The sequence below is a fragment of the Flagellimonas aequoris genome (assembly GCF_003584165.1).
Classification (GTDB): Bacteria; Bacteroidota; Bacteroidia; order Flavobacteriales; family Flavobacteriaceae; genus Flagellimonas; species Flagellimonas aequoris.
Window position 1 is genome coordinate 288358 of the sequence record NZ_QXFJ01000030.1, and the last position, 56826, is coordinate 345183.

The 56826-nt window shown below is 43.5% G+C and carries 61 protein-coding genes (2 of these 61 cut by a window edge); 27 read left to right on the plus strand and 34 right to left on the minus strand.

The window, feature by feature from the left end:
* Positions 1–914: the 5' portion of a M42 family metallopeptidase gene (locus tag D2U88_RS14690; RefSeq protein ID WP_119641301.1), read on the minus strand. It extends 175 nt beyond the left edge of the window; the window shows 914 of its 1089 coding nt (coding positions 1–914); its start codon is at positions 912–914; the stop codon falls past the left edge of the window.
* Between the two features lie 102 nt (positions 915–1016).
* Here D2U88_RS14690 and D2U88_RS14695 point away from each other — a divergent pair, with 102 nt between their 5' ends.
* On the plus strand, positions 1017–1721 hold the full coding sequence (locus D2U88_RS14695; protein ID WP_119641831.1) for a DUF4294 domain-containing protein: 705 nt from the start codon (positions 1017–1019) through the stop codon (positions 1719–1721).
* On the opposite strand, the gene D2U88_RS14700 is transcribed toward D2U88_RS14695, so the two are convergent.
* The gene (locus tag D2U88_RS14700; protein ID WP_119641302.1) at positions 1718–1954 is read right to left on the minus strand and encodes a DUF6095 family protein; all 237 of its coding nucleotides are present in this window, start codon (positions 1952–1954) and stop codon (positions 1718–1720) included. The two genes, D2U88_RS14695 and D2U88_RS14700, sit on opposite strands and share 4 nt — an antisense overlap.
* A gap of 56 nt (positions 1955–2010) precedes the next feature.
* Between D2U88_RS14700 and D2U88_RS14705 the strand changes: the two genes are divergently transcribed.
* On the plus strand, positions 2011–3333 hold the full coding sequence (locus D2U88_RS14705) for a GntP family permease (RefSeq protein ID WP_119641303.1): 1323 nt from the start codon (positions 2011–2013) through the stop codon (positions 3331–3333).
* A 1-nt stretch (position 3334) separates the two neighbouring features.
* On the opposite strand, the gene D2U88_RS14710 is transcribed toward D2U88_RS14705, so the two are convergent.
* The 8 genes from D2U88_RS14710 to D2U88_RS14750 all read right to left on the minus strand — a co-directional run bounded on the left by D2U88_RS14710 (position 3335) and on the right by D2U88_RS14750 (position 14593).
* A complete protein-coding gene (locus D2U88_RS14710; protein WP_119641304.1) occupies positions 3335–4228 on the minus strand; it encodes a DUF4249 family protein in 894 nt (297 codons plus the stop codon).
* Positions 4229–4232: 4 nt separating this feature from the next.
* Positions 4233–6632, minus strand: coding sequence for a TonB-dependent receptor (locus tag D2U88_RS14715; RefSeq protein ID WP_119641305.1), 2400 nt, complete (start codon positions 6630–6632; stop codon positions 4233–4235).
* 158 nt (positions 6633–6790) lie between these two features.
* Positions 6791–9016, minus strand: coding sequence for an NADP-dependent isocitrate dehydrogenase (locus D2U88_RS14720; protein ID WP_119641306.1), 2226 nt, complete (start codon positions 9014–9016; stop codon positions 6791–6793).
* A gap of 631 nt (positions 9017–9647) precedes the next feature.
* A complete protein-coding gene (rplS, locus tag D2U88_RS14730; protein WP_119641308.1) occupies positions 9648–9998 on the minus strand; it encodes a 50S ribosomal protein L19 in 351 nt (116 codons plus the stop codon).
* A gap of 126 nt (positions 9999–10124) precedes the next feature.
* Entirely contained in the window at positions 10125–10799 is a 675-nt protein-coding gene (trmD, locus tag D2U88_RS14735; RefSeq protein WP_119641832.1) for a tRNA (guanosine(37)-N1)-methyltransferase TrmD, read from the minus strand.
* 93 nt (positions 10800–10892) lie between these two features.
* On the minus strand, positions 10893–11504 hold the full coding sequence (locus D2U88_RS14740) for a tRNA (guanine-N1)-methyltransferase (protein WP_119641309.1): 612 nt from the start codon (positions 11502–11504) through the stop codon (positions 10893–10895).
* A gap of 114 nt (positions 11505–11618) precedes the next feature.
* Positions 11619–13067, minus strand: coding sequence for a glyceraldehyde-3-phosphate dehydrogenase (locus D2U88_RS14745; protein ID WP_119641310.1), 1449 nt, complete (start codon positions 13065–13067; stop codon positions 11619–11621).
* Between the two features lie 128 nt (positions 13068–13195).
* The gene (locus tag D2U88_RS14750) at positions 13196–14593 is read right to left on the minus strand and encodes a trypsin-like peptidase domain-containing protein (RefSeq protein ID WP_119641311.1); all 1398 of its coding nucleotides are present in this window, start codon (positions 14591–14593) and stop codon (positions 13196–13198) included.
* 134 nt (positions 14594–14727) lie between these two features.
* Between D2U88_RS14750 and dapF the strand changes: the two genes are divergently transcribed.
* The 4 genes from dapF to D2U88_RS14770 all read left to right on the plus strand — a co-directional run bounded on the left by dapF (position 14728) and on the right by D2U88_RS14770 (position 17867).
* Positions 14728–15504, plus strand: coding sequence for a diaminopimelate epimerase (dapF, locus tag D2U88_RS14755; RefSeq protein ID WP_119641312.1), 777 nt, complete (start codon positions 14728–14730; stop codon positions 15502–15504).
* Positions 15498–16031, plus strand: coding sequence for a GNAT family N-acetyltransferase (locus tag D2U88_RS14760; protein ID WP_119641313.1), 534 nt, complete (start codon positions 15498–15500; stop codon positions 16029–16031). The genes dapF and D2U88_RS14760 overlap by 7 nt, the downstream gene beginning before the upstream one ends.
* The gene (gene mltG / locus D2U88_RS14765; RefSeq protein WP_119641314.1) at positions 16021–17064 is read left to right on the plus strand and encodes an endolytic transglycosylase MltG; all 1044 of its coding nucleotides are present in this window, start codon (positions 16021–16023) and stop codon (positions 17062–17064) included. The genes D2U88_RS14760 and mltG overlap by 11 nt, the downstream gene beginning before the upstream one ends.
* Before the next feature lie 158 nt (positions 17065–17222).
* Positions 17223–17867 (plus strand): lysozyme family protein, encoded by a 645-nt coding sequence (locus D2U88_RS14770; RefSeq protein ID WP_119641833.1) that lies wholly within the window; start codon positions 17223–17225, stop codon positions 17865–17867.
* 51 nt (positions 17868–17918) lie between these two features.
* On the opposite strand, the gene D2U88_RS14775 is transcribed toward D2U88_RS14770, so the two are convergent.
* The 3 genes from D2U88_RS14775 to dnaA are packed head-to-tail and all read right to left on the minus strand — an operon-like array spanning position 17919 to position 20548.
* A complete protein-coding gene (locus D2U88_RS14775; protein WP_119641315.1) occupies positions 17919–18647 on the minus strand; it encodes an SAM-dependent methyltransferase in 729 nt (242 codons plus the stop codon).
* Positions 18648–18651: 4 nt separating this feature from the next.
* Positions 18652–19104 carry a low molecular weight protein-tyrosine-phosphatase gene (locus D2U88_RS14780; protein WP_119641316.1) on the minus strand — a complete coding sequence of 151 codons (453 nt, stop codon included), beginning with the start codon at positions 19102–19104 and terminating at the stop codon, positions 18652–18654.
* Between the two features lie 19 nt (positions 19105–19123).
* On the minus strand, positions 19124–20548 hold the full coding sequence (dnaA, locus tag D2U88_RS14785; RefSeq protein WP_119641317.1) for a chromosomal replication initiator protein DnaA: 1425 nt from the start codon (positions 20546–20548) through the stop codon (positions 19124–19126).
* 201 nt (positions 20549–20749) lie between these two features.
* Here dnaA and D2U88_RS14790 point away from each other — a divergent pair, with 201 nt between their 5' ends.
* The gene (locus D2U88_RS14790; protein ID WP_119641318.1) at positions 20750–21148 is read left to right on the plus strand and encodes an acyl-CoA thioesterase; all 399 of its coding nucleotides are present in this window, start codon (positions 20750–20752) and stop codon (positions 21146–21148) included.
* Here D2U88_RS14790 and D2U88_RS14795 read toward each other — a convergent pair.
* Genes D2U88_RS14795 through ribD form a run of 4 tightly spaced genes read right to left on the minus strand, consistent with a single transcriptional unit; the run spans position 21145 to position 24267 of the window.
* Positions 21145–21756 (minus strand): IMPACT family protein, encoded by a 612-nt coding sequence (locus D2U88_RS14795; protein WP_119641319.1) that lies wholly within the window; start codon positions 21754–21756, stop codon positions 21145–21147. The genes D2U88_RS14790 and D2U88_RS14795 overlap by 4 nt on opposite strands.
* Positions 21756–22619: an EamA family transporter gene (locus D2U88_RS14800; protein ID WP_119641320.1), complete on the minus strand. Its 864-nt coding sequence runs from the start codon at positions 22617–22619 to the stop codon at positions 21756–21758. Before D2U88_RS14800 ends, D2U88_RS14795 begins: the two co-directional genes overlap by 1 nt.
* Positions 22620–23222 carry an HAD family hydrolase gene (locus tag D2U88_RS14805; RefSeq protein WP_119641321.1) on the minus strand — a complete coding sequence of 201 codons (603 nt, stop codon included), beginning with the start codon at positions 23220–23222 and terminating at the stop codon, positions 22620–22622. It lies immediately after the preceding gene.
* Positions 23215–24267 (minus strand): bifunctional diaminohydroxyphosphoribosylaminopyrimidine deaminase/5-amino-6-(5-phosphoribosylamino)uracil reductase RibD, encoded by a 1053-nt coding sequence (ribD, locus tag D2U88_RS14810; RefSeq protein ID WP_119641322.1) that lies wholly within the window; start codon positions 24265–24267, stop codon positions 23215–23217. The genes D2U88_RS14805 and ribD overlap by 8 nt, the downstream gene beginning before the upstream one ends.
* A gap of 29 nt (positions 24268–24296) precedes the next feature.
* Here ribD and D2U88_RS14815 point away from each other — a divergent pair, with 29 nt between their 5' ends.
* Genes D2U88_RS14815 through D2U88_RS14835 form a run of 5 tightly spaced genes read left to right on the plus strand, consistent with a single transcriptional unit; the run spans position 24297 to position 28596 of the window.
* Positions 24297–24782, plus strand: coding sequence for a GNAT family N-acetyltransferase (locus D2U88_RS14815; RefSeq protein WP_119641323.1), 486 nt, complete (start codon positions 24297–24299; stop codon positions 24780–24782).
* A complete protein-coding gene (gene prmC / locus D2U88_RS14820; RefSeq protein ID WP_119641324.1) occupies positions 24782–25717 on the plus strand; it encodes a peptide chain release factor N(5)-glutamine methyltransferase in 936 nt (311 codons plus the stop codon). The genes D2U88_RS14815 and prmC overlap by 1 nt, the downstream gene beginning before the upstream one ends.
* Positions 25718–26299: an LOG family protein gene (locus D2U88_RS14825; RefSeq protein ID WP_119641325.1), complete on the plus strand. Its 582-nt coding sequence runs from the start codon at positions 25718–25720 to the stop codon at positions 26297–26299.
* A gap of 3 nt (positions 26300–26302) precedes the next feature.
* Entirely contained in the window at positions 26303–28306 is a 2004-nt protein-coding gene (gene ligA / locus D2U88_RS14830; RefSeq protein ID WP_119641326.1) for an NAD-dependent DNA ligase LigA, read from the plus strand.
* A complete protein-coding gene (locus tag D2U88_RS14835; protein WP_119641327.1) occupies positions 28303–28596 on the plus strand; it encodes a hypothetical protein in 294 nt (97 codons plus the stop codon). Before ligA ends, D2U88_RS14835 begins: the two co-directional genes overlap by 4 nt.
* 137 nt (positions 28597–28733) lie before the next feature.
* Here the strand turns inward: D2U88_RS14835 and D2U88_RS14840 are convergent, their stop codons facing one another.
* The 3 genes from D2U88_RS14840 to D2U88_RS14850 all read right to left on the minus strand — a co-directional run bounded on the left by D2U88_RS14840 (position 28734) and on the right by D2U88_RS14850 (position 31350).
* Positions 28734–29654, minus strand: a complete 921-nt coding sequence (locus tag D2U88_RS14840; RefSeq protein ID WP_119641328.1) for a hypothetical protein — start codon at positions 29652–29654, stop codon at positions 28734–28736.
* 68 nt (positions 29655–29722) lie between these two features.
* The gene (locus D2U88_RS14845) at positions 29723–30634 is read right to left on the minus strand and encodes a metallophosphatase (RefSeq protein ID WP_119641329.1); all 912 of its coding nucleotides are present in this window, start codon (positions 30632–30634) and stop codon (positions 29723–29725) included.
* Positions 30631–31350: a 5'-nucleotidase C-terminal domain-containing protein gene (locus D2U88_RS14850; protein ID WP_235855798.1), complete on the minus strand. Its 720-nt coding sequence runs from the start codon at positions 31348–31350 to the stop codon at positions 30631–30633. The genes D2U88_RS14845 and D2U88_RS14850 overlap by 4 nt, the downstream gene beginning before the upstream one ends.
* Before the next feature lie 112 nt (positions 31351–31462).
* Between D2U88_RS14850 and D2U88_RS14855 the strand changes: the two genes are divergently transcribed.
* The 13 genes from D2U88_RS14855 to D2U88_RS14915 all read left to right on the plus strand — a co-directional run bounded on the left by D2U88_RS14855 (position 31463) and on the right by D2U88_RS14915 (position 44088).
* Positions 31463–31996: a DUF6913 domain-containing protein gene (locus tag D2U88_RS14855; protein ID WP_119641835.1), complete on the plus strand. Its 534-nt coding sequence runs from the start codon at positions 31463–31465 to the stop codon at positions 31994–31996.
* Positions 31996–32886: a 4-hydroxy-tetrahydrodipicolinate synthase gene (gene dapA, locus D2U88_RS14860; RefSeq protein WP_119641836.1), complete on the plus strand. Its 891-nt coding sequence runs from the start codon at positions 31996–31998 to the stop codon at positions 32884–32886. Before D2U88_RS14855 ends, dapA begins: the two co-directional genes overlap by 1 nt.
* A 108-nt stretch (positions 32887–32994) precedes the next feature.
* A complete protein-coding gene (locus D2U88_RS14865) occupies positions 32995–33822 on the plus strand; it encodes an outer membrane protein assembly factor BamD (protein ID WP_119641330.1) in 828 nt (275 codons plus the stop codon).
* Positions 33823–33842: 20 nt separating this feature from the next.
* Positions 33843–34169 carry a DNA-directed RNA polymerase subunit omega gene (locus tag D2U88_RS14870; RefSeq protein ID WP_119641331.1) on the plus strand — a complete coding sequence of 109 codons (327 nt, stop codon included), beginning with the start codon at positions 33843–33845 and terminating at the stop codon, positions 34167–34169.
* 3 nt (positions 34170–34172) lie between these two features.
* Positions 34173–35378, plus strand: coding sequence for a bifunctional phosphopantothenoylcysteine decarboxylase/phosphopantothenate--cysteine ligase CoaBC (coaBC, locus tag D2U88_RS14875; RefSeq protein WP_119641332.1), 1206 nt, complete (start codon positions 34173–34175; stop codon positions 35376–35378).
* Positions 35371–36261 carry a type IX secretion system protein PorD gene (gene porD / locus D2U88_RS14880; protein ID WP_119641333.1) on the plus strand — a complete coding sequence of 297 codons (891 nt, stop codon included), beginning with the start codon at positions 35371–35373 and terminating at the stop codon, positions 36259–36261. Before coaBC ends, porD begins: the two co-directional genes overlap by 8 nt.
* Positions 36262–36307: 46 nt before the next feature.
* Complete coding sequence (gene recN, locus D2U88_RS14885) at positions 36308–37960, plus strand: DNA repair protein RecN (RefSeq protein WP_119641334.1); 1653 nt, start codon at positions 36308–36310, stop codon at positions 37958–37960.
* Positions 37961–38295: 335 nt separating this feature from the next.
* Complete coding sequence (locus tag D2U88_RS14890) at positions 38296–39108, plus strand: enoyl-ACP reductase FabI (RefSeq protein ID WP_119641335.1); 813 nt, start codon at positions 38296–38298, stop codon at positions 39106–39108.
* 55 nt (positions 39109–39163) lie between these two features.
* Positions 39164–40171: a glycosyltransferase family 2 protein gene (locus D2U88_RS14895; RefSeq protein ID WP_119641336.1), complete on the plus strand. Its 1008-nt coding sequence runs from the start codon at positions 39164–39166 to the stop codon at positions 40169–40171.
* Between the two features lie 41 nt (positions 40172–40212).
* Entirely contained in the window at positions 40213–41127 is a 915-nt protein-coding gene (locus D2U88_RS14900; protein WP_187265374.1) for a CdaR family protein, read from the plus strand.
* Positions 41127–41720, plus strand: coding sequence for a dephospho-CoA kinase (gene coaE, locus D2U88_RS14905; protein ID WP_313786733.1), 594 nt, complete (start codon positions 41127–41129; stop codon positions 41718–41720). Before D2U88_RS14900 ends, coaE begins: the two co-directional genes overlap by 1 nt.
* Before the next feature lie 64 nt (positions 41721–41784).
* Positions 41785–43365: a sensor histidine kinase gene (locus D2U88_RS14910; RefSeq protein WP_119641339.1), complete on the plus strand. Its 1581-nt coding sequence runs from the start codon at positions 41785–41787 to the stop codon at positions 43363–43365.
* Between the two features lie 9 nt (positions 43366–43374).
* Positions 43375–44088 carry a response regulator transcription factor gene (locus D2U88_RS14915; RefSeq protein ID WP_119641340.1) on the plus strand — a complete coding sequence of 238 codons (714 nt, stop codon included), beginning with the start codon at positions 43375–43377 and terminating at the stop codon, positions 44086–44088.
* Between the two features lie 74 nt (positions 44089–44162).
* Here D2U88_RS14915 and D2U88_RS14920 read toward each other — a convergent pair whose 3' ends face one another.
* The 8 genes from D2U88_RS14920 to D2U88_RS14955 form a co-directional block, all read right to left on the minus strand.
* Positions 44163–44669, minus strand: coding sequence for a gluconokinase (locus D2U88_RS14920; RefSeq protein ID WP_119641341.1), 507 nt, complete (start codon positions 44667–44669; stop codon positions 44163–44165).
* A complete protein-coding gene (gene miaA / locus D2U88_RS14925) occupies positions 44656–45585 on the minus strand; it encodes a tRNA (adenosine(37)-N6)-dimethylallyltransferase MiaA (RefSeq protein ID WP_119641342.1) in 930 nt (309 codons plus the stop codon). Before miaA ends, D2U88_RS14920 begins: the two co-directional genes overlap by 14 nt.
* Positions 45582–46430, minus strand: a complete 849-nt coding sequence (locus D2U88_RS14930) for an ion transporter (protein WP_119641343.1) — start codon at positions 46428–46430, stop codon at positions 45582–45584. Before D2U88_RS14930 ends, miaA begins: the two co-directional genes overlap by 4 nt.
* Positions 46427–47767 (minus strand): exonuclease domain-containing protein, encoded by a 1341-nt coding sequence (locus D2U88_RS14935; RefSeq protein WP_119641344.1) that lies wholly within the window; start codon positions 47765–47767, stop codon positions 46427–46429. Before D2U88_RS14935 ends, D2U88_RS14930 begins: the two co-directional genes overlap by 4 nt.
* Positions 47768–47784: 17 nt before the next feature.
* Positions 47785–48444: a YggS family pyridoxal phosphate-dependent enzyme gene (locus D2U88_RS14940; protein WP_119641837.1), complete on the minus strand. Its 660-nt coding sequence runs from the start codon at positions 48442–48444 to the stop codon at positions 47785–47787.
* A gap of 33 nt (positions 48445–48477) precedes the next feature.
* A complete protein-coding gene (locus D2U88_RS14945) occupies positions 48478–49713 on the minus strand; it encodes a DUF1015 domain-containing protein (protein ID WP_119641345.1) in 1236 nt (411 codons plus the stop codon).
* 206 nt (positions 49714–49919) lie between these two features.
* A complete protein-coding gene (locus tag D2U88_RS14950) occupies positions 49920–50807 on the minus strand; it encodes a 3-hydroxyacyl-CoA dehydrogenase family protein (RefSeq protein WP_119641346.1) in 888 nt (295 codons plus the stop codon).
* 53 nt (positions 50808–50860) lie between these two features.
* Entirely contained in the window at positions 50861–51826 is a 966-nt protein-coding gene (locus D2U88_RS14955; RefSeq protein WP_119641838.1) for a Gfo/Idh/MocA family protein, read from the minus strand.
* 114 nt (positions 51827–51940) lie between these two features.
* On the opposite strand from D2U88_RS14955, the gene D2U88_RS14960 reads away from it, so the two are divergent.
* Complete coding sequence (locus D2U88_RS14960; protein ID WP_119641347.1) at positions 51941–52582, plus strand: protein-L-isoaspartate(D-aspartate) O-methyltransferase; 642 nt, start codon at positions 51941–51943, stop codon at positions 52580–52582.
* On the opposite strand, the gene smpB is transcribed toward D2U88_RS14960, so the two are convergent.
* Positions 52579–53040, minus strand: coding sequence for an SsrA-binding protein SmpB (gene smpB / locus D2U88_RS14965; protein ID WP_119641348.1), 462 nt, complete (start codon positions 53038–53040; stop codon positions 52579–52581). The two genes, D2U88_RS14960 and smpB, sit on opposite strands and share 4 nt — an antisense overlap.
* Before the next feature lie 80 nt (positions 53041–53120).
* Here smpB and D2U88_RS14970 point away from each other — a divergent pair, with 80 nt between their 5' ends.
* Positions 53121–53858: a DUF6503 family protein gene (locus tag D2U88_RS14970; RefSeq protein WP_182859211.1), complete on the plus strand. Its 738-nt coding sequence runs from the start codon at positions 53121–53123 to the stop codon at positions 53856–53858.
* Position 53859: 1 nt separating this feature from the next.
* Here D2U88_RS14970 and D2U88_RS14975 read toward each other — a convergent pair whose 3' ends face one another.
* The 5 genes from D2U88_RS14975 to D2U88_RS14995 all read right to left on the minus strand — a co-directional run.
* On the minus strand, positions 53860–54381 hold the full coding sequence (locus D2U88_RS14975) for a SixA phosphatase family protein (protein WP_119641350.1): 522 nt from the start codon (positions 54379–54381) through the stop codon (positions 53860–53862).
* A 128-nt stretch (positions 54382–54509) separates the two neighbouring features.
* A complete protein-coding gene (locus D2U88_RS14980) occupies positions 54510–55106 on the minus strand; it encodes a TetR/AcrR family transcriptional regulator (protein WP_119641351.1) in 597 nt (198 codons plus the stop codon).
* 147 nt (positions 55107–55253) lie between these two features.
* Entirely contained in the window at positions 55254–56318 is a 1065-nt protein-coding gene (locus D2U88_RS14985; protein WP_119641352.1) for a dipeptidase, read from the minus strand.
* Positions 56319–56328: 10 nt separating this feature from the next.
* Complete coding sequence (locus tag D2U88_RS14990; protein WP_119641353.1) at positions 56329–56796, minus strand: RidA family protein; 468 nt, start codon at positions 56794–56796, stop codon at positions 56329–56331.
* Between the two features lie 8 nt (positions 56797–56804).
* Positions 56805–56826 carry the end of a gluconate:H+ symporter gene (locus D2U88_RS14995; protein WP_119641354.1) on the minus strand. It continues 1292 nt past the right edge of the window, so 22 of the gene's 1314 nt are visible here — the last part of the coding sequence; its start codon lies off the right edge, out of view; it ends in the stop codon at positions 56805–56807.

The window sequence follows — 56826 nt, forward strand, 5'->3', positions numbered from 1 at the left end:
TCGGTGTCCGTTCCGGTAAATCGGGATGCGGCCAATCGTTGGAATGGTATTTTTTTTGTTTCGGCCGTTTCAATGATGCGTTCCCTTAACTTGTTCTGTACCGCAGGAGCATAGGAAACCACGGGTCCTGAACCAATCATGGTCTCGCCTTCTTTCTTTTTGTCGATCATAGGGGTGGTAGTGTCGTGGCAAACATCCGTCACGATGGCAACGTTTGGTTTGATGGTCTGCGTAATCATCTCGGCACCGCGAAGTCCAATTTCTTCTTGTACAGAATTGGTCACATAGAGTCCAAAAGGCAGTTTTTGCTTGTTCTCGTGCAGTAATCGGGCCACTTCGGCAATCATGAATCCGCCAACACGGTTGTCCAAGGCACGACAAACAAACTTGTCCTTGTTCAAAATCTGGAATTGATCAGGGTAGGTGATCACACAGCCTACATGTACACCCATTTTTTCCACTTCAGCCTTGTCTTTAGCACCGATGTCGATAAAGATGTTCTCCAATTTTGGCGGCTCCTCCTTGGCACGGTCACGGGTATGGATGGCCGGCCATCCAAAAACTCCTTTCACTACCCCATTTTTAGTATGGATGTCCACCCATTTGGATGGTGCTATCTGGTGGTCACTTCCTCCATTACGAATAACGTAAAGCAGTCCATTATCGGTGATATAATTGACGTACCAGGAAATTTCATCGGAATGTCCCTCAATGACAACCTTGTATTTCGCCTTTGGATTGATGACGGCTACCGCAGTACCGTAGGTATCCGTGATAAATTCGTCCACATAGGGTTTTAGGTAGTCCATCCAAATTTTTTGGCCCTCCCATTCATAACCGGTAGGTGATGGGTTGTTCAAGTATTTTTCTAGAAATTCTAGGGACTTTTTATTGATGATCTTTGCTGATGCCATACGTCTGATTTAGTACACAAACATAAGAATATTCACTTTTATTTAATAGCCAAATCATACCTTTATATGTAATTTTGGCAGGACTTTTGACAAATGAACCGCATGTTTCGTAGTGCTATTTTAGGTGTCTTCCTTATGATTTGGTCCCTTGGATTTTCGCAAGAGACCGAAAGGGATTCTATTTTGTTTCCGAAGGATACCGCGGAGGATTACTACGTTCGGTTCGAAGGGGATTCCATTTTATTGAGTTCCATTGAACTGGATGAAGTCTACATTTTTGGCAAGTTGGAATTTGCCGACAAGAATGAACGTCTTCGGTATTTGATCCTTCGCAGAAAGACCCTGAAAGTATACCCGTATGCAAAAATGGCCGCTGAGCGTTTGGTGGAACTGAACGATAGTTTGCAACATATCACTAAGAAACGCCATCAAAAAAAATACACCAAAAAGGTCCAAAAGTACATCGAGGAGGAATTTTCGGGAGAGCTTAAAAAATTGACACGAACCGAAGGACAGATTTTGGTGAAATTGATACACAGACAAACTGGGGAGACCGCTTTTGATTTGGTGAAGGAATTGCGGAGCGGGTGGCGCGCCTTTTGGTACAATACCACTGCCAGTATGTTCAAAATCAGTTTAAAAGAGGAATTTCGGCCCGAACAAGTCCATGAGGATTATTTGATAGAGGACATCCTGCAGCGTGCCTTTTCAGCGAATCAATTGGTACGGCAAAAATCGGTTTTGGACTACGATTACGCCCAGTTGACCAATAAGTGGAAAAGTAAGCCCACTGCCTCTAAAAACTAGTTTTTGGTCTTTTTGCCAAAAATGGCATCCATCACAATACTTACGGAACGAAAGCCCAGATAAATGGCCAACCCGGCACATAAAATACCCAGTATCAGCACAGGGATATAAAGGAAATGATCTTCGTTTTTAAAGGCCTCGTAAATTAAAAAAGGCCCCATGAACATGGCCAATACTGTAAAACCAAATGATTTTATCCCTTTGACCAAAAGTTCCTTGTCCGTGCGCCTCATGGGACCAAAGTAGGAATATTAACTTATATTTAGAGGGTAATGCACAAAAATTAACGATGGAAATACTAGTTCTGGCAGCGGTTGTCCTCTTTATCATTTTGGCCACTGTAAAGTTTAAGATGCACCCGATATTCTCGCTCACCATTGCGGCTGTGGTATCGGGTTTTTTGTTAGGACTTCCCCCCCAAGATATCATGACTACCATTGGGGACGGTTTTGGCAAGACACTTTCAGGAATCGGTTTGGTGATTGCCTTTGGAACCGTTATTGGGATTTATCTCGAGAAAACGGGTAGCACACAGGTATTGGCCAATAGTATTTTAAAATGGATAGGGTTAAAACGATCACCACTGGCCATTAACCTTGCCGGATATGTCATTTCCATCCCCGTTTTCTGCGACTCGGGGTTCATCATCCTTTCTTCATTGAACAAGGCCATCAGTAAAAAAACGGGGATACCTACCTTGGTTTTTGCCATTGCTTTGGCCACAGGGCTGTATTCTGCACATGTTTTTGTGCCCCCAACCCCAGGCCCTTTGGCTGCTGCAGCCATATTGGAGGCGGATTTGGGATTGGTCTTGCTCCTGGGATTGTTGGTATCGATTCCAGTTTCTTTGGCGGGTTATTTTTGGGCGAGGTATATCGGTAAATCCTTAAAAGAAGATGATGAGGTCTTGGCAGTTAAAGAAAAAACCGAAGAAACCAACTATGGCATCAAACCTATACAAGCTTTCATGCCATTATTGGCACCCATCATATTGATTGCCTTAAAATCCGTTGTCAATTATCCTACTTACCCTTTGGGTAACGGTTGGGTGTTCAAGATTTTGGACTTTTTCGGAAGTCCTGTAATTGCCTTGTTGATCGGGGTGTTTTTTGCTTTTTCTCTGGGTAGGAAAGTACCGTCCAAGGAGAAGGAAGGTTGGGTAGCCGAGGCATTCAAACAAGCGGGGTCGATTGTATTGATCACGGGGGCCGGTGGCGCGTTTGGTGGTATTTTAAGGACAATAGATATTGCTTCCCTCATCAACTTGGAATCCAGCACAGGAATGGGCGGATTGTTGATCGCTTTTGTCATTGCCGCTATCCTGAAAACTGCCCAAGGATCCTCAACCGTGGCCATCATCACCACATCGGCGATTATTGCCCCTCTCTTGGAAACATTTGGATTATTGGGCATTACGGATAAGGCATTGACGGTTCTAGCCGTTGGGGCGGGTGCCATGACGGTGTCCCACATCAACGATAGTTATTTTTGGGTAGTATCCCAATTTTCAAATATGAATGTAAAGACGGCACTTCGCGGACATACCATGGGAACCCTGATGCAGGGACTTGTTGGTATTCTAATGGTCTTACTTCTATATGTGATTCTATAACCTATTGAATGGTGATGGTCTGGGAATATTCCTGTACCACGGCAAAATAGCCCAGGGCATAGTCATTGGGCCGTTCCACATTGTCATAAATGTTGATATTGTCCAAACCGGTCACGTCAAACACATTGCCCCGTACCGTGGCAATGGGAGTCTGAAAAACACCTCCGGTATCTGTAGTCTGTTCCAAAATAAGGTCCATATAGTTGTAAAACTCCTCAGTGGCTCCCAGTATGCTTACGGTAACTTCCTGACCTGGATTCAGGCTATCATTATAGAAATACGAAAACGAGAACTGCTGTCCTTGAAAAAATTGGTCTTCTACCGTCAAAAATTCCCCAAAATCAAAATCGAATACATAAAAGTTGTTTTCTTCTGGGTCATCGGTAAAAGTGACGATCATTTCGGTGTCATCATCCTCAAAAAGGGTACCATCGCCTTGTTCCAAATTGTCCAAGGGTACGGTGGGGGCATATTCGGTCTGCGCATAGTAGTATTTTCCTTGGTAGGTGACTTCCAAAACAAAGACAACACCTGGTTGAGCCGCTGATGTCCTTATGCGCTGATCGGAGGAGTAATCAGGGTCTGGAATATAGATGCCTGTTCCCGGTTCCTTTTCGGCCAAAGAGGAGAAGGCCAAGGTCTCAAAAAGCCCATCGTTCAGGGGTCTACCGTAAGTAATCACAGCGCTTTCCACCTGTACCGGTTGGTTTTCATCAAAATAGCTGCTGGTCTCCTTCATTTTGATTTCCACATTGATGAACTCTTCGTTTTTATCGACCCGTAAAAGTCCTTCAACGATCAGTTTAGGTTCTGTATCCGGCAGGTCAACATTGATGACATCCTCACAGGAAACACATAGGATCAAGGCCAATAGGTAGATGATTTCTTTTTTCATAACGCTAAAATTTAAAGTTGTAGGTTATGGATGGGATAATGCCAAAAATGGAGGTGCGTAGCGCCTCGTTCCTGCCCGTATCCTCATTTTCCCTAAAATTGATGGAAGCTGTATTCTTTCTGTTGTACACATTATAGATGCTGAAAACCCATTGAGACTGTACTTTTTTCCTTGTATTACGCTTTGGGGTCAATATGGCCGAGATATCCAATCTATGGTAGTTGGGCAATCGTTCCTTGTTTCTTTCGCCATAGTAGGGAACGGTAACCCCTTCAAACTCAAACTGACCTATGGGATAATTGGTGGGTTGCCCCGTTTGAAAGATAAAATTGGCATTGAAATTCCATTTCTCATTCAAATCATAACTGCCATAAAGGGCAAGATCATGGGTCTTATCGTAGGGTGTACTGTACCATTCTCCTAAATTGATACCTGTTTCGAGGTTGGAGCGTCCAGTATCGAAGTCTAGGTCCCTTCCCGGGGTTCTTTGCTCCGATCGGGAGAGGGTATAGGCCAACCAGCCTTTCAACTTCCCGGTGTTCTTTCTGATCAGGAATTCAAGCCCATAGGCCCGTGCCTCACCATTCAGGATGACCTGTTCTATGGCGTTGTTGGCAATCAGGTTGGCACCGTCTATATAATCGATCCTGTTTTGGATCTCTTTGTAAAAGGCTTCGGTTTCAAAAGTAAAGTCCCCATTTTTTATGTTCCTAAAATATCCCATTGCATATTGGTCCAGCAGTTGGGGTTTCACGAAGGGGCCGCTGGGTGTCCAAACATCCAAAGGAGTAGGGGAGCTCGTGTTGGAAAGTAGATGGAGGTATTGCGCCAACCGCGTGTAGCTTGCCTTTACCGAATTTTTGTCGTTGAAACTGTAGGAGACGGCCACCCGGGGCTCCAGGTTCAAAAACTTTTTAAGGGTACCGCCTTTGCCAGGATTAATGGTATCAATGGGTTCCGCTTCGCGATACACCAAGGTAAAGGGATCAAATTCCACAGGATTATCGTTTTGATATACGTAGAACTCGTCCTGTCCTAATCGATTGAACTGGCTTACCCTGAGACCGTATTCGATGCTCAAGTTCTCGGAGATGGTATGCTCCATATCGATATAGACGGCGTTTTCGTTGGCATATTTTTTTGTGAGCTGCTCCTCAACAATGCCTGAATCGGGACTGTTGGGCTTGATTTTCCCTGGATTGAAAACGTAATAGGTATTGTTGATGCCATAATTCAGTTGCAACTTATCATTGAGGTAATGCTTCAAATCGTACTTGAGATTAAAGTTTTGGATGCCCGAATCCCATTCAAATCCCACAAAATCAAGCTCTAGGCCATAATAGTAATCCGAATAGATCAAGGAAAGATTGGAAAACAGTCTATCGGAAAACAAATGATTCCACCTGAAGTTTCCCACCGCGTTCCCATAGGTATTGATGAATTTTTCGTTGATGCTAAAAAGATCTCGGCCAAAATATCCGGAAAGAAAAATGCTATTGTTTTCGTTGATCTTATGGTTGATCTTGGTGTTCAGGTCGTAAAAATAGGCTTTGTTGTTCACATCGAATAAGGGGAGGAAGAGGTGGGCATACGAAGCTCGGCCGCCAACCAAAAAGGCGGTTCTATCCTTTTGAATGGGTCCCTCCAAAAGCAATCTACTGGCCACGGCGCCGATACCACCACTTACTTTGAAATCCTTGCTATTCCCTTCCTTTTGAAATATTTCCAATACGGAGGATACCCGTCCGCCATACCGCGCCGGAATACCTCCTTTGAACAGTTTTACATCTTTGATGGCATCAGGGTTGAAAACCGAAAAGAATCCAAATAAATGGGAAGAGTTGAACACGGTGGCCTCATCCAATAAAATAAGGTTCTGATCCGCGGCACCGCCCCTTACGTTAAACCCTGAAGAAGCTTCGCCTGCACTGGTGACCCCGGGGAGCAGTAACAGTGATTTGATTACATCTGCTTCTCCAAGCACCACAGGGATTTGTTTAATGGTCTGAGCGGCAAGAGTGTTCACGCTCATTTGGGGTTTTCGAATATCGAGCCGCTCCACATCATCGGTTACTACCACTTCCTCCAATTCCTCAGCTTTTTCAACAAGGTTGAAATCTTTTTTAAGGTCACGGGTTAAACTGATCGTTTCGGAAATCTCTTGAAATCCTAAATAAGATACGGTGATACGATATTCTCCTTTGGGCAGGGTGATGGAGTAGAACCCATATTCGTTCGTTGTTGTACCTGTTTTCAGTTCCTGTACGGCAATGGTCACCCCGATTAAACTCTCATTGCTTACGGCCTCTGAAACGGTGCCGCTCAAGGTGAATTTTTGTTGGGCCTGAAGCACAAAAAAATGCCCAAACAGGGCCAGCAAAAATGCAAGATGGTGTCTGGGCATTTGATTGGTTTTTCTAAAAGTACAAATTCAGGTGCTTAAGAGAAAATCAATTTGGATACTTCCTACTTTTTTAACAGAACATGGGAACAAAAAATGGGTGCAATCCTATTGAAAGAAGTTGCACCCATTCATCAGTAGTAAATCTATATTTCTGGAGCCTATTTGGCTATCGAATCCAAGATTTTGTTCAATGTTGCGCTGGGACGCATCGCTTTTGAGGCCATATCAGCGTCGGGAAGATAATACCCTCCAATATTAACAGGCGACCCTTGGGCATCAATCAATTCTTGGGCAATTTTGGCTTCGTTGGTGGACAACTCCTTATGCACCTTAGTGAATATGGCTTTTAGTTCCGCATCGTCGTTCTGGGTTGCCAATTGCTCGGCCCAATAGAGTGTCAAATAAAAATGGCTTCCCCTAGTATCTATTTCATTGACTTTTCTGGAAGGGGATTTGTCGTTGTTCAAGAACTCTTCCGTAGCCTTATCCAAGGCATCGGCTAAAACCTGCGCTTTTTTGTTGTTGTTCTTTTCACTGAAGAACTCCAAAGAAACGGCCAAAGCCAAGAACTCCCCAAGGGAATCCCAACGCAAGTGACCTTCTTCCAAGAATTGCTCCACGTGTTTCGGTGCAGAACCGCCCGCACCTGTTTCAAACAATCCACCGCCATTCATCAAGGGAACAATGGAAAGCATTTTGGCACTGGTACCCACTTCTAAAATAGGGAAAAGGTCGGTCAAGTAGTCCCTTAACACGTTTCCGGAAACCGAAATGGTATCCTTGCCTTCTTTCATGCGTTTTAGGGTGAATTTCGTAGCCTCTGTGGGTGAAAGGATTCGGATATCCAATCCTTTGGTATCGTAATCCTTCAAGTAAACATTCACTTTTTTGATCAGTTCCACATCATGGGCCCTTTCATCATCCAACCAAAATACGGCTGGGGTATCGGTGGCCCTTGCACGGGAAACCGCCAATTTCACCCAGTCTTGCACAGGAGCATCCTTTACTTGACACATTCTCCAAATATCACCTTCTTCCACATGGTGTTGGATCAAGGTTTCGCCGGTTGCCATGTTCACCACTTTTACGGTGCCTGCCGTTGAAATCTCAAAAGTCTTGTCGTGGGAACCGTACTCTTCTGCTTTTTGTGCCATTAGGCCCACATTGGGAACGGTACCCATAGTCGTGGGGTCAAACGCACCATTTTCTTTACAGAAATCGATGGTGGCCTGATAAACTCCAGCATAGCTGCTATCAGGGATGATGGCTTTGGTATCTTGAAGTTCTCCGTTTTTGTCCCACATTTTTCCCGAATTACGGATCATGGCCGGCATGGAGGCATCAATGATCACATCACTGGGGACATGTAGGTTGGTAATGCCTTTATCGGAATTCACCATGGCCAAGTCAGGGCCGTTCTCGATGCTCTTGGCAATGGCGGCCTTTATTTCGTTATGTTGGTCTTCGGGTAGTTGTCCTATCTTGTCCAAAAGGGTTTCAAGACCATTGTTTGGATTGATCCCTAATTTTTCGAAAGTATCCCCGTAATTTTTAAAAAGCTCTGCGAAATATACTTTCAAAGCATGTCCGAAGATGATAGGGTCGGAAACCTTCATCATGGTCGCTTTGAAGTGTAGCGAAAGCAACAAATGGTTTTTACGGGCGTCTTCGATTTCCTTGGTGAAGAATTCCACCAACGCCTTTTTGCTCATCACCGTGGCGTCAATGATCTCTCCTTTTTGCAGGGAAATCTTGTCTTTCAAAACCGTAACACCACCCTTGTTGTCCACCAAATCGATACGGATATCGCAGGCTTCGGTCGTGGTAAGCGATTTTTCGTTGGATTTGAAGTCGCCATGGCTCATGGTGGCGACATGGGTCTTTGAATCGGATGACCAGGCTCCCATGGAATGGGGATGTGCCTTGGCATAATTTTTTACGGCCTTTGGAGCCCTACGATCCGAATTGCCCTCCCTTAACACCGGGTTTACGGCACTACCTTTTACTTTGTCGTATTTGGCTTTTATGGTTTTTTCCTCATCAGATTTGGCCTCATCCGGGTAATCAGGAAGATTATACCCTTTTTTCTGTAACTCTTCAATGGCTTCCTTCAACTGAGGGATGGAAGCACTGATATTGGGCAATTTTATGATGTTGGCTTCAGGGGCTTTGGCAAGTTCTCCCAAAATGGCCAGATCATCGGAAACCTTTTGGTCGTCCTTTAGGTATTCCGGAAACACAGCGGCAATCCTTGCGGCCAATGAGATGTCTTTGGTCTCTATGGCGATATTGGCGGTTTCGGTAAAGGATTTAACAATGGGTAGGAAAGATAGAGTGGCCAAGGCAGGGGCCTCGTCTGTTTTGGTGTAAAAAATTTTAGCCATTTATATGTGTTATGTTTGAGCGGTGCAAATATACAATTTATGTACGGTGCGGTACCTATGGAATGGCTAAATATAGGCGATAGGCGAGGATTATAACAAAAAAACAAAAGCCATATCTTTGTTTTCACACAGATATGGCTTTCAGGATGGGAGCAAAAGATTTGTCCTGTGTTGCTACAAAACCGCAATCCTGAGATTGCATCTTATGTCCCTTCAACGTTTTCTTTGCCCGGTTAACCCATCTTGCGATCGGGCTCCGTGTTACAAAGTTTACTGATGTTTTCCTAAACTTTATCAAAACAGGAAATTGCCTTCCCATTCGCACATAAAATTTACTATTTCTCCTTGAACCTGACCGAAATCCTGTTCCAATTTGAAATTCCTTTTGTGATCAGTAGTGTTACCAATTAAAAGGGAAATACCAGCTTTTAAAGAACGTCAACTTTAAAATTTGAAACATGTCCGTGATGGTATCACTTTCATATTTCTTTGACTAAAGTAGGACAAAGAATGGGAAAAACAAATTTTGTAATGGATTTAAAATCAACAAAGTATGAACCGAGGTTATTAACAATTGTTCATAAAAAAAGCACCCATTTTTGGGTGCTTTTTACATTTCGGAACTGGTGGATTAGCCCCTAACTTCTTTAATACGGGCCTTTTTACCGGTAAGACCTCTAAAGTAGAAGATTCTGGATCTACGTACTTTACCTCTTTTGTTTACTTCGATTCGTTGCAAGGCTGGCATGTTGATAGGGAAAATCCTTTCTACCCCAACGGTACCGGACATTTTACGAATGGTGAAGGTTTCGGTGGCACCGCTTCCCCTTCGTTGGATCACAACTCCTTTGAAGAACTGGGTACGTGTTTTTTCACCTTCCTTGATTTCATAATACACGGTGATGGTATCACCTGATGAAAATTTTGGAAATTCTTTTTTTGGAACAAATTCGTCTTCAACAAATTTTATTAAGGATTCCATTGTTTGTTTTTTTAGCGTTTACCAGAACCAACTTTCACGTATTTCGTCAGAGGTTGATTTTGAGATTGCAAAAGTAATGCAATATTTAGAAATAGCAAGGTGTTTTGTATTTTTTGAAAGGAATTTCTATTCCAAGAGGTCGGGCCTTCTTTTTTGGGTACGTTCCAAGGCCTGTTGTTCCCGCCACTTTTCAATTTCGGGCAGGTTTCCGCTCAATAGGATTTTGGGAACCTCCCTTCCCTTATATTCCGCAGGTCTGGTATACACTGGGGGAGCCAGAAGATTGTCCTGGAATGAATCCGTGAGGGCAGAGGTCTCATCGTTCAAAACACCGGGAATGAGGCGGATTACCGCATCACACAAAATGGCAGCGGCCAGTTCGCCTCCCGAAAGCACATAGTCCCCAACTGAAATTTCTCGCGTCACGAACATATCCCTGACCCTTTGGTCCACACCTTTGTAATGTCCACATAGGATGATTATGTTGCCTTTTAGGGAAAGTTCGTTTGCTATCCTTTGGTTCAGGGTAGTGCCATCTGGGGTCATGTAGATGATTTCATCGTATTCCCGTTCAGCTTGCAATTGGGAGATGCATTTATCAATGGGTTCCACCATCATTACCATGCCGGCTCCACCACCAAACTGGTAATCATCGATCTGGCGATAGTTCCCGGTGGCGTAATCTCTTAAATTGTGCATATGGATTTCGACCAAATCCTTTTCAATGGCCCGCTTCAATATCGAAGCTTCAAAAGGACTTTTCAAAAGTTCGGGGAGCACTGTGATGATGTCAATCCGCATGGACATGGTTCCTGAATTTTATTTCGCCCCAAAAGTAAGGAAAGCTGCAACAACATCGAACCATAAAAAAGGCTTCCCGAAGGAAGCCATAATTTATGATTTTTTCTGCTTGTTCAATTCGTCCTGTAATTGGCGGCTTATCTTTTGCTCGCGTTCCAAGGCACGTCTGCGGTGGGTTTCATATTCCTCTTCCAGTTCCGCCAAGGCAGATTTGGCCTGCTGCGTCAAAAAATTACTGTTCCTGAATCGGTAAATGAAGAACAGTAGCAACAGCAAAAGCCCAAAGATGATGGACCATAGGATGAGGTTATAGGCTCCCTTGCTGATCAAAGCCCCGAAAAAGGAAATGCTGTCCTTTTCCTCGGTAACGTTGTTGAGCTTGTTGGTAGTATCCTGTAGTTTATTGTTCAGGTCCTCGATCTCCGCATTGTTGGCCGTAATGGTACCTGAAAGGTCCTTGATGGTTTTGTTGGCCGTACCGATGGTATCAAAAATATTCCTTTTGATTTCGTTGAGACTCGATAATTTGATGACCTCGTAGGCCACCCCATTGGTAGATTTGTAATTGGTGGATACTCGTTCCAAGTCCTCAAACTGCCCTTTTAGGGTGGTGTCCGTGGACTCTGAGGAATTGTCTTCCTGTGCTTGTAAACTTAAAACAGGGATAAGTAGTGCTAGTACTAAAAGTGTTCGTAAATGCTTCATGGTCAAATAGATTCTCGTAAAATTTAGATTAAGGGTAAGGCGAAAGTACACCAATAAACCAAAAATCAAAAGAAAAACCTGATTAGTGGAAGGTTCCTTCCGGGCTACCCGATCTTAATAATACGTATAACGCCTAACCTTGGCGATATATTTCGCAAGCCGTACAACTTGGTGTGAATACCCATATTCATTATCGTACCATATATATAGGACAACGCTTTTTCCATCTGCGGAAACGATGGTTGCCTTGCTGTCATAAATGGATGGGGCAGAGGTTCCTACAATGTCCGAAGAAACCAATTCATTGCTCAACGAATACTTTATCTGTTCCACAAGGTCACCTTCCAGGGCATATTTTTTTAAAATGGTATTGATGCCTTCATTGGATGTTTTGTTCTTGACCTCCAAATGAAGGATGGCCAAGGAACCGTTGGGCACGGGAACCCTGATGGCATTCGAGGTTAGTTTTCCCTTTAGGGAAGGCAAGGCCTTGGCAACCGCTTCTCCCGCACCTGTTTCGGTGATGACCATGTTCAGGGCAGCGGCACGGCCCCTTCGGTATTTGCTGTGCATGTTGTCCACCAAGTTTTGGTCGTTGGTGTAGGCATGAATGGTTTCCAAATGTCCTTTTTTAATGCCCAAGGAATCCTCGATGACCTTTAAAATAGGAGTGATGGCATTTGTGGTGCATGATGCCGCAGAATAGATTTTGACTTTGTCGGGGTCAAAGTTTTTATGGTTTACACCGTGTACGATGTTTGGTACTTCCTTGCCCGGGGCGGTGAGCAAAACTTTTCCTGCTCCATTGGCTTCCAGATGGCGCTCAAGGGATTTTTGGTCTCGGAAAGCTCCTGTATTGTCTATAATCAAGGCATTATATATACCGTGTTTGGTATAATCAATGTCCTCTGGTTTGTTTGCACTGATGAATTTGACCGTGGTCCCGTTTATGATCAAGGCCTGATTTTTGGCATCCACATCCACCGTACCCGTAAATTGTCCGTGTACGGAGTCGGTCTTGAGCAACGCTGCTCTTTTTTCCAACATTTCAGGGGTCAATTGGTCCCGCACCACAACGGCCCTTAACCGTAGTTGACTACCCCTACCGGTTTTGGCCATTAGTTCCCTGGCCACAAGTCTGCCAATCCTTCCAAACCCATACAGGACCACATCTTTGGGCTTAATGGCCTTGGTGGTCTGTGCATCCTTTAATTTATCAATGACAAATGCCTTTACGTTCAGGTCGTTGTTTTCATCGGAGTGGTATTCGTAGGTCAATTTGCCAATGTCTAATTTGGCAGGGGGCAGATTGATGTCGTTGATGGCCCTTAATATTTCCACCGAATCAAAAATGGAAATGGGTTTCTGCACGAACTCCCCCGCATATTCATGAAGGTTGATGATGTCGCTGACGTTTTTATCAATGATCTGGTTCTTGAAAAGCACTACCTCTATGGCCTTGTCATACCATAGATCGCTGATGATTTTGATGAATTCTGTGGTGGCTTTTCTTCTATCTGCCTGAAAGGCAAGTTCTTTCTCGTAATTTTTAATGTCGCTCATGGATTGTTACTACGCTGATCAGGTTGAAATTTCGGCTAAATTAGATATTTCAATCGTTTTCGTAAAAGAAATTGAATATAAAAAAAACACCTTTTTACAGGTGCTCTTGAGTGTTTTTTCCACACGTTTTATTGTAGGATCATGTGCTCTTTTTCGCCATTCTCATTGATCATGGTAAAGCTGGTCCTTCCATATCTGGAGATTTCACCAAAATACTTTTTGGCATCCTCAATGTTGTTCACTTCGTTGCCATCCACTTCAACGATGATCTTGTTTTCAAGACCATATCTACCGTAGGCTTCGGGTACGTCGGTTATCTTCACACCCTTGGATACCCCGAACTTCTTTTTGTCCTCTTTGGAAAGATTTTTTACGGTGAATCCAGTAGTGGGTAACAAGATGCTGGACTGTTTGGTAAGGGTAACATTTTTAGTGATATTTTTTCCATCCCGTTCCACCATGACCTGAACTACATCACCTGGTCTTTTAGAGGAAAGATATCCTGATAGCTCGGAGAACTTGTGAATGGAAATGTTGTCCACCTGCTTGATGATATCGCCTTTTAATAGCCCGGCATTTGCGGCACCGGATTCATCGGTCACTTCTGAAATGTACACGCCTTCAAGATCGTCAATGCCCATTTCGGTAGCGGCCTCCGGGTTAAGGTCTCCACCCTTAATGCCCAAAAGCCCTTTTTGTACGTTACCAAATTCCATAATGTCTTCCACCACTTTCTTGGCAATATTGCTGGGAACGGCAAAGGCATAGCCCACATAAGACCCGGTTTGTGACGTAATGGCCGTATTGATTCCGATAAGGTCTCCATTAGTGTTCACAAGGGCACCCCCACTGTTGCCAGGGTTCACCGCAGCATCGGTTTGAATAAAGGATTGGGAACGCTGAGGGGAAAGTGAACGCGCTTTAGCACTAACAATACCTGCAGTTACGGTCGATGTCAAATTAAAAGGATTGCCCACGGCCAATACCCATTCGCCGATCTTCGCGTTGTCAGAATCGCCAAAGGCCAAATAGGGCAGCGATTCCTCGGTATCTATTTTGAGCAGTGCAATATCGTAATCCGCATCGGCGCCGATTACTTTTGCCTCATACTCCTTATTATTGTTCAAGGTAACCTGTAATTGACTGGCGTTTGCTATGACATGGTTATTGGTCACGATATAGCCATCAGGGGAGATGATTACTCCCGATCCGGTTCCCACTTGGGGCACCTGTTGGCGTTCAAAACCATAAAAGAAATCCGAAAGGCTGGTTGGCCCCTTGCTTATGGTCAGGTTTTTCACGTGTACTACGGAATTCACGGTTTTTTCAGCTGCCAGGGTAAAATCCACTTCATTGATTCCGGCCCCTTTCGGCGAGGTCGGTATGTTGCTTGTATTGATTATCGGGTTTTCCTGGGTCGTTGCTACCCATTTGTAGTTTTCTTTTTCGAAAAACATTTTGTACGCCCCTAAGGTAATGGCCCCTGCAAAAAGGGACACTAGGAACAAACTGGCTATTCTCTTCATAATTCGATAATTATTTAACATTTAGCTCTAACAAAATTAAAGGAAATACATTTTTTGATTTGTTTGTTTAACGCTGTTTTAACTCCAAAAAAATCCTTAAAAAATGCCCTAAATTTGTTCCTTTGTAGCAAATGATGAAACTACAGTTTTTTAAATACCAAGGAACCGGCAACGATTTTGTGATTTTGGACAATCGTGAGGGCAAGTTTCCCAAAGACGATACCAAGTTGGTGGCACAGCTTTGTGACCGCCGTTTTGGCATTGGTGCAGATGGGCTCATCCTTTTGGAAAAAGACGATGTGACCGATTTTAGAATGGTGTATTACAATGCCGATGGAGAAGAGGGTAGTATGTGCGGAAACGGTGGAAGGTGTTTGGTGGCCTTTGCCCATTATTTGGGTATTGTGGAAAAGGAAACCACCTTCAATGCCGTGGATGGATTGCATTATGCAGAGGTTGAAGGCGATATCGTGAACCTGAAAATGGTAGATGTGAATGAAGTCCATGAAAAATCGGCCTATAGTTTTTTGGATACCGGCTCGCCCCACCATGTACAATTGGTGAACGACTTGGGTCATTTTGATGTGCAGAAAGAAGGAAAGAAACTGCGCTACGGACTTTACGGGCAAGCGGGGAGCAATATCAACTTTGTGGAGCAGCAGGATGCCGATACCTTTCAAGTGCGAACATATGAAAGAGGGGTGGAAGGGGAAACGTTCTCTTGCGGAACCGGAGTTACCGCTGTGGCCCTTGCCATGTATACGGGTGGAAAGACCAAGGCAAATCAAGTTCATATCCATACCTTGGGCGGTGATTTGACCATCAGTTTTGAACAACACAATGGGGGATATACCAATATTTTTTTGAAAGGCCCTGCCATACAAGTGTATAAAGGAGAAATTGAATGTTGAAGCTAAAAGGGGACAATTTGGTATTACGGGCTTTGGAACCGTCCGATTTGGATTTTCTATACCAACTGGAAAACGATACCTCCATTTGGGAAATCAGCGGAACCCTGAAACCGTATTCCAAAAAGGTGTTGCAACTCTATTTGGAAAATGCCCACAGGGATATCTATGAAGTAAAACAACTGCGTTTGTGCATCTGTGATGCGGACGGGGAATGTATTGGGTTGATAGATCTGTTCGATTTCGACCCAAAAAACCGAAGGGCAGGTATCGGTATCGTGATTGCCAATCCAGAAGATCGAAACAAGGGAGTGGGGGCAGAGGCACTTTCGTTGCTTTGCAACTATGCCTTTTCCGTATTGGACCTGCACCAACTTTATGCCAATATTTTAGAGGACAACCAATCCAGTATCCACCTATTCGAAAAAATAGGGTTTGAAAGAATCGGCGTCAAAAAAGAATGGATCAGGACCAGTTCTGGGTTCAAAAATGAAATCATGTTTCAAAAGATAAATTCGGATGTATCTTAAAAAAGTACTTTGGGCAACCGCCATTTTAGGGTTATTGATCTGCGGGTTCATCGCATATCAAATTTACAGTGCCATTTTTAGCCCTAATACCCAGTTCAATAATGAGGAAGCTTTTGTCTATATCCCTACAGATGCTACGTTTACCGATGTAAAGGCATCCTTGCAACCCTTGCTCAAAGACCTATCGACTTTTGAGGCCGTAGCACAACGTAAAGGGTATATTACCAACATCAAACCAGGAAAATATGCCTTAAAAAAGGGAATGAACAACAACGAGATCATCAATAACCTGCGTAGTAACAATATTCCCGTTCAAGTGACTTTCAACAATCAAGAATCACTTGCAGCCATGGCGGGAAGGATTTCTGGCCAAATTGAGGCTGATAGTGTATCGTTGTTGCAGGCTTTCAACGATCCGGGTTTTTTGAATGCTTCCCATTTTGATGAGGATTCCAAATTGGGCATGTACCTGCCCAATACCTATGAATTTTTTTGGAACACCAATGCCGAAAGTTTTAGGGACCGTATGTTGAAGGAGTATGAGCGCTTCTGGAACGAGGAGCGATTGGCCAAGGCCAAAAAACTGGGTCTCACCCCAAATCAGGTAATCGCCTTGGCGGCCATTGTTCAGAAGGAAACCGTTAAATCGGATGAGCGTCCCCGTGTGGCGGGCGTTTACCTCAATCGTATTAAAAAAGGAATGTTCCTTCAAGCCGACCCTACCGTTATTTATGCCATTAAAAAGGAAACGGGCAATTACGATACCATTATCAAACGGGTGTTGTACCGTGATCTTGAAATGGACTCCCCTTATAATACCTATAAGTATGTAGGTATTCCACCCGGTCCGATTACCATGCCGGATATCTCTTCCATTGATGCAGTTTTGAATCCCGAAAAACACGATTATCTCTATTTTGTAGCCGATGTTTCCAACTTCGGGTACCATATGTTCGCCAAGAGCTTGGAGCAACACAACCGAAATAAAGTACAGTACACCCGATGGCTGAATGAGCAAAAAGTGCTCAGATAATACTCCTTGACGTTAATTTTCAGCGCTTTAACGGATTTTAAGGCTCATTTAAGAAAATCTTATGAGCTTTATAACTGTTAAAAAAAAGTCTCCCCCTATATTTGCCGGCCGAAATTTTATTTCTGGACCATGGTCTGGAAATCTTAAATAGGAACTATATGAAAAGATGGATAGGTTTTGCTCTACATCTTGCCATGATCGTAGTTTTGACCAGTTTTGGTTCGTACACCATAATGAAAAAAGGGGATTTTACGGTTCCCGATTCGTTGAAGGTAGAGAACGGGTCTGAAATCTTTGCACCACTGGATTCCATCGCGGGTCTAGATGTTGATGAAGTAACCCCTCCTTTTTTGGGTAAAGCCTACAATGGCTTTAAAGAGGCACTGGCCTTTAAGGAATCTCAAGGAAGATATCACGTTGTAAATACATTGGGATATTTAGGAAAGTATCAATTTGGAAGTAGTACCCTTAACCTTATGGGCATCTACAACATGGATACCTTTTTGGATAGCCCTGAGCTTCAAGAAAAAGCTTTTGCGACCAATATTGCCCGTAACAAGTGGATATTGCGTAGGGATATCAAACGATTTACGGGAAAAAGGATAGGAGGGATAGAAGTTACCGAATCAGGTATTTTGGCAGCGGCGCATTTGGCCGGGGCCGGAAACGTAAAGAAATACTTGCGCTCTTATGGCAAAGAGGATGTAACGGACGCTTACGGAAGTAGTATCTCGTATTACATGAAAAAGTTTTCGGGTTACGATATTTCGAACATTGAGCAGAAGAAAAATGCCAAAGTTTAACAGATGTCCCAAAAAAGTAAAAGGCCCAGAACAAAAGTTCCGGGCCTTTTTTTATGCTTGTAGGATATAAATAGTAGGCCTTTTATCAAGGTCCAGTTCGATCTCTCCCCACTCATGCACGCTTTTGGTCTGTATAAATTCCGTAGGGAGTGTAATGTCGCACGCTATGCACAGTCGGGTGGTCTTATGTAATATTTTGAGGAGGTCTTTCAATAATTTATTGTTGCGGTACGGGGTTTCCATGAATATTTGTGTCTGCCCTTTTTCTTTGGAGAGTTTTTCAAGCTGCTTGACCATATTTTTACGCTCCGCAAGATCGATAGGGAGGTAGCCATTGAAAGCAAAGTTCTGCCCGTTCATTCCACTGGACATCATGGCCATCAATATGGAGGAAGGTCCGACCAAAGGAACCACCTGAATTCTTTTCCCATGGGCCACCCTTACCACTTCAGAGCCGGGATCGGCAATCCCGGGACACCCTGCTTCGGAAAGCACCCCAATATCGAAACCATGGATGCACGGATCCAGATATGAAGGTATTTCCGCAGGATTGGTGTATTTGTTCAGGGGCTGTAGTTTAAGATTGGGCTGAGGTTTACTGGGGCTTACCCTTTTGATAAAACGTCTTGCAGTCTTCTCATTTTCAACAATATAATGGTCAATCCGCTCTATGGTTCCCTTAACGGAGATAGGTAAAACCTCCAAAGGAGCATTGTCCCCTAATGTGGTGGGAATCAAATACACTTTGCCTACTACCAGACCTGGCTTTACCTCTTCCATAGGTTCAATTTAGTTTTTTTGCGATGGCCTCACAAGCCTTATCGATCATTTGATAGACTTTTTCAAACCCATCTTCACCACCATAATAGGGGTCCGGGACTTCCCGTATGCCCAAATCCACTTCATCTAACAAAAGCTTTATTTTACTTGCTTCCTGTACTGTGGTCGCCAAACTGGCCACATTGGAAAAGTTGTTTCGGTCCATCACATAGATGAGGTCGAATTCCAAAAAGTCTATTGCTGAAAAGCGTCGACATTTTTGACGACTGATATTCAACCCATATTTTTTGGCTACGGCAATGGACCGGGAATCTGGGGGATTGCCCACATGGTAACCTGCAGTTCCGGCGGAATCGACAAAAACCGTATCCGGATCCACCTTGGATTGTAAAATGCCTTCGGCCAAGGGTGATCTGCATATGTTTCCCAAGCAGACCATCAAGACTTTGGTTTTCATAAAAAAGGGGGATTGGTTCCTAACTGAACTTTTTGCTCAGGTCGTCAATGTATTTGCGGAACTGTTTATCGGTTTCGGCCAGGTTGTCCACTGTTTTGCAGGCATGCAATACCGTGGCATGATCACGTTTTCCAATTTGGGAACCGATACTGGCCAAGGAGGCTTTCGTGAATTTTTTGGCAAAGAACATGGCCAATTGCCTTGCCTGAACAATATGACGTTTACGGGTCTTGGATTGAAGGGTGGCCACATCCATTTCAAAGTAATCCGAAACCACTTTTTGGATGTAATCAATGGAAACCTCACGCTTGGTATTCTTGACGAACTTCTCTACCACTTGTTGGGCGAGTTCCAAGGTTACTTCCCTCTTGTTGAAAGAGGATTGTGCGATCAAGGAAATGATGGCACCTTCCAACTCACGGATATTCGTTTTGATGTTCCTGGCCACGTGATCGATGATATCGTCGGGCATCTCAACACCGTCCCTGTACAGTTTGTTTTTAAGGATGGAGACGCGTGTCTCGTAATCAGGACTTTGTAATTCGGCTGAAAGTCCCCATTTAAATCGGGACAAGAGACGCTGTTCAATATCCTGCATGTCCACAGGGGCCTTGTCCGAAGTCAAGATCACCTGCTTGCCGTTTTGGTGCAAATGGTTAAAGATGTGGAAAAACACATCCTGGGTACCTGATTTACCGGATAGGAACTGTACATCGTCAATGATCAGTATGTCTATCAACTGGTAAAAGTGGATAAAATCGTTACGGGTGTTCTTCTTTACCGACTCAATATACTGTTGGGTGAATTTCTCCGCAGAGATATAAAGTACCGTTTTTTCCGGGTATTTGTCCTTGATCTCCACGCCAATGGCATGGGCCAAGTGGGTCTTCCCTAATCCAACACCACCAAAGACCAATAGGGGGTTGAAAGAGGTACCTCCCGGCTTGTTGGCCACGGCCATTCCGGCCGATCTTGCCAAACGGTTGGAATCTCCTTCCAAGAAATTGTCAAAATTGTAATTCGGATTGAGCTGGGACTCTATTTTGATATTCCTGATCCCAGGAATTACAAAAGGGTTTTTCAGTTCGGGACTTTTGGAGGTGATGGGGACATCCAATTCCTGTGGTCCAACGGAGGTTCGGTTGGAACTTGGAATCTGTTCCGTAAAGGGTTCCTTGTTGCCATATTTGTTCTCCATCTTAATGATGTAGATCAACTTTGCATTGGCTCCCAGTTCACGGGTCAAGGCTACCTTCAAAAGCTTCACATAATGCTCCTCCAACCACTCGTAAAAAAACTTGCTGGGCACTTGAATGCTGAGTGCTTTATCGGTCAACTTGATGGGTTTGATAGGTTCAAACCATGTTTTGAATGCCTGCGGTTGGATATTATCCTGGATAAAAGCCAAACAGTTGTTCCATACGGAATTAGCAGTAACACTCATGAAGTTTTTCCTTGTTTTAATGGTTAGCTTTAATACTTAAGATTAAACATCTAAGGGGTAGCAAGATGCTTATTGGATGCGACAAATATGTGAACAATTCTTTTAAAAAAAAAATCAATTTGTCATTGAATGTCTTGTTTTTTTTTCGCATGTTACCCCCGCAAAAAGCAAGCCTCTAAATATATAATTTTTCATTTAAAAATGGGCCTAAATTCATATTCTTTTCGGGTCAGATACGCAGAAACTGACCAAATGGGAGTGGTTTATCACGGCAATTATGCCCAATATCTGGAAATGGGTAGGGTGGAGTGGTTACGAGCCCTGGGAGTCACCTATAAAAGTATGGAGGACGGTGGGATTATGCTGCCAGTAATTTCCTTACATATCGATTATAAAAAATCTGCCCTTTATGATGATCTACTTACAGTGGAGACCCAACTGAAATCCAAGCCCTTGGTGAAGATCGAGTTTGATTATAAAGTGTTCAATGAGGAGGGTGATCTTTTGGCCACGGCCCATACCATTTTGGCCTTTATGGATAAAAAAACGGGTAGACCTATCAAATGCCCGGACTATATTTTGGAGCGATTGGAAGATTAACCCAATGTCTCAATTTCAATATCGTGCATTTCATCGAAAAGTTGTTGGGTGGTTTCGGCTTCACTCATCCTTACTGAAATAATCAATTCACATTTCATATCCATTTTTTGGGAGACGATGTTAAGGTTCTTCTGTTTGATGGCACGCATCACCTTGTCCATTTCCGGATACCCGAATCGAAGTCTGAATTGGATTTCCACGGTCTTTTCCACAATTTTTGCACTGTCCAATGCCATTTGGGCGGCCGTACGGTAGGCTTGTATCAACCCTCCGACACCCAATTTGGTGCCGCCGAAAATTCGGGTAACGGTAATCAATACATTGGTTACATCATAAGATTGGATCTGCCCATAAATGGGCATGCCTGCTGAATTGTTGGGTTCCCCATCATCATTCGCTCTATAGGAAGGGTTTTGAGCCCCGAGTTGCCAAGCGTAGCACACATGGTTGGCGGTATGGTATTTCTTCCGAAGCTCTTCTACAATGGGTTTTACTTCTTCCTCCGAGCGTATGGGATGTACTGTGGCATAGAACTTACTCTTTTTGTCCTTGTACAGGATTTCCGGTGAAGTCTGTTCAACAGTTTTGTATGCATCGGAGTTTTCCATCAGAACAAAGCTACCAATACTATACTGATAATGGCCAATATCACCCCGCCCCAATTTTTGATGCTCAACCGCTCCTTGAACAACAAAATGCCCAAAAGGGTAGAAAGCATAACGATGGCCACATTATTTAATGTGAATACCGCGGCACTGCTCCAGATATTGTTGCGTAAGGCCCGTATGAGAAAGTATATTGAAAAATAATTCGGAATTCCTAAGGCCACACCGCCCAGGACATTCTTAAAATTGATTCTCAGGTTTTGTTTCTTGCTTCCTATTCCTATATATATAAGACCCGATAGAGCAGCACAACCAAACACCATGGAGGAGAAGATGGGGATTTCTTGGTCGGTCAAGTGTTTTTCCTCAAAATATTTGATGCTTGCATCAATGGCACCGGAGCCTAAAAATACCAGTATAGGCAAAATCAAGTCTTTTCGGTTTATGGTGATTCCCTTTTCTTTCAAGGATGCAAAATAAACTGCTGCCAATGCCAATAAAATACCAAGGATCTGCAATAATGTCAAATGTTCTCCATAAAATAGGAGTCCAATGATGACAGGAATTACCAACGACATTTTAGTCGCTACGGAAGCAACCGACACCCCTGAAGTTTGTGCTGTTTTGGCCATCAGGTTAAAAATGGTAATGAATAGAACGCCCATGGCCAAGGGTCCCCAAGCCCAAGACGTATTTAAAATTTCGGTTGCGCTAACTGGGCCCTCATATAAAAGGAATCCCACTGTACAAGCTGTGATATAGTTGATGATGATGGCAACCAAGGTCTGAACCTTGTACACATCGTATAATTTGAAAACCACAAAAATCCAAGTGGAACTCAGGACACTCAGGGCCAGATCTAACATTTATAAGCGTGATTTAAGTTGGGTGATATCTTCTTGGCCTACTTGCAGGTTCCACACACGGATGCCCAAACGGGCTGCTGCATCCGTGTTTTCCCGAACATCGTCCACAAAGAATGTTTCTTCGGCCATCAAATGGTTTTGGTCCAATACAAATTGAAAAATCTCTTCATCCGGTTTTCGCATGCCCATTTCGTACGACAGATAAAAAACATCGAAGGAGTTCTTGAAACGGTTATAACGTTCCATCCCAATTTGTTGCCGTACACTTTCCATATGTAAGTCATTGGTATTGCTCAATAGGAAAAGTTTATACTGATTTTCCGAGGAAAGATGCTCCAAGAACTGTAAACGTTCTTCGGGAAAATCCAAAAGGATGGCATTCCAGGCTTGGATCAAATATTCTCGGTTGGCATCAGGAAAATGGGTGGAAACCTCATCCAAAAACTCGGAAGATGCCAATAATCCCTTTTCATAGTCTTTGAACAATTGGTCCAGTGAAGGAGTAATACCAGAAAACCCATAGGGTAACATGGCTCGGGCCGTGGCAGGTTTATCAAGGTTAATGAGCACATCGCCAAAATCAAGGATAATGTTCTTAATCATGGGTGTAGATGGATAATAGGTCCGACAATATGTTTTGAGTGCTTTTCAAGGTTCCTTTGAATTTTGGAGCGGATACACCGCTTTCAAACCGGTTTGACCCCACAAACACCCTGGCTTCATCCCAAAGTCCTTCATCCAAAAACGATTGAAGGGTCTTTGCACCTCCTTCCACAATAAGGCTCGTAATGGAATGTTTGTGTAAGTGATTGCAGATTTGGGAAGCGATGGGTCTGGAATAATCCATTATTTCGTAATCGATTCCATCTATATATTTTGATGTATCCTTTTCCTGGGTCAATACCATAGTCTTTATGGATTTGTCCAAAACATGGAAATCGGTGCCGATTTTTAAGTCTTTGTCCAAAACTATTCGGATGGGATTTTTACCAGCCCAATCCCTGGTGTTCAGTTCGGGATTATCTTCCAAAACCGTATTCGTTCCAACCAAAATCGCTTGTTCCTCACTGCGCCATTGATGCACCAGCTGCCTGGAATATGCATTGGTGATCCAATAAGGTTCCGGGTTGGAATTTCTTTGTGTTTTGTCAGGGGCCATAAAGCCATCTTGGGTTTCGGCCCATTTTAATATGATGTAGGGTCTTTTCTTTTCCTGAAACGTCAAAAACCGTTTGTGGTGTTCCCTACATTCGGCTTCAAGAATGCCAACGGTGACCTTACAGCCGGCATCTTCCAGTTTTTTGATGCCCATTCCGGCTACCTTGTCATGGGGGTCCTTTAGTCCAATATATACTTCAGGAATTTTATGGTGTGTGATCAAATCGGCACAGGGAGGCGTTTTTCCGTAATGGGAGCAAGGCTCCAAGGTTACGTAGAGTGTGGCATCTCTCAACAAGCTTTTGTCCTTCACGGAGTTGATGGCATTCACCTCGGCATGTGGACCTCCATAAGGACTGGTGAAGCCTTCGGCGATGATTTCTTCATCATGTACAATGACACACCCCACCATGGGATTCGGAGCTGTGGTCCCAAGTCCCTTTTTGCCCAGTTCCATGCACCTGAGGATATATTTTTGGTGTATATTCACCCAGCAAAAATAGCATATTAAACGGCATTATGGGAAATGCAACGATTCGGGAAATTAGGCCTGAAGACAATGAACAAGTGGCCAAGGTAATACGGAAGGTTTTTGAAGATATGGGGGTGCCCAAAGTGGGTACCGCTTATGCGGATAAGGCCTTGGACGACATGTATGCGACTTACGATGTGCCACGGGCAGCGTATTTTGTTGTGGAGGAGAATGGTAAGATCATTGGGTGTGCGGGAGTGGCCCAACTTCAAAATTATGACGGCAATGTATGTGAACTCCAAAAGATGTATTTTTTGGAAGAAGCCAGAGGCAAGGGGATAGGGGCAAAGATGATCTCCATTTGTTTGGAGAAAGCCAAGGAATTTGGTTTTGAACAGTGCTATATAGAAACCATGCCCTACATGGAAGCCGCCCAAAAACTCTACAAGAAGAACGGTTTCGATTATATCGATGCCCCTTTGGGAAATACAGGGCATTATTCATGTCCCGTGTGGATGCTTAAAGAACTGTAATGCTGCTAAGGGATATCAAAAACATATTCCATAATGACTTGGGAAAGATTTATCCAAAGGAAGAAATCGATTCCTTCTTTTATAGCTGTATTGAGCATTACCTGAAAATGGAACGGTTCATTCTGGCCATTAAACCCAACATCGTTTTGACCAAAGAAGAGGAGCAACCGCTGTTTGATGCCCTGGTCCAATTAAAAAAGGAGAGACCTCTTCAATATATTTTAGGTGTTGCCCATTTCATGGAGTTGGAACTCAAGGTGAACGAAAATGTGTTGATCCCAAGACCTGAAACTGAGGAACTGGTACAATGGGTTTTGGAGGATGCGAATAATCAGAGGTCAGAAATCAGAGAACTGATATCAGATGTCAGAGATAGGAAATCAGATGACGAAAAAGGAGAGAACTCGAACCTTCGCCCTTCACCCTTAACCATCTTGGATATCGGAACCGGAAGCGGCTGTATTGCCATTGCCTTGGCCAAACATCTTCCCAATGCCAAAGTGTATGCTTTGGATGTTTCCAAAGAAGCCTTAAAAGTGGCCCAAGAAAATGCAAAAACCAATCAGGTTGATGTTGAATTCCTTCATCAAAGTATTTTGGATCCCGGACTTGATCTTGAACAACAATTTGACATCATCGTTTCCAACCCGCCCTATGTCAGGGATTTGGAAAAATCGGAAATGAATAAAAACGTAAAGGAATACGAACCAAATCTGGCCCTTTTCGTCCCAGATGATGATGCGTTGGTCTTCTATAGGGCCATCGTCCAATTTTCCAAAAGACATTTGTTAAAGAAGGGAAGTCTGTATCTCGAAATCAACCAATATTTGGGTGAAGAGACCAAGAGTGTTTTGAAAGCCCATAATTTTTCGGAAATTGAACTGCGCAAGGACATTTTCGGCAACGATAGGATGTTAAAAGGTAAACGTATTTGAATGAAGAGTATCTCGGTTTTTTGTGGTAGTAGCGAGGGTAATGACAGTCATATTGTTTCCATGGCCTATGAATTGGGCAAAAACTTGGCGCAACAAAACTTGACCTTGGTATATGGCGGAGCCAAAGTTGGACTCATGGGTCAGGTGGCCAATGGAGCATTGGATCATAACGGTAAGGTTATTGGGGTAATCCCCGATTTTCTGAAATCCAAGGAGATTTTTCATGAAGGGATCACGGAGTTGATCATAGTGGATAACATGCATGAGCGAAAAATGAAAATGCACGAACTTTCGGATGGTATCATTGCCCTTCCTGGTGGATTTGGCACCTTGGAAGAATTGTTTGAAGTGGTTACCTGGAGCCAACTTGGACTGCACCAACAACCTATGGGAATTTTGAACGTGAATGGTTTTTTTGATGAATTGCTGGCCTTTTTGGACACTATGGTATCAAAAGGACTGCTCAGGCCAGAAAACCGCAACATGCTCTTGGTGGATGATTCATGTGCCGGACTTTTGGAACAAATGAAGTCCTATCAACCGGTGCATACACCAAAATGGATAAAAAAAGAACAGACATAATACATGGCCAGTATCAAAGAAAAGATAGCATCCCTTCGGGATGAACTTCAGGAACACAATTACAAATACTATGTTCTGGATCAACCATCCATAACCGATTACGAGTTTGATATGAAGCTCAAAGAGCTTCAAAAATTGGAAGAGGAACATCCTGAATTTTATGATCCCACTTCGCCAACGTTGCGGGTCGGGGGAATGATCACCAAGAATTTTGAGACCGTAGTCCACGAGCACCGCATGTACTCCTTGGAAAATTCCTATTCCAAGGAAGATCTGGAAGATTGGGAAAAGCGCATCCAACGCATATTGGGGGATGTACCCGTGGAATTTACCTGTGAGTTGAAATACGATGGAGCCTCCATCAGTCTTACCTATGAGGACGGAAAATTGATGCGTGCCGTTACCCGTGGTGACGGTTTCCAGGGGGATGATGTGACCACGAACATCAAGACCATACGGTCCGTTCCGTTACAATTAAAGGGTGACTATCCACCCAAATTCGATATCAGGGGAGAGATTATCTTGACCCTCGAAGGGTTTGCCAAAATGAACCAAGAGCGTATCGAGGCAGGGGAAGACCCTTACATGAACCCAAGGAACACCGCATCAGGTAGTTTAAAGCTTCAGGATAGTGCATTGGTGGCGCAACGACCTTTGGAATGTCTTTTATATAGTATTGTGGGGAACAATTTGGGTATTTCATCCCAATTTGAAATGTTGGAAAAGGCAAGGACATGGGGTTTTAAAGTGCCAACAGTTGCCAAACTCTGCAAATCCACCGAAGAGGTGATGCAGTTTGCGGATTATTGGGATTCGCATAGGCATAGCATGCCCTTCGAGACCGATGGTGTGGTGGTAAAGGTCAACAGTATACAGCAACAAGAAGAGCTTGGCTATACCGCTAAATCCCCAAGATGGGCGATGGCATATAAATTTCAGGCGGAGCAGGCTACTACCATTTTGGATAAGATTACCTATCAAGTGGGCCGTACGGGAGCCATAACACCCGTTGCCAATCTGGAACCTGTATTGTTGGCAGGGACTACAGTGAAACGGGCCTCCTTACATAATGCGGACCAAATCGCAAAACTGGATGTCCGCGAAGGGGACACGGTTTTTGTGGAAAAAGGAGGGGAGATCATCCCCAAGATCGTTGGAGTGGATTTCACGAAACGACCTGCGGATTCCAAACCCACCGAATACATCACGCATTGTCCCGAATGTGGTACCGAACTGATTCGGAAAGAGGGGGAAGCCCAGCATTTCTGCCCAAACGATACAAGTTGTCCAACGCAGATTACGGGTCGCATCCAGCATTTTATTTCAAGGAAGGCCATGGATATTGAAGGAATGGGAAGTGAAACGGTGGAGCTACTTTTTAAGGAAGGACTCATCGCCAATTATGCAGACCTGTATACCTTGACCAAGGAACAAGTGGTTCCTTTGGAACGCATGGCAGAGAAATCAGCGGAGAATTTGGTCAATGGGGTGGAGGCATCCAAAGCCATCCCATTTGAACGGGTATTGTTTGCATTGGGAATTCGATATGTGGGCGAAACGGTGGCCAAAAAACTGGCCAAGGCCTATAAAAATATCGATGCTTTAATGGCGGCATCCAAAGAAGAATTGGTCGCTGTGGACGAAATCGGAGATCGGATTGCGGAGAGTGTCATCTCTTTTTTCTCGGAACCCACTAATTTGGAGATCATCAGCAGATTAAAATCCTACGGATTGCAGTTTTCATTGTCTGAAGAACAGTTGGAAAACCAAACGGACAAACTGAAGGGACAAATCTTTGTGGTGTCTGGGGTTTTTGAGACCCTAAGTAGGGATGAGCTAAAGAAATTGATCGAGGATAATGGTGGGAAAGTGGCTTCGTCCATTTCGTCCAAGACAAGTTTTGTGGTAGCTGGTGATAATATGGGCCCGAGTAAAAAGACCAAAGCGGAGAGTTTGGGTGTGCCCATTATTTCAGAACAGGAATTTTTGAAAAAACTGGAGGCATGATACCAAAAAACTATGAGGAGTTTCAAGAATCCCTGAAAGGGCAATCACCACCTGATAATTGGTCATTGCCCCTACAGGCGTTGTGGTACGATGCCAAAGGGGATTGGGAATCCTCCCATGATATTGCACAGGATATCCATTCTCCCATGGGGAGTTGGATCCACGCTTATTTGCACAGAAAAGAAGGGGATAGGTGGAATGCCCAGTATTGGTATAATAATGCGAACAGGCCTTTTCCTGATTACAGTTCGAGTGAAGAGTTGAGGGTTTTGGTGGAGAATAATCTATAAACAGGTTAAGAGAACTACTATTCGTTGTCAATGATTTTAGTGTAGAACCATTTAACCGGGTATAAGCAAGCATTTTCGCATAAAAGCCCCTTCCTAATGAAAAGTGCTTTTAAAATTCGAATACCCAAGATGTCCCTTCATTGTTTAAAATATTCTTTTTTATAGAATTGACCCAGTGTTTTGGTCATGATCAGCACTTCTGGTTTATCCTTTCTCAGACCAATGGTCCAATCATTAAATATTTCCCAAGCCTCGTTTCTAAAAACAGGTTCGCCGTAAATTTCGGTCAATTTCTTTAGGAGTCGGTCTTCGTCGCCTTTTCCTGTTAAAATCCAGACCATGTTCAATTTGTTATCACCAAAACGCGCCTCTACCTTTCTTGGGAACCCTGCATATTCAACACCAAAACAATTTAACTGTATTTGAGCGTTGGGGTCTGACCCGTCTAATTTTTCTTCATAAACTATATCACTGTTGGTCTCAAGTAATGGACGAAGCACTTCAAGATCTGCACCCATTTGCAAGAAATCTGGAATTTGGGCAGAAGCGCTGTACTTGGGAACTGAACTATGGACGGAATTTAAATAGGGATTTTCCCATGCAAAGAGGTTAATGTGTAGGGCTTCTTCAGAAAGTATCCATACCCTATCGCTCCCAGCTTTACCCAGCATACCTTTCTTAAAGTTGACCAAATAATCCATATAAGTACCAAGTGAATCCTGCTCTGACTCCATCAATGCCTTAACGGCATTTCCCTGGGCCTCAATATTGGTCAATTTATCGTCAGAGAATGTGAAAACTGCTTTGTTGATCTTACCCGCTTTGGTTTCGATATTGGAAACAATAAGATGTGCCTCTTTCAATTTGGCCAATGGGAAGGAGGTTTCTTCTGGAGCTATAAGTTCGACAGTTTGGGAAATCTCCTCCAATTTTTCCTGAACCGTAACCAAAGGTTCATAAAATCGGATTTCATTGAATACTTGCTCAGATTGCGAAAAAGCAAGAATGGGAAGAAGGGCAAGTCCTAAAAGCAAGGATTTTTTAACGTAAGTGTACATTTTTCGATTGAAATAAAAGAAATTAATTGCTTAAAAGACAACCGAATGGAGGTTCTGTTACAGTTTGACTATACAACGATACTTACCCCGTTTGCCGCAGCCTTTTTATCCGCATCAAAATAAAAGTCGATACGGCCCAAATTAATCCCGTAGCAGCCCACCTGGTTTACGAGTACGGAATCCCCATTTTGATTGGTGCGTACATCCGGCTTATCCAAAAAGGTATGGGTGTGGCCCCCAATGATCAAGTTGGTGTGGTAGGTGCGTTGTGCCAATTGGGTATCCATGGGTCTTTCAGGATTTTCGTAATCATAACCCAAATGGGAAAGACAGATGACCAGGTCACATTGTTCGTCTTCCTTTAATTTTCGTTCCATGTCCAAAGCAATCTCATATGGATTGAGATACTGGGTCTCTTTGTATAATTTTTGGGTCACCAACCCATCGAGTTCAATACCAAGTCCATATACCCCAATCTTCACACCATCAACCATATAGGTCTTGTACGGCTTTACATAGCCGTCCATTACCGTGTTGGAAAAATCGTAATTGGCAGAGATCATTTCAAAAGTGGCATAAGGCATTTGCGCCAAAAGGCCATCTATTCCATTGTCAAAATCATGATTGCCAATGGTAGAAGCATCATATTTCAACTTGCTCATCAATTTGAATTCCAGTTCACCTCCATAAAAATTGAAGTAGGGGGTGCCCTGAAAAATATCCCCAGCATCAAAAAGGAGGGTATTCGGGTTTTCGTTTCGGATTTGCTGTACCAATGTTGCCCTTCGGGCCACGCCTCCCATGTCCGGATAACTGGAATGGTTTTTTGGAAATGGGTCAATGTGACTGTGCACATCGTTGGTATGCAAAATGGTGATATGTTTTTTGCCCAGATTGGAGCAAGAATTCAAGCTGAGTCCTCCTATGCCTATTAAGGCAGAAGCGGCTGCTGAGTTGGTGATAAAGTCCCTTCTTTTCATTTGTCCAATTGTATAAAGCGGTCATCGACCACGGCTTGTACGGTGTCCACTTTCTTAAAATAATCGATGATGGCATTGCGAAGCAGGTAATCCGTATCGGTAACGGAAACCACATCATCAAAAAAACCGATACTGGCTCCGCCCTGTACCAAATAATCGGAAGTGGCCACGTAATAATTTCGACTTTCATCAAAAGGTTTGCCCTGAATGTTCACGGATTCTAGGGACTGATCTTTGTCCGTTATGATCTGGATGCCCGAAATGGGATGCCTGCGAGAGGCCTTGGCCAGAAAATTGATCAATTTTCTTACGGCGGAACCATTGAGTTCCACCACTTCAATATAGTTTTCGAACGGCATGACCTCATACGCGTTGCGTGCCGTAACATTCCCTGCGGAAATAATGGAACGAACCCCCCCATAATTCAATACCACAAAATCCAGATCCTTTCCGGTCCTTGATTTAAAAATGGGCGCCGTTTCGGAAAAAACAATATCGGCCATTAAATTCCCCATGGAAGTATTGCGTTTTCCATCATCCAACAACAAGGATTTTGGGGCATAGGCCAATGTGCTATCCAACACTTGGTTTATCCGGTTCCGGTAGGGTTCAACAAAGCTGGAGATGGAATCGGTTTCCTCGATCGAGGCATTTATCGGCAATTGTTCCCCATGTATTTCACTGAGTTTGCCCGTATCATTTTTGCAGGCCGCCAAAAAACAAAAAGTTACAATCGTAACAAATTGTTTGAATTTTAAATCATTCACGTACGTATCTTTGTTAAGTCGTCTTGGTAGATTAATTACCTTTGTAAAAATGCACAAAAATATGTTTATAAAGGGACTCCAGGACAAATTTAAGGTTAAATCGGGGCTTAAATATTTAAAGGAGGAAATGGAAAAGCCTTCTTTGCCCTTGGCCCGAGAAAAAGGGATTACTAGTATTGGTTGTATCGTTGATGTGGATCATTTCGCCAATGCGGAGGCCTTTTATGAATTGATAGAGGAGTTTTCTTTAAGGCCGAATGCCATAAAGATTATTGGTTACAAGCGGGAGTACGACAAGAACTCCCCATATGCCATCCAAATGTTCTCCGATAGGGACCTAGGATGGAAGGGCCAGATTGAAAATGGTTATGTTCTGGAATTTTTGGGCAGGGAGTACGATATGCTCATCAATTATTACGATGAGGACAATCTGATGATGAAGCTGCTGTCCGTGAAGACCCCGGCAAGGCTAAAGGTAGGATTGGGCTCCCAAGATTCAAAAGTCAATGATTTGATCCTGAACACACCCTTGAAGGATTTTAAACTCTTCAAGAGTGAATTGAAAAAATATTTGAAGGTATTAAACGAAATATGATGGAACAATTGTTAGGTGCGGGAGTTGCTCTGGTCACCCCTTTCAAGGACGACCTTTCGGTGGATGTGGCTGCACTGGAACGCATTGTGGAGCACTGTGTTCAAGGTGGTTTGGATTATTTGGTAGTGCTGGGCACTACAGCGGAATCCGCAACTTTGTCCAAGATTGAAAAACAATTGGTAGTAGATGTAGTGGTCCGTGCCAATGCAGGCCGGTTGCCGCTCGTATTGGGTATTGGTGGTAACAACACCATGGCCCTTGTGGATGAATTGAAGACCACGGACCTAAGCGAGTTCGAAGCGGTACTTTCCGTATCTCCTTATTACAACAAGCCGACCCAAGAGGGTATCTTCCGTCACTTCAAGGCTCTGGCGGAAGCATCGCCAAAACCTATCATCTTATATAATGTGCCCTCAAGGACAGGAAGCAACATGTTAGCAGAGACAACCTTAAGGTTGGCCAAAGAGGTTCCCAATATTGTGGCCATTAAAGAGGCTTGTGGGGATATGGTCCAAATCGATAAGATCATCAAGAACAAACCGGAGCATTTTATGGTCATCTCCGGTGATGACATCACCGCTTTGCCCACCGTTTTGGCTGGCGGGGCTGGGGTCATCTCTGTTTTGGGACAAGGACTGCCCTCACAAATCTCCAAGATGATCCATTTAGGGCTTGAGGGAGATTCCGAAGATGCCTACAAGATTCATCATGGCCTGTCGCCGATCATGAATCTTATTTTTGAGGAAGGTAACCCTGCGGGAATCAAAAGTGTTTTTGAAAATTTGGGGTTGGCCGGTTCGTCAGTGCGCTTACCTTTGGTAGAAGCGAGCGTTCCATTGAAGAACAAAATCGGTTCATTCTTGAAGTCTTTGGATACCGCACATGTTTAAAATTCGTTAAAAGTTGCCCAAAACCTTGTGGGAACCACATTTTGCCCGTTACATTTGGGAGCGGTAAATTCTTTTTTTAAATCCGTTCATTATCACTAATTTTGCAAAATGTTTTTGAAAATGAGGTCAATACTTCTTCTTTGCTTCGCAGCCATTCTTCTAACATCCTGTAGTGAGTACCAAAAGGTACTCAAGAACACCGATGTTGGGCCCAAGTACGATATGGCCGAGAAGTTGTACAATGAAGGCGATTATAAAAGGGCCGTTCGTTTGTTCGAACAGATTGCGCCAAAATATGTGGGCAAGCCCCAAGGTGAGCGGGTGATGTTCTTCTTTGCCGATTCGTATTTCAAGACAGAGGACTACTATCTATCTGGCTATCAGTTTGAACGTTTTGTAAAATCCTACCCAAGGAGCGACAAAATCCAAGAAGCTACTTTTTTGGGAGCGAAGAGCTATTACATGCTTTCCCCTCGTTATTCTTTAGATCAAACGGATACGGATAAGGCTCTGGCCAAACTGCAGACTTTCATCAACAATTACCCGGAATCAGAGTATTTTGATGAGGCCAATACCATGGCCAAGGAATTGACCACAAAGAAGGAGAAAAAACAGTTGGAGATTGCCAAACAGTACAACAAAATTGGAGCTTGGGACCTACCAAGATTGATTTCAGCAATCAAGGCCTTCGACAATTTCGTGTCGGACAATCCCGGTTCCATCTATAGGGAAGAAGCCTTGTATTACCGCATTGAAGCGGCGGCCAACCTGGCCTTTTACAGTACCTTCGATAAAAAGCAGGAACGTTTGCAAGATGCGATGGGTTCCTACAACAATTTGATGAAATATTTTCCCGAGTCAAAGTTTAAGGATGATGCCGATAAACTTGCCGAGAAAATTCAAGATGAATTGAGCGCATACACCATTTCCAAATAAAAGTTTTTAAACAGTTGCATATGCAAGATTTGAAAAATACAAAAGCCCCGGTTTCCACAGTTACCTTGAACAGGAACGAATTTGATGCCAAGACGGGGAACATCTACGAAGCCATCTCCATTACGGCCAAACGTGCCATTCAGATCAATTCCGAGATCAAGAAGGAATTGTTGGAGAAATTGGAGGAGTTCGCTACCTATAGCGACAGTTTGGAAGAAGTTTTTGAGAACAAGGAACAGATTGAGGTTTCCAAGTTCTACGAAAAATTGCCAAAACCACACGCCTTGGCTGTACAAGAGTGGTTGGAAGACAAAATCTATTACAGAAACACAGAGAAAGACGCCTAAGAGATGCTTGGCGGTAAAAAAATCCTTTTGGGTATTTCCGGGGGAATTGCCGCGTACAAGACCACGTTTCTTGTAAGGTTATTGATAAAAGCTGGCGCTCAGGTCAAAGTAGTGATGACCCAGAGCGCCAGCTCTTTTGTATCTCCCCTAACGTTGTCCACCCTCTCCAAAAATCCCGTTTTGTTGGATTTTGTAAACGAGGAGGACGGCTCCCTTTCATGGAACAATCATGTGGAGTTAGGTCTGTGGGCCGATATCATGTTGGTTGCTCCCGCTACGGCCAATACCTTATCTAAAATGGCAAATGGGGTATGCGACAATCTATTACTCGCTACCTATCTATCCGCTAAATGCCCGGTCTACTTTGCTCCGGCCATGGATTTGGACATGTACAAGCATCCATCCACAAAAAACTCCATAACCAAACTGGAATCCTATGGCAATGTGATGATTCCTGCTGAATCAGGGGAACTCGCCAGTGGTTTGCATGGGGAAGGGCGTATGGCCGAACCCGAAAATATTATCAAGTTTATTGAAAAACATCTAGCTGAAGGACTTCCCTTGAGCGGAAAAAAGGTGCTCATCACGGCAGGACCAACCCACGAAGCCATTGATCCCGTTCGTTTTTTGGGAAACAAATCCACGGGTGCCATGGGCTTTGAATTGGCTAAAAAAGCCGCCAATCTGGGTGCTCAGGTAATTTTGGTTTCGGGACCTACACATTTGTCCATTGAGCATTCTGGAATAACGTTGGTTCGGGTTACATCTGCCCGAGAAATGTACGAAGCCTGTCATAAGGTATATCCGGATATGGACGTTGCCATTTGTGCAGCAGCTGTGGCAGATTATCGACCCAAGCATGTGGCCAGTGAAAAAATCAAGAAGAAGGAAGGGAATATGCATTTAGAACTGGAACGCAATCCTGACATCCTTTTGTCCTTGGGAGAAAGCAAAAAACACCAGTTTTTGGTGGGATTTGCCTTGGAGACCCAAAACGAGTTGGAAAACGCCAAAGACAAGCTCCAACGGAAACATTTGGATGCCATTGTACTCAATTCACTGAAAGATGATGGGGCAGGTTTTGGGGGTACTACCAATAAAATCACCTTCATTGATAAGAATTTGGAGATTAAAACGTTTGGTTTGAAGACGAAGCCCGAAGTGGCCTCGGATATTTGGGACGAAATCATCTCCAGAATCCATGCGTAACGTACTGATTTTCATTTTTTTTCTTGCCATTGCACCGGTGGTTCCCGCCCAGGAACTGAATTGCACTATTACCGTGAACTCTGATCAGGTAGGTCAGACCAACCAGCAGATTTTCAGGACTTTGGAACGTTCTTTAAATGACTTTGTCAATAAGAACAAGTGGACCAATCGCGTCTATCGGGAGAATGAAAAGGTGAATGCGCGGATGTTCATTACTGTGACCCAGTATGAATCGGACCGGTTTGAGGCCAACATCCAAATACAGTCCACACGTCCTGTTTTCAACACCACTTACGAAAGTCCTGTTTTCAATTATAAGGACGACGCCTTCAATTTTCAATACCAAGAGTTTCAACCTTTGGTATACAACCCAAATTCATTCGACTCCAACTTGGTTGCAGTGGTTTCCTATTATGTGTATGTAATCTTGGGGTTGGATGCGGATACGTTTTCTCTGGAAGGCGGCAATGATTTTTACCGGACGGCCCAAAGTATCGTTACCCAAGCCCAAAGTTCCAACTACAGTGGTTGGAGCCAAGAGACTGGGACGCGTAGCCGATTTGAACTGATTGATAACCTCTTGAGCAATTCGTTTCGGGAATATCGTGTGGCTATGTATAACTATCATCGAAAAGGGTTGGATTTACTGGCTGACAACAATAGCACAGGCAAACAGATCATTGCAGGGAGTCTCCGTTTGTTCGAGACCTTGATCAAGCGTAGGCCCAATGCCTTCTTGATCCAGACTTTTTTCGATGCCAAATCCGAGGAAATACAGAATATCTTCTCCGATGGTCCAAAGATAGACATCGTCAAACTCAAGGAAACCCTGAACAAGGTGGCCCCATTTTATTCCACAACGTGGAATGAGATAAATTACTAGTGCATTTCTACAAAAGAGATTTATCTTTACGGTAAAATCTTCAGAATTGCTGGCAAATCTTTCCATTCAAAATTATGCACTGATTGATGATGTGAGCGTTGCATTCACCAACGGTTTTACTACTATTACAGGTGAAACTGGAGCGGGGAAATCCATCCTTTTAGGTGGTCTTTCCTTGGTTTTGGGGAAGCGCGCCGATCTTTCATCCCTCAAAAATGAGGAGCAAAAATGCGTGATCGAGGCGGAATTCGACATTTCAAAATATCAGCTACAGCAATTCTTTAGCGATAACGACCTGGACTATGAGGATAAGACCATTCTGCGCAGGGAAATCCTGCCCAGTGGCAAATCCAGGGCTTTTGTGAACGATTCCCCAGTAACTTTGGATGTGTTGAAGGAATTGGGGGAGCAGTTAGTGGATGTGCATTCGCAACACCAGACCCTTAGGCTTACGGAAAACGATTTTCAGATGAAGGTGGTGGATGCCTTGGCCAATAATGCTGAAAACCTTGAAGCGTATCAGCAGCAGTTATCCCAATTACGGAAAGCCTCCAAAGAACTTCAGGAGTTGGAGACTTTTCAGTCCAACGCAGATAAAGAACATGATTACAACAGTTTTTTATTGGAGGAATTGGAAGCTGCCAAGTTGAAGGAAGGCATGCAGGAAGCATTGGAGGCAGAGTATGAACAGTTGAGCAATGTGGAGCAGATTATGGAGCAATTGTCCGCTGGGTATCAATTGATGAATGATGAACAATTGGGGCTTTTGGGGAGATTGACGGACTTAAAACGTGCTTTTCAAAGTCTTTCGGAATATGGTCCTGCATACAAGACTTTGAGTGATCGGATTCAATCGGTACTCATTGAAATGGACGATGTAGCCTCTGAGATTGAGCAGATGAAGGATTCTGTTGAAGCGAATCCGGAACGCTTGGAAGTGGTAAACGGTCAACTGCAACAATTGTATGACCTTCAGAAAAAACATCATACTGACTCTGTTGCGGATTTGATAACCATACGAGAGGAACTTGCGGTCAAGGTTGAGGCCGTGGCCAACATCGAGTCCAAAATCCAACAAAAGAAAAAAGAGGTCTTACAAATGACCGCCAAGGTCGATGCCGGTGCCGGAAAAATTCATCAAGCCCGTAAAGCGGTCATTCCAAAACTGAAGGGAATGCTGGAAGAAAATCTAGCTACATTGGGGATGCCTTCAGCTAGTTTTAAGATTGAAGTAAATCTATCCAACTCCTTCAAAACCAATGGAAAGGATGATTTACTATTTCTATTTGCCGCCAACAAAGGTTCCAACTATGGGGAACTCAAAAAAGTGGCATCAGGAGGGGAGTTGTCGCGTATTATGTTGATTATCAAATCCATATTGGCACAATACGAAAACTTGCCCACTATGATGTTCGATGAGATCGATACCGGGGTTTCTGGTGAGATATCGAACCGAATGGGGGAAATCATGCAGCAAATGAGCAGTACCATGCAAGTGTTTTCCATTACGCATTTGCCCCAAGTGGCCTCCAAAGGACAATACCAATACAAGGTTTACAAGGAAGAAAGTGCTTCAGGAACCAGCACCCACATCAAACAACTCAGTTCAGAGGAGCGTATAAGGGAATTAGCGGAGATGCTGGGCGGTAAATCCCTTTCCGAATCGGCTTTGGCCCACGCCCGTGAGCTTTTGCAGTAAATAGTGATTCTTTAAGGAAACTTGTTATTTCGAAATGAAACGCATGGCGTTGATGGAGAAATCTATTGTGTTTAGGATTCTTCGCTACGCTCAGAATGACCCATAGTAAAGTAAAAATGGGATTGAGCCAATTGAAGAGGTCTTGGTCGCTATATGAGTCCCTTCGAGCAATTTGTGCAATTCGTGTCGGTAAGTAGGAAAGCAATCCTTCGCTGCGCTCAGAATGACCCGACTGCAGACCAGGTCAATATCTTCTGAATCTATACTGCTAGGGATGATTAACATTCGAAATAGTTTAAATATCTTTGTCCTGCAATCAACAATTGATAGAAAATATGGCATACAATCTCTTAAAAGGTAAAAAAGGAATCATTTTTGGGGCTTTGGATGAAAATTCCATTGCATGGAAAACGGCAGAACGCGTTCATGAGGAAGGTGGTACGTTTGTACTGACCAATGCTCCGATAGCCATGCGTATGGGCCAGATCAAAGATTTGGCAAGTAAGACCAATTCCGAAATCATTCCCGCCGATGCCACCAGCGAAGAAGATTTGAAGAACCTTGTGGAGCAATCCATGGAGATTTTGGGTGGTAAGTTGGACTTTGTCCTTCATTCCATTGGAATGTCCGTAAACGTGAGAAAGGGTAGGGCCTACACCGATGAGAATTACGATTTTACTGCAAAAGGCTGGGATGTGTCCGCACTTTCCTTCCATAAAGTGATGCAGACGCTTTATAAATCTGATGCCATGAGCGAATGGGGCAGTATTGTAGCCCTTACTTATATGGCCGCACAAAGGACCTTTCCTGATTACAATGATATGGCCGATAACAAGGCGTATTTGGAGTCTGTGGCCAGGAGTTTTGGGTATTTCTTTGGAAAGGAGAAAAAAGTACGGGTGAACACCATTTCCCAATCCCCGACCCCAACCACTGCGGGGCAAGGAGTAAAGGGATTTGATGGTTTCATCAACTATGCCGAAAAAATGTCTCCTTTGGGCAACGCCACGGCTGATGACTGTGCCAATTACACGGTTTCACTTTTCTCGGACCTGACCAAAAAAGTGACCATGCAGAACCTGTTCCATGATGGAGGGTTCTCCAACACTGGGGTGAGCCAAGAGGTAATCGATGAATTTTCAAAGTAAACAATAAAGATAGTCTGGGAAGCCATCCTTTTTAGGGATGGCTTTTCTATTTCATATGGATGTATTTTTTTCCATAGTGGTTCCGGTGTACAACAGGCCCGAAGAGGTTCGGGAATTGTTGCAAAGTCTTACACAACAGGATTTTGAAAAGGATTTTGAGGTGGTGATCGTGGAGGATGGCTCTTCGGAGAGCTCTGAGGACATAGTGGAGACCTTTAAAGGAGGACTGCAGATATCCTATTATTTCAAGGAGAATTCCGGCCCCGGTGACTCTAGGAACTTTGGAATGCAAAAGGCCAAGGGAAATTATTTTATCATTTTGGATTCTGACTGCATCTTACCAAAACAATACCTTTCTGAAGTTGATAAAGAACTGAAAGCGAAATTTATGCATTGTTTTGGAGGTCCTGATGCGGCGGATGCTTCCTTCACTTTGGTACAGAAGGCCATCAACTATGTGATGACATCCTTTTTCACTACAGGTGGGATACGTGGTGGGAAAAAATCTGTGGGCAAGTTCCAACCCCGGAGCTTCAATATGGGGATTTCCAAGGAAGCTTTTCAAAAAGCGGGTGGTTTTGGAAGAATCCACCCAGGGGAAGACCCTGACCTTACCTTTCGCATTTGGAAGGCCGGTTTCGAGACCAGATTGTTCCCAAAGGCCTATGTGTACCACAAACGACGGATAGATTGGAACAAGTTTTACATCCAAGTGAACAAATTTGGGATGGTACGCCCCATCTTGAACAAATGGCATCCGGGCACCGCAAGGTTGACCTATTGGTTCCCGACACTCTTTATGATCGGTTTGGTGGTCGCCTTGATCATGTCCATTTTCGGATTTGTAATCCCAATTGTTCTGTACGGGATATATTTTATGGTACTGTTTTTGGACGCTTTACTTCGAGAAGGAAATATAAAAGTGGCGTTATGGGCACTTTATGCGACTATCATCCAATTCACGGGATATGGAATTGGTTTTTTCAAGTCCACAATGTTGCTTAATTTTAGTAACAAGGATCCAGAAGAGCTGTTTCCCAAACTGTTTTTCAAGAAAAGGTAAAAGTGTTCAAAAAAGTATTGCAAGGTCTCAACCAAAAGAAGGTGAAAATATTTTCACTCTTCTTGTTGTGCTCTTTTTCCGCTTGGTTCATCAGCAATCTTTCCGAAACCTACGAGTCAAGGTCCGATTTTGTGCTGAACTACAGGAATTTACCTGACACTTTATTATTGGGCAAGAACTCTGACGATAACTTGGAAGTGAAGCTGAGGACTAGTGGTTTTCAATTTTTGTACTACAATTTTTTCAAAAAACGGATAGACATCAATGTGTCCCAAGCCAGCTATCAGAATGGAAGGTATGTGCTATCGGAAGACAATTTAAGAAAGCAGATAGACCAGCAATTGTCCCAAAACATTTCATTGTTGGACGTGGACAAAAACCAATTGGTATTGGACCTCTATCAAGTAGCAAGCAAGAAAATACCGATTGTGCCGAATATGGACCTGCAATTGGAACAGAACTACATTTTGGACGGAAAGGTGATTATGGTTCCGGACTCGGTGACGGTGAAGGGGCCCGGTAGTGAAATAGACACCATCAAGGAAATCATGACAGCTCCTATTCGCTTGGTCAACGTTTCGGATAGCTTTGAAAGGGAGGCATCGCTAGTTTTTCCAAAAGGGCTGGAAAATAGCGTGTTTTCCGATGCCAGGGTATCGGTTTCAGGAAAGGTGGCCAAGTTTTCAGAAAAGGTATTCGACGTCCCCGTACAGGTTCTCAATATTCCGGACGGATATCAAGTGAAGACCTTCCCAAGTTCCGTAACGGTACTCTGCAAGGCCAGTATCGACCGTCTAAAGAATATTTCGGCTTCCGATTTTAATGTTGAGGCCGATTATGGAAAATCGAAAGGCTCTAACAACACTCTTTTTCTGGTCATTTCAAAACGTCCTGAAAATGTGTACGATGTAAGGCTGCAGGAAAACAGTGTGAACTTTGTTTTGGAACAGCAATGATGATCGTGGGGCTCACAGGAGGTATTGGCAGTGGAAAAAGCACGGTGGCCAAAATGTTCAGGAAACTCGGGGTGCCCGTGTATGATTCCGATCACGAGGCCAAGGTGTTGATGGTGACTTCTCCGAAGGTCAGAGATGGTCTTATTCAGCTTTTTGGAGAAGAGATTTATGACGATGAAGGGAATTTGAACCGAAAGTTTATTGCCGATAAAGTTTTCAAGGATGCTGCATTGCTACAAAAGCTGAATGCCATTGTGCATCCTGCGGTAAGGGAACATTTTTTGGAATGGGCAGCTGGTCAATCCACTCCATACGTGATCCAGGAGACAGCACTGATCTTTGAAAACAATGCCCAGGACAAGTATGATAAAACCATCTTGGTGACTGCCCCGATGGAGGCGCGTGCCCATCGTGTAATGGCAAGGGATGGTGTGGATAGGGAAGCGGTTTTGGACCGCATGCGAAATCAAATGACAGATGATGAAAAGGCTGGTTTGGCCCATTTTCGTATAGAGAACATCGATTTGAAAACTACCAGGAACAAGGTTAAACAACTTCACGCCAAACTGTTGGCCCTTGCCGCTAAATTTTAACATTTTTGTTAAGGTTAGGTTAAACGGTAAAAGGCCTAAATGTTAAATTTTTAATTTTGACGCAATGAACAAGAAGCTATTCGTTCTTCTAGTCATTCTCATGAGCTTATCCCTGATCGGGATAATTTTCGTTCAGGTTTATTGGATCAGGACATCCATAAACGACAAAGAAGAACAATTTTCAAGGACGGTCACGGACATATTGGACAAAGTGGCTAATAGGGTGGAGATGATGGAGATGAAGGAGCTATCCGACCGTATTGCTTCTCAGGTGGATACGCTTGGTGAGCCCTCAAGCACACAGTTCAGAAAATTTCTGTTTGTAGATCGGGATTTGAACTCCGATGAGATTCTTTTTTATTCCCACGGAATACTTGAGGAAGACTACAACATAACATCTACGTTCTTTGATAACACAGACGGGGAAGATACCACTACGCTCAAAAATTATACGAGTAAGCGTACCAAGGCCATTTACAAAGAAGAAACCGGTCTCGATGGAAAGAGCTATGGACTTACACCATTGCAACGTTACGAGAAAATTGGTAACCTGAACAGTGTGGAGCGGGCCGCTATGGAAGATGTGCTCAGGGAATATGCCAAGACCACTCCGATCCATAAACGGGTCTCCAAACAAGAATTGGAACTGCTCTTGAGCCAGGAACTCCAGAACAGGAACATTGATATTGACTATGAGTATGGGGTGTATAGCCAAGGCTATCCCACTAAGATCAGGTCCAACAAGTTCAAGTTCACAGGGACTAAAATGTATAGGGCCCCAATTTTTAAAGACAGCGAGGGACAGAGCAATTTTTCATTGTTGTTGACCTTCCCGACCATGAAAAAGTACATTTTCAGGTCGATCATGGGTATGGCCTTTTTGTCCTTGATGTTCATTTTGATCATTATGCTGGCCTATTCCAGTGCCATTTATCAGTTGATAAGGCAGAAGCAGATTTCCGAGATCAAATCGGATTTTATCAACAACATGACACACGAATTCAAGACTCCCATTGCCACAATAAACCTGGCGGTAGAGGCCATCCGTAATCCAAAGTCCATTGAAGATAAGGAAAAAGTATTGCGGTATCTGGGAATGATTCGGGACGAGAATAAACGTATGCATGCCCAGGTAGAAAATGTTTTAAGGATATCGAAACTGGAGAAAAACCAGTTGGATATCAGTAAAGATAGGGTGGATATCCACGATATAATAGGTGATGCCATTGCCCACGTGGAGTTGATCGTGCAGGACAGGGGAGGCTATGTGAATGCCCATTTAGATGCCGAAAGGTCCGACGTATTGGCCAACGACATGCACATGACCAATGTGGTGGTGAATATTTTGGACAATGCCATAAAATATTCACCCGAACCCCCGAAAATAGATGTATTCACCGAAGTGGTGAAAAACAACATCATTATAAAGATTCAGGATCAAGGAGCCGGCATGAGTAAGGCGGTACTGAAAAAAGTGTTCGAAAAATTTTACCGGGAACATACCGGAGACGTTCATAATGTAAAAGGCCACGGATTGGGATTGGCCTACGTAAAACGAATTATTGATGATCATCAAGGAGAGGTTTATGCGGAAAGCGAAAAAGGTAAAGGAAGTACCTTCTTCATAAAGCTCCCTTTAATTTAAAAACAAACTATGGAAACAGAAAGAAAGAAGATACTACTGGTGGAGGACGACCCCAATTTTGGGATTGTGCTCAAGGACTATTTGGCCATGAACGATTTTGATGTGGTTTTGGCCAAAAACGGAATGGAAGGATTTGAAAAGTTCAAAAAGGACAACTTCGATGTCTGTATCTTGGATGTCATGATGCCTTATAAGGATGGGTTTACCCTTGCAAAGGAAATCCGCGAGAAGAACGAGAACGTTCCGATTATTTTCCTTACCGCCAAGACTATGAAAGAAGATGTTTTGAAAGGATATAAGGCAGGAGCCGATGATTACCTCAACAAACCTTTTGATTCCGAAGTGTTGTTGATGAAATTGAAGGCCATCCTACAAAGAAAGGCAACCGGTTCCTTGGCCGATAGCAAGCAGTTTGAGTTCCAAATAGGTCATTTCCATTTGAACTCCAAGCTACGCTTCCTTAAGTTCAATGACGAGGAACCTATAAAACTTTCTCCAAAAGAGAATGAACTATTGCGTTTGTTGGCGTTGCACGAAAATGATTTGATGCCAAGGGAATTGGCACTGACCAAAATCTGGAGAGATGATAACTACTTCACTTCCAGAAGTATGGATGTGTATATTGCCAAATTGAGAAAGTATTTGAAAAGAGACGATTCCGTGGAAATCCTGAACATTCACGGGGAAGGATTCAGATTGGTGGTCAAGGCAGAAAACCAATGATCATATCATGAATCATAAAAGTAAAAAAGCCACCTTTAGGTGGCTTTTTTATGTTCTTCAGTGAAATAATTCCGTTAGGCACGGCCGTTATTTAGTTGTTTTAGGACCTCTTTCACAATCTTTGCAGGTTTATCCTCTACGGAAACTTTGATTTCCTTGGTGGGGGGCTCCAAGGCATCGAACTGGGATTGCAATAAGTTGGGTGGCATAAAATGCCCCTTTCTTTGCTGTAATCTCGATAGGATCAAATCAAAGGACCCTTCCAAATAAACAAAGGCCATGCAGTTGCCCATACCGGCGCGCAAAAGGCTTCTATAATTCTTTTTGAGGGCCGAGCAAGCAATGATGGCACCAGTATGTCGGTGCTCCAAGGCGAGTTGGTTCAGTTTAATGAGCCATCCCCTTCGGTCTTCATCGTCCAAAGGTTGGCCGGAACTCATTTTTTTAATGTTCTCCTTGGGATGGAAATTATCTCCATCAAAAAAGGGACGTCCCAATTCCTTGGCAAGTAATTTTCCTATTTCGGTTTTACCGCAACCGCTCACCCCCATGACCACCAAAACATTCTTACCGTTGGGCATGGTCCATGGATTTAAGTCGGTTGTTGATCAGTTCAATCATTTTATCAGGTTCAAGATTATAGGGTATCCACAAAATGCTTTCATTCTTCCGCAACCAGGTCAGTTGGCGTTTTGCAAACCGTCTGGTATTCTTTTTGATTTCAGAAATGGCATGTTCCAGTGGACAATGGCCGTCAAGATATTCAAAAAGTTCTTTGTAGCCAACCGTTTGCAATGCATTCAGATGTTTGTGGGCATGTAATTTTTTGGCTTCTTCCAATAGACCGTATTCCATCATCAGGTCCACACGGTCATTTATTCGGGAATAAATCACCTCTCGAGGGGCATCCAAGCCAATGTAAAGAGTCTTGAACGATCTTTTGGGCTTCTGTTGGTCAAGAAACGAGGAATAAGGTTTCTTGGCCGCAATGGAGACCTCAAGCGCCCTGATGAGGCGATGGGAATTTTCCAGATCTACAATTTTGTAGTATTCAGGATCATGGATTTTAAGTTCGTTTTGAAGGGATTCCAGTCCCTCTTCCTCTAGACGTTGGTTGAGGTTCTCGCGAATCATCGGGTCAACCTCGGGGAATTCATCCAAACCGGAGACCACGGCATCCACATATAGCCCACTGCCCCCAACCATAACGGCAATGTCATGGTTTTTAAAAAGTTCTTCCAAAAATGAAATAGCTTCTTTTTCGAAATCGCCAACGGAGTAGGGGTCGAATATGCTTTTGTGTTGAATAAAATGATGGGGAACGGCCTGAAGTTCTTCTTTTGATGGCACAGCGGTCCCGATTTCCATTTCCTTGAAGAACTGGCGCGAATCCGCGGAGATGATTTCCGTTTTATAATGTTGGGCCAGCAAAATACCCAAAGCGGTTTTTCCAATGGCTGTGGGCCCAACAACCGTTAATAAGACTTTTGAGCTCATAGTGGGTGTCCGCAATTATAACAGTGGGTGGCATCATCCCTATGGCCTTCCGCGGAACAATTGGGGCAGGCTTGGGTGTTCACATGCACCATATGTCCTTCATCGTCCTTTACTCCATCTTTCTTGCTCCTAGTAAATTCCGCAGTGACAATACCGGTCGGTACCGCAATAATACCATAACCCAATATCATGATCACGGTAGCCAGGAACTGCCCTAAATTACTTTGTGGGGCTATGTCCCCATAACCAACCGTAGTGAGGGTAACAATGGTCCAATAGATGCTTCGGGGTATACTGGTAAATCCAGCTTCATCCCCCTCCACAATATACATAAGGGTCCCAAGGATTACGGAAAGGATGAGGACAACATAAATGAAAACCACGATCTTGGTCCTGCTCGCTTTTAAGGCGGCCTGCAGTTGCGAGGCCTCCCCGATAAACTTCACCAATTTCAATATCCTGAAAATCCGTAGTAACCGGAAAGCCCGAACGGCCAATAAAACCTGTGATCCCGCCAAAATGTAGGACAGGTAGAGTGGGATAGTGGAAAGAAAATCAATGATTCCATAAAAACTCAGCGCGTATTTCCATGGTTTTTTGATGCTGATCAGGCGGGCAATGTATTCTAGGGAAAATAAAATGGTAATAATCCACTCTAGGGTAAATAAGGTGGCGTGGTGTTTTTCATCAAATCCTTTGATGCTTTCCAGCATCACTAGTATCACACTAAAAATGATCAGTACAAAAAGAAAGATATCAAAAAGCTTTCCCGCAGGAGTGTCCGCTTCATAGATCACCTCATGAAGTTTGCTTTTCCATTTGGGCTGTGCTTTGTACTCTTTCAAGTTTGTGTGGTTAGAGGAATAGTTTTTAGTCTATTGTTTTTTCTTAGATAGGATTCTATGATGAATGTGGTATTGTCATCGCTCGGCATCGGTGTCATGATGGATTCCAAGATATGAATATTATTGATTTGGTGGTTGAGTTCCACATATCCAAACCCTTGAAGTTTACCGCTTTTGATCAGAATGAAACTTCGTTCCCCAGTGACCCTGCCTCGATCCAAAAGAGCTATATCTTTGCCTTGAATGCTGTACTTTTCATAAGCGGTGAGTACTTTGTCATTGCAATCGGCCACATTGGTTTCCGCATCGTCCTGTTGCATGCAAATAGCATCCAGATCCAGGGAGCAGGGGCACAGTTCGAATTCCGTCTGGATCTTACCCAGAAAACTCCGGGCAGCAGTGATTCCATTAAAAGCAATGGCTTTATTTTTGATCATTCTGCTGCTCTCCACCTCCAAAATGATGTGCTCCGTACCGTTCTGGCTAAAGTCCACAGTGTGCGAGAATAATTTCTTTTTGGTGACTTGGTTGTATTTGGGATTATTTTTCTTTTGTTCTAGGTAAGCCTTCAATATGGCTATCAATTCGCTCCCAGTGGGTTCATAAGAAACCTTTTTGGTCTCTTTTTGAAGCTTTCGTGCCAACTTGCCAATATTGGTAAAATGTTGGTTCACACGACTTTTGATGTCCTTGGTCTTACCCAGGAAAATGATGTCCCCGTCCTTGTCGTGCATGTAATAGACACCAGTTTCGGATGGAAGTTTGAACACCATGTCCAATTGATTGGGTGATAGTTCGCCATGGGTCTCTTCCCGTATGACCTCGGTCATGATTTTTTTATCCGTGTCTTTGTTCAGCAACAATTTGAACAATTTCAATGTGGCCAAGGCATCCCCGTTGGCGCGATGTCTATCGCTCATGGGAATTCCCAAAGATCGGGCCAGCTTGCCCAAACTGTGCGACTCCGCATCAGGGATCAATTGCTTGGAAAGATCAACAGTGCAAAGTGTCTTACGTTGATAATTATACCCCAATCGTCTGAATTCGGTCCTGAGAATCCTATAGTCGAACTGGGCGTTGTGTGCTACAATAACGGTCCCTTCAGTGATTTCCACAATACGTTTGGCTACTTCGTGGAACTTGGGGGCGGAGCGCAACATTTTATTGTTGATACCGGTTAGTTTGGATACAAAAGGCTGGATTTCCCGCTCAGGATTGATCAAGCAGATAAATTGATCCACTACCTGATGACCATCAAAACGGTGGATGGCAATTTCCATAATGCCTTCTTCATTGTATTTTCCTCCCGTGCTTTCAATATCCAGTATGGCGTACATGAAAATCCTTGAATGTTTTACGAATAGTTCCTAGATCCAAATATACTACTTCCAATGCGCACCATAGTACTGCCTTCTTCAGTGGCGATGTTGTAATCCCCGCTCATCCCCATGGAAAGTATAGAAATGCTTGGCAGTTTTTGTTTCAAATTTTCAAAAATGGATTTGAGATGCGCAAACTCCTTTCGGATTTGGTCCTCGTCCGTAGTGAAAGTGGCCATGCCCATCAATCCCATAACTTTGATGTTTTCCATTTTCTTGAATTCCTCGGAACTTATCAGTTCGTTCAATTCTGGTTCGTCCAACCCAAATTTGGTGTCCTCCTCGGCAATATGCATTTGCAGCAGACAGGGAATCACGCGCCTATGTTTTTTTGCCTGCTTATCAATTTCCGTCAATAATTTTAGACTGTCCACACCATGAATCAGCGATACAAATTCGGCCATGTATTTCACTTTGTTGCGCTGCAAGTGTCCGATCATGTGCCATTCGATGTCCTTGGGCAGAACTTCCCATTTCTCCACCATTTCTTGGACCTTGTTCTCCCCAAACACCCGTTGGCCAGCTTCGTAAGCTTCCAAAAGGGCCTCCTTCGGCTTGGTTTTGGAAACGGCGACCAAGGTTACATGTTCAGGAATAGTCGATTTAATGTGCTGTAAGTTGTCCTTGATTGACATGTTGTGGTTTTGAATGTTGTTGAGCTTCAAAAATCAAAGTTCGTAAATTGTGAGACCACTACGAAGTTTTGGCTCAATATAGGTGCTTTTGGGCGGCATGGTCAACCCTGCATCCGCAATGGCCTTGATCTCGTCCACTGTTGTGGGGGACAAACTGAACCCGACAACAAATTCACCCCTGTCTATCCGATCTTTCATTTGGACGAGGTTGTGTTTTCCATAACCATAGGCAATCCGCTTGTCGTTTCGAAGGTCGGTAATGTTCAAAATAGGCTCCAATATGGTCTTGTACAGGATTTGGGTGTCCAATTGACTCAAAGCATCGGTAAAGGCGTAGTTGGTCATCCGAAGATGAAGTAAATAAAACTCACCTTCCAGGTACATGCTGAATTCGTGCTTTTTGGAAGGTTTGTAAAGCCCATCTTCCCGTTTCTCTATCCTGAAATGCCCGTCCAACTTAATCAGGAACTCTTCTTTGGTTAAACCGTTCAAATCCTTCACCATCCGGTTGAATTCGTAAATTTTGATTTGCGACTCAGGAATCAAATATGCCATGAAATAATTGTAAGGCTCGGTTCCAGTATGTTCAGGATTTTCATTTTGAAGTTGTTGTGCCAACAAATGGCTTGAAGCACTTCTGTGGTGCCCATCAGCAATATAAAGGGCATCCAACCCATTAAAAGCATTTTGGAGTTTTTCAATCCCTTCGGGGTAAGAAATTTTCCAGAGTTTGTGGTTGACCTTGTCCGTGGTGGTAAAATCGTACTCGGGTTCCCGTTGGATTTTTTTCTGAAAGATTTCATCCACGACGGGGTTGTCCGGATAGGTCATCAAAACGGGCTCCGCATTAAATCCTACGGAATAGAGATAATCCGCGAACAATTCTTCTCGATGGTGGATGGTATCCTCATGCTTTTTGATGATATTGTTCCGATAATCCTCCACGCTACAGGCACAGAAAAAACCAAGACTTTTAAAGTCACCTTTTTCAATCTGGTAAAGGTAAAAACTCGCTTCCTTATCCTTCAGGAAGACATTTTCCTCCAAAAATTCAAGATAACGGTTCCGGACCAAGTGAAAACGCTCTCTTCCCGTGATATGCTTTTCAAATTTAAATCCGGGATTGATGATATGAAGGAACGAAAACGGATTGAATTGCAGCACTGCCTGCAATTCTTCCGGACCGTATTCCTCATATGATCGGGATGCCACAAAAAAGGCCTTGTCCTTGGTAGGGCGGATGGCCTTGAAGGGTTTTACTATGGCCATGAAATTTTCATTTGGTTTAGATGATTATCCAACAATTTATTGCTGTTATTTTTTAACATATAAGAATCTCATGTCATTTCGAACAAAGTGAGAAATCTCATTTCAATTTATTCGGCTTGAGATTCCTCGTCGCATTGCTCTGTCGGAATGACGGCTAAACTTAATATGGAAGTTTTTAAATGCAAGAGATTTAAATTGTTAGATGTTTAAATAAACTGGGTCGAAACCTTTTCCGCTTTCTTGGATTCGGAATAATCGTAAAACCCTTCCCCGGATTTCACACCCAATTTACCGGCCATCACCATGTTCACCAGCAAGGGGCAAGGGGCATATTTAGGATTTTTGAAACCATCGTACATGACGTTCAATATGGAAAGGCAAACATCCAAACCAATAAAATCGGCCAATTGTAACGGTCCCATGGGGTGGGCCATGCCAAGCTTCATTACGGTGTCTATTTCGGTCACGCCGGCCACTCTGTTGTAAAGGGTTTCAATGGCTTCGTTGATCATCGGCATCAAGATGCGATTGGCCACAAAACCAGGGTAATCATTTACCTCGGTTGGGGTTTTGCCCAATTTTTCGGAAAGTTCCATAATGGTTTTGGTCACCTCGTCCGAAGTGCTGTAACCGCGTATGATTTCCACCAATTTCATGATGGGCACAGGGTTCATGAAGTGCATACCGATGACCTTGTCCGGCCGTTGAGTCACAGAAGCGATCTGCGTGATCGAAATGGAGGAAGTGTTACTGGCCAAAATGGTCTGTGGCTTACACATTTCATCCAAATCTTTGAATATTTTGAGTTTGATATCCAGATTTTCGGTGGCGGCCTCTACCACAAGGTCCGCTTCCGAAACACCATCCATAATGTGGGTAAAGGTTGAAATATTAGCTAAAGTGGTCGCTTTGTCTTTTTCACTGATGGATTCCTTGGCCACCATGCGATCCAGATTATTGGCAATGGTTGCCAATCCTCTGTCTAAGGAAGCCTGAGAAATATCGATAAGATTTATACTGAAGTCATTTTGCGCAAAAACGTGGGCGATACCGTTGCCCATGGTCCCTGCACCTATTACCGCTATTTTTTTCATGGAAATGTTATTATGTTTTGATCGTCCAAGACTAAGACTGAACTGACAGTATGTTACTGATTAAAGGATTCGATGATCTGTAGGGCGACCCGCAACGCATTGGTTCCTTGTTCCAAGGTAACAACTGGGGTAGTATCGTTGTTGATGGCATCGGCAAAGGTTTCAAGCTCATCCAGAATGGCATTGTTCACATCAATTTCAGGATTTTCGAAGTAGATCTGCTTTTTCACACCTTCCGCATTTTGAAGGATCATGTCAAAATCCCCTGGTTTTTCGGGAGCATCCTTCATTTTTACCACTTCTACTTTTTTCTCCAAAAAGTCAACGGAAATATAGGCGTCCTTTTGAAAGAAACGCGATTTGCGCATGTTTTTCAAGGAAATACGGCTTGAGGTAAGATTGGCCACGCAGCCGTTCTCGAACTCGATTCTGGCATTGGCAATATCAGGGGAGTTGCTGATTACGGATACCCCACTGGCATTGATCTGCTTTACTTCGGATGGAACAACGCTAAGGATCACATCTATATCGTGGATCATAAGGTCGAGCACCACGGGAACATCTGTCCCTCTGGGGTTGAATTCCGCCAAGCGGTGGGTTTCGATGAACATAGGGTTCTCAATCTTGTCCTTTACCGCCAAAAATGCCGGATTGAAACGTTCCACATGACCAACCTGTCCCTTTACTCCGTGTTTTCGGGAAAGATCCAAAAGTTCCTGGGCTTCTTCCAACGTATTGGTTATGGGCTTTTCTATAAAGAGGTGTTTTCCTTTCTGAATGGACTTTTTGGCACATTCGTAATGGGAAAGGGTAGGGGTCACAATATCGACCACGTCCACGGCGTCAATCAAGGTGTTGATGTTTTCAAAATAGGTATATCCGAATTCGGCCGCCACCTTTTTTGCATTGATCTCATCAGGATCGTAGAACCCCACGAGCTCATATTTTCCTGATTGGTTTAAGAGTCTAAGGTGAATTTTTCCTAAATGTCCTGCACCCAGAACACCAACTTTAAGCATAGTATCCAATTTTGTCAAAAATACGGATATGATGGCACTTTGCCTCAAAAATTAGAAAGTAACTAAAGGTATTTTTTGGAGAACTTGTTAAATTCGTAGACCAGACCAACGAACATGAAGGATACGCTCAAGCATAGGGGAATGCGCAATAAATTGGCCGAAATTGTTGAGGCCAAGGGGATAACCGACAAGAAGGTTTTAGAGGCCATAAAAACCATTCCAAGACATTTGTTCTTGGACAGTGGTTTTGAGGACCATGCCTACCAGGACAAGGCCTTCCCCATTGGTGCAGATCAAACCATTTCCCAGCCTTATACCGTGGCTTTCCAGACAGAGCTCCTTCAAGTAAAACCTAACGACAAAATTCTCGAAATTGGAACCGGAAGCGGTTATCAAACGGCAGTTTTACTCCATTTGAAGGCTAGGGTATACACCATTGAAAGACAACAGGAACTTTTCAAAAAAACCAAACTGTTTTTTACCAAAATGGGCTATCGACCTAAAAAAATGATATTTGGGGATGGCTATAAAGGATTGCCCGAAGATGCCCCGTTCGATGGGATTATTGTAACGGCGGGCGCTCCTGAGGTGCCAAAAGCCTTGATGTCCCAACTAAAGGTTGGAGGTAGATTGGTGATTCCCGTTGGGGAGGACGAACAGGTGATGACCTTGTTCGTACGTAAATCCGAAAAGGAATTTGAAAAGCGGGAATTGGGGGCCTTTAGGTTCGTTCCGTTATTGGAGGACAAAAACTAGTTGTTGAAACTTTTTTTCACGCGGTCCAGATTGCGTTTGGTATCGCGATCTTTAATGGTGTCCCTTTTGTCGTACAGTTTTTTACCCTTTGCCAGACCGATGTTCACCTTGGCCAAACCCCTATCGTTGATGAAAAGGTTCAAAGGGATGATCGTAAGTCCTGAAGTGGTCACCTCTTTACGAAGTTTTTTCAACTCCCTTTTGTTGAGCAACAATTTGCGTTCGGCTTTGGGTTTGTGGTTGTAGTAACTTCCGTGGCTGTATTCATCTACCTGCATGTTCACCACAAAAAGTTCTCCCTTATCGTTAAATTCGCAAAAACTTTGGGATAGGTTGGCCTTGCCCAAGCGAATCGATTTGATTTCCGTTCCACCCAACACGATGCCAGCCGTGTAGGTGTCGAGGATTTCGTAATCAAACCGGGCCCTTTTGTTTTTTATGTTGATATTTTGCTGCATCGTGTGCAAAAGTATAAACTCTTAGTCAAGAAAATTGTAATGTTATGCTAGATTTTACGATTATGAACAAAACCAAAACCATGAAATATCTTTTTACGGCTACTTTTCTTATCCTATTTGTTTCGTGCAAAGAAAATGCACCAAAACCTTTAACTGCCCAAGAGATTGTGGATAAATCCATTGAAGTGAGTGGAGGGGAGCTTTACAAAACCCATAGCACAGGCTTTGCGTTTCGGGATAAAACGTATCATTCCAAGAATGAAAACGGAAAAATTGTTTTGGACCGTGTTTCTGATTTGGATTCTGTAATCATTCGCGATGTGAAAAATGGCAATGATTTTGAAAGGTATGTGAACGATTCCCTTGTTTCCGTCCCTGATAGTATGGCTGTACGATATGCGAACTCCGTGAACTCCGTGCACTATTTTGCCCGATTGCCCTACGGGTTGAACGATGGCGCCGTGAACAAGGAATTATTGGGTAAAGAGGCCATTGGTAGTAAAGAATATTATAAGGTCAAAGTAACTTTTGACCAACAGGGCGGAGGTGATGATTTTGATGACACCTACCTGTATTGGTTTGATATAGAAAGCTTTAAGGTTGATTACCTAGCCTATGACTTTCATGTAAATGGAGGGGGGCAACGTTTCAGAAAAGCCTATAACGAACGGTATGTGAACGGTATCCGTTTTGTGGATTACGAGAATTATAAGCCCAAATCCGAAGGTTCTGATATTTTGGAAATTGGACAACTTTTTGATAAAGGGGAACTGGAATTGTTATCCAAAGTTGAATTGACGGATATTCAAGTAGACTAGGTCAATCCATTTTTAATCGGAAGTCGGTGGACACCCCATCGATGATACGAACGATAAACAAACTGCTATTGTCATCGTCGTCCATTTGTTCATATTTATCAAGACCGATCATTTTGTTCACAAAATCAGGAATCGTGTTGCTGTGCCCGACCACAAGCACATTTTTTCCTTCATTCACTAGTTTGAATTCCTCCACATCTACGGATTTGGGGTCGTAGTACTGCACATCTACATTTTGTTTCACCGAAGTAGGTGCAGCCGTCATCGAGGTGCGCTCGTAATTGGTGGAATAGATGGCGTCAATGGGAATGGCATCGAATACTTCGGCCCATCTTATGGCACGGTCCAAACCATCCTGATTAAGCTCTGGATCGGGATTTTCCGGATCTGTCCTGTCTTTTTCCGCATGACGGATAAAATAGAAAGTGGAGATTACAGGTTCTACATTTTTCGTATCTTTTTTGCAACTGATACTTCCAATGATTAAAATTGCAATGGCAATCAATGGTTTGATGGTTCGCATAGTACAGATCTAAAGTTCCCGAGTTTTTGTTTAGCTGATCTAAAAGTAACGTTTAATTTTTATTTTCTCGTATGCGGCACTTTGTATGGGAAGAGAACTTTGATGTTTCTTGTGAAGTAAAACAGGCCTTATTTTTTGATTTCCTTTTTGACCAAATGTTCCAAATAGGTCAGTGTGTTGATTAAATATTTCCGATCACGGGTCATGGTGCTCATGGCAATTGCACCCAGAATCATAGTGAACAATTGTTTTGCAAATTGAAGTGGAGGGACAGATAAGTGCAGTTCATCACTTTTGGCTCCGTTCTCCAGAACCAAGGCAATTTTACCTTCAATATCTTTAATGGTTTCCCTTACTGCTGCCGACAAAAGGGTATTGTTCCCCTGTGCATCCACTCCCACATTCAGGATGGGGCATCCACCCATAGGCAAGGTAAACACATCATATTGCTTATAAAATTGAATCAGGGTGAACAGTTTGTCCATAGCGCCATCATCTTCACTCAATTTGGCATCGATGGCAGACAACAGGAGATTCCGATTGTGCTCAAAGGCAGAAAGGGCAAGGGCTTCCTTGTTCTCAAAATTACCATAGATAGCACCTTTGGTAAGGCCAGTGGCCTCTGTAAGATCGCTCATACTGGTCCCCACATAACCGTGTTTGTTGAAAATAGGGGCAACAGTCTCAATGATATAAGCGGTGGTTCGCTCTGCTTTCTTGGTCATGGAGGAAAAGGTTGGTTTAGGGTGAAACTAAGATATAAAAAAACGGATACTGTTTGGTATGTAAGTTAATAAATGCCTTCATTTTAACAGAGTTTTCCCTCTAAAGCAACCAGGTTGGTTTTGATTTGAAACTAAACTGAGCCTAGTTCAAGCCCAAACCCTTTTTAAAAAGTTGATAAAATTTAGGTTCATGATCTTTTCAATGTCAGATGGGCTGTAACCTCGTTGTTTCAAAAGATTTGGAACCTTTTGAAGGTCTGCAATGGTATCCATGTCCGCAGGACTCTGTTCCAATCCATAGCCACCATCCAAGTCGGTACCGATACCTACATGGTTCGTATTGCCTGCCAATTGACAGATGTGGTCAATGTTGTCGACCATGATTTCCAGAGTGACGCCCATGTCCTGTGGGGTCGATTTACCGCGGACCCAATTGGGGACCATCATCCAAGCATCCAATACGATGCCGATTACGGCTTTTCTTTGGATCAGTTCCTTGATTTGTTCATCTGAAAACTGTCTGTTGTGATCCACAAGCTTCCGGCAATTGTTATGACTGGCCCAAACAGGACCGTTATATACTTTCATAGCTTCCCAAAAGCTCATGTCGCACAGATGGGTGGCATCCAGAATCAGGTTGAGTTCCTCAATTTTTTTCAAAAGTTCCTTTCCCTTCACTCCAATACCACCAATGGAATCGGTACCATAGGCATAAACTCCGGGCCCGTAATGCGCTGGACCGATGGCTCGTAACCCACTTTCATAGGATCGTTCCAAATATCCCATATCCACAATAGAGTCGGCACCTTCCAGACTTAGAATATAACCGATTGGTTTGTTGGGTTGGTCAGTTTGCCATAAGGCCAAGTGTTTTTCCATGTCGTTCAAATTTCGAATCTGAACCATTTCACCGGCCTTTTCCATGGATTTGTACCACGCCAATTGTCCTTGGGTCTGTGCCCAAGCCTGATGCTGGGAATGCCAGCCGGGTAGGCGATTCTCTTTTTTTACATAGCGGGCTATTTGCGTCGCTACGCAAAGACCGATGTTCCCTTTTCGCATGGCTGGCAGCGAAACCATATTCTTGCCACGGTCAGGCTTGTCGGTCTTTCCTGCTTCACGTTCCCTGATTTCTGGTACAGTAAGTGTCAAATCCCGATTCCACTCCATGGCGTTCATGGAAAGGTCCAAATGGGCATCAAAAATGAACATGATAGGGGGCTTATGAATGAAGTTCGAACATGGCCTCGATTTCCACGGCAATATTACCAGGGAGCATCATGCCTACGGCACTACGAACCCCGATACCGTTATCTTCCCCAAAGACATCGGCCATCAACTCGCTAAAGCCATTGATCACATAGGGCTGATTACCAAAATCAGGGGTACAGTTTACCATCCCTAGCACTTTTACCACTCGTTTGATTTTATCCAGACTCCCAAAATGAGTGGAAATGGTAGATAGCATGGTCAGACCCACTTGACGGGCGGCCAATTTTGCTTGATCCTTGTCCAGGTCGTCCCCGGCGCGGCCAACCACCTTGGAGCCATCCATATTTATAGGCCCTTGGCCTGATATGTATAAAAAATTATCCACAACCAATATTGGTTTGTACACCCCTGCAGGTGGTGGAGCGGGAGGAAGTTGAATGTTCAATTCCTCTAATCGTTTGGTAGGCAAACTTTGCATATGTCTAATTAAATGATTGTATTTAAAACC

Coding starts and splice junctions, on each gene's coding strand:
- D2U88_RS14695 (WP_119641831.1), top strand. CDS start 1,017: ATGTTTCGTAGTGCTATTTTAGGTGTCTTCCTTATGATTTGGTCCCTT.
- D2U88_RS14700 (WP_119641302.1), bottom strand. CDS start 1,954: ATGAGGCGCACGGACAAGGAACTTTTGGTCAAAGGGATAAAATCATTT.
- D2U88_RS14705 (WP_119641303.1), top strand. CDS start 2,011: ATGGAAATACTAGTTCTGGCAGCGGTTGTCCTCTTTATCATTTTGGCC.
- D2U88_RS14710 (WP_119641304.1), bottom strand. CDS start 4,228: ATGAAAAAAGAAATCATCTACCTATTGGCCTTGATCCTATGTGTTTCC.
- D2U88_RS14715 (WP_119641305.1), bottom strand. CDS start 6,632: ATGCCCAGACACCATCTTGCATTTTTGCTGGCCCTGTTTGGGCATTTT.
- D2U88_RS14720 (WP_119641306.1), bottom strand. CDS start 9,016: ATGGCTAAAATTTTTTACACCAAAACAGACGAGGCCCCTGCCTTGGCC.
- rplS (WP_119641308.1), bottom strand. CDS start 9,998: ATGGAATCCTTAATAAAATTTGTTGAAGACGAATTTGTTCCAAAAAAA.
- trmD (WP_119641832.1), bottom strand. CDS start 10,799: ATGCGGATTGACATCATCACAGTGCTCCCCGAACTTTTGAAAAGTCCT.
- D2U88_RS14740 (WP_119641309.1), bottom strand. CDS start 11,504: ATGAAGCATTTACGAACACTTTTAGTACTAGCACTACTTATCCCTGTT.
- D2U88_RS14745 (WP_119641310.1), bottom strand. CDS start 13,067: ATGAGCGACATTAAAAATTACGAGAAAGAACTTGCCTTTCAGGCAGAT.
- D2U88_RS14750 (WP_119641311.1), bottom strand. CDS start 14,593: ATGAAGAGAATAGCCAGTTTGTTCCTAGTGTCCCTTTTTGCAGGGGCC.
- dapF (WP_119641312.1), top strand. CDS start 14,728: ATGAAACTACAGTTTTTTAAATACCAAGGAACCGGCAACGATTTTGTG.
- D2U88_RS14760 (WP_119641313.1), top strand. CDS start 15,498: ATGTTGAAGCTAAAAGGGGACAATTTGGTATTACGGGCTTTGGAACCG.
- mltG (WP_119641314.1), top strand. CDS start 16,021: ATGTATCTTAAAAAAGTACTTTGGGCAACCGCCATTTTAGGGTTATTG.
- D2U88_RS14770 (WP_119641833.1), top strand. CDS start 17,223: ATGAAAAGATGGATAGGTTTTGCTCTACATCTTGCCATGATCGTAGTT.
- D2U88_RS14775 (WP_119641315.1), bottom strand. CDS start 18,647: ATGGAAGAGGTAAAGCCAGGTCTGGTAGTAGGCAAAGTGTATTTGATT.
- D2U88_RS14780 (WP_119641316.1), bottom strand. CDS start 19,104: ATGAAAACCAAAGTCTTGATGGTCTGCTTGGGAAACATATGCAGATCA.
- dnaA (WP_119641317.1), bottom strand. CDS start 20,548: ATGAGTGTTACTGCTAATTCCGTATGGAACAACTGTTTGGCTTTTATC.
- D2U88_RS14790 (WP_119641318.1), top strand. CDS start 20,750: ATGGGCCTAAATTCATATTCTTTTCGGGTCAGATACGCAGAAACTGAC.
- D2U88_RS14795 (WP_119641319.1), bottom strand. CDS start 21,756: ATGGAAAACTCCGATGCATACAAAACTGTTGAACAGACTTCACCGGAA.
- D2U88_RS14800 (WP_119641320.1), bottom strand. CDS start 22,619: ATGTTAGATCTGGCCCTGAGTGTCCTGAGTTCCACTTGGATTTTTGTG.
- D2U88_RS14805 (WP_119641321.1), bottom strand. CDS start 23,222: ATGATTAAGAACATTATCCTTGATTTTGGCGATGTGCTCATTAACCTT.
- D2U88_RS14815 (WP_119641323.1), top strand. CDS start 24,297: ATGGGAAATGCAACGATTCGGGAAATTAGGCCTGAAGACAATGAACAA.
- prmC (WP_119641324.1), top strand. CDS start 24,782: ATGCTGCTAAGGGATATCAAAAACATATTCCATAATGACTTGGGAAAG.
- D2U88_RS14825 (WP_119641325.1), top strand. CDS start 25,718: ATGAAGAGTATCTCGGTTTTTTGTGGTAGTAGCGAGGGTAATGACAGT.
- ligA (WP_119641326.1), top strand. CDS start 26,303: ATGGCCAGTATCAAAGAAAAGATAGCATCCCTTCGGGATGAACTTCAG.
- D2U88_RS14835 (WP_119641327.1), top strand. CDS start 28,303: ATGATACCAAAAAACTATGAGGAGTTTCAAGAATCCCTGAAAGGGCAA.
- D2U88_RS14840 (WP_119641328.1), bottom strand. CDS start 29,654: ATGTACACTTACGTTAAAAAATCCTTGCTTTTAGGACTTGCCCTTCTT.
- D2U88_RS14845 (WP_119641329.1), bottom strand. CDS start 30,634: ATGAAAAGAAGGGACTTTATCACCAACTCAGCAGCCGCTTCTGCCTTA.
- D2U88_RS14855 (WP_119641835.1), top strand. CDS start 31,463: ATGTTTATAAAGGGACTCCAGGACAAATTTAAGGTTAAATCGGGGCTT.
- dapA (WP_119641836.1), top strand. CDS start 31,996: ATGGAACAATTGTTAGGTGCGGGAGTTGCTCTGGTCACCCCTTTCAAG.
- D2U88_RS14865 (WP_119641330.1), top strand. CDS start 32,995: ATGTTTTTGAAAATGAGGTCAATACTTCTTCTTTGCTTCGCAGCCATT.
- D2U88_RS14870 (WP_119641331.1), top strand. CDS start 33,843: ATGCAAGATTTGAAAAATACAAAAGCCCCGGTTTCCACAGTTACCTTG.
- coaBC (WP_119641332.1), top strand. CDS start 34,173: ATGCTTGGCGGTAAAAAAATCCTTTTGGGTATTTCCGGGGGAATTGCC.
- porD (WP_119641333.1), top strand. CDS start 35,371: ATGCGTAACGTACTGATTTTCATTTTTTTTCTTGCCATTGCACCGGTG.
- D2U88_RS14890 (WP_119641335.1), top strand. CDS start 38,296: ATGGCATACAATCTCTTAAAAGGTAAAAAAGGAATCATTTTTGGGGCT.
- D2U88_RS14895 (WP_119641336.1), top strand. CDS start 39,164: ATGGATGTATTTTTTTCCATAGTGGTTCCGGTGTACAACAGGCCCGAA.
- coaE (WP_313786733.1), top strand. CDS start 41,127: ATGATCGTGGGGCTCACAGGAGGTATTGGCAGTGGAAAAAGCACGGTG.
- D2U88_RS14910 (WP_119641339.1), top strand. CDS start 41,785: ATGAACAAGAAGCTATTCGTTCTTCTAGTCATTCTCATGAGCTTATCC.
- D2U88_RS14915 (WP_119641340.1), top strand. CDS start 43,375: ATGGAAACAGAAAGAAAGAAGATACTACTGGTGGAGGACGACCCCAAT.
- D2U88_RS14920 (WP_119641341.1), bottom strand. CDS start 44,669: ATGCCCAACGGTAAGAATGTTTTGGTGGTCATGGGGGTGAGCGGTTGC.
- miaA (WP_119641342.1), bottom strand. CDS start 45,585: ATGAGCTCAAAAGTCTTATTAACGGTTGTTGGGCCCACAGCCATTGGA.
- D2U88_RS14935 (WP_119641344.1), bottom strand. CDS start 47,767: ATGTACGCCATACTGGATATTGAAAGCACGGGAGGAAAATACAATGAA.
- D2U88_RS14940 (WP_119641837.1), bottom strand. CDS start 48,444: ATGTCAATCAAGGACAACTTACAGCACATTAAATCGACTATTCCTGAA.
- D2U88_RS14945 (WP_119641345.1), bottom strand. CDS start 49,713: ATGGCCATAGTAAAACCCTTCAAGGCCATCCGCCCTACCAAGGACAAG.
- D2U88_RS14950 (WP_119641346.1), bottom strand. CDS start 50,807: ATGAAAAAAATAGCGGTAATAGGTGCAGGGACCATGGGCAACGGTATC.
- D2U88_RS14955 (WP_119641838.1), bottom strand. CDS start 51,826: ATGCTTAAAGTTGGTGTTCTGGGTGCAGGACATTTAGGAAAAATTCAC.
- D2U88_RS14960 (WP_119641347.1), top strand. CDS start 51,941: ATGAAGGATACGCTCAAGCATAGGGGAATGCGCAATAAATTGGCCGAA.
- smpB (WP_119641348.1), bottom strand. CDS start 53,040: ATGCAGCAAAATATCAACATAAAAAACAAAAGGGCCCGGTTTGATTAC.
- D2U88_RS14970 (WP_182859211.1), top strand. CDS start 53,121: ATGAAATATCTTTTTACGGCTACTTTTCTTATCCTATTTGTTTCGTGC.
- D2U88_RS14975 (WP_119641350.1), bottom strand. CDS start 54,381: ATGCGAACCATCAAACCATTGATTGCCATTGCAATTTTAATCATTGGA.
- D2U88_RS14980 (WP_119641351.1), bottom strand. CDS start 55,106: ATGACCAAGAAAGCAGAGCGAACCACCGCTTATATCATTGAGACTGTT.
- D2U88_RS14985 (WP_119641352.1), bottom strand. CDS start 56,318: ATGTTCATTTTTGATGCCCATTTGGACCTTTCCATGAACGCCATGGAG.
- D2U88_RS14990 (WP_119641353.1), bottom strand. CDS start 56,796: ATGCAAAGTTTGCCTACCAAACGATTAGAGGAATTGAACATTCAACTT.